At 37.8% G+C, this 57,671-nt stretch carries 52 protein-coding genes and 1 tRNA gene (1 of these 53 running past the window's edge); 28 read left to right on the top strand and 25 right to left on the bottom strand.

The features are described from left to right. Positions 1-382 precede the first annotated feature (382 nt). Positions 383-940 (top strand): gamma carbonic anhydrase family protein, encoded by a 558-nt coding sequence (locus tag FCS21_RS08910; protein WP_138622539.1) that lies wholly within the window; start codon positions 383-385, stop codon positions 938-940. Between the two features lie 8 nt (positions 941-948). On the opposite strand, the gene FCS21_RS08915 is transcribed toward FCS21_RS08910, so the two are convergent. The 4 genes from FCS21_RS08915 to tsaC form a co-directional block, all read right to left on the bottom strand. After that, positions 949-1,182: a hypothetical protein gene (locus FCS21_RS08915; protein ID WP_118056279.1), complete on the bottom strand. Its 234-nt coding sequence runs from the start codon at positions 1,180-1,182 to the stop codon at positions 949-951. Beyond that, positions 1,182-2,018 (bottom strand): shikimate dehydrogenase, encoded by an 837-nt coding sequence (gene aroE / locus FCS21_RS08920; protein WP_138622541.1) that lies wholly within the window; start codon positions 2,016-2,018, stop codon positions 1,182-1,184. Before aroE ends, FCS21_RS08915 begins: the two co-directional genes overlap by 1 nt. Positions 2,019-2,148: 130 nt before the next feature. Next, positions 2,149-2,847 carry an OmpW/AlkL family protein gene (locus FCS21_RS08925; protein WP_138622543.1) on the bottom strand — a complete coding sequence of 233 codons (699 nt, stop codon included), beginning with the start codon at positions 2,845-2,847 and terminating at the stop codon, positions 2,149-2,151. A gap of 195 nt (positions 2,848-3,042) precedes the next feature. Beyond that, positions 3,043-3,594 carry an L-threonylcarbamoyladenylate synthase type 1 TsaC gene (tsaC, locus tag FCS21_RS08930; protein WP_138622545.1) on the bottom strand — a complete coding sequence of 184 codons (552 nt, stop codon included), beginning with the start codon at positions 3,592-3,594 and terminating at the stop codon, positions 3,043-3,045. A gap of 195 nt (positions 3,595-3,789) precedes the next feature. Here tsaC and purE point away from each other — a divergent pair, with 195 nt between their 5' ends. After that, positions 3,790-4,272: a 5-(carboxyamino)imidazole ribonucleotide mutase gene (gene purE / locus FCS21_RS08935; RefSeq protein WP_138622547.1), complete on the top strand. Its 483-nt coding sequence runs from the start codon at positions 3,790-3,792 to the stop codon at positions 4,270-4,272. A gap of 9 nt (positions 4,273-4,281) precedes the next feature. Beyond that, positions 4,282-5,439 carry a 5-(carboxyamino)imidazole ribonucleotide synthase gene (locus tag FCS21_RS08940; protein WP_138622549.1) on the top strand — a complete coding sequence of 386 codons (1,158 nt, stop codon included), beginning with the start codon at positions 4,282-4,284 and terminating at the stop codon, positions 5,437-5,439. 78 nt (positions 5,440-5,517) lie between these two features. Here the strand turns inward: FCS21_RS08940 and FCS21_RS08945 are convergent, their stop codons facing one another. The 4 genes from FCS21_RS08945 to FCS21_RS08960 all read right to left on the bottom strand — a co-directional run bounded on the left by FCS21_RS08945 (position 5,518) and on the right by FCS21_RS08960 (position 9,066). Next, positions 5,518-6,081 (bottom strand): DNA topoisomerase family protein, encoded by a 564-nt coding sequence (locus tag FCS21_RS08945; protein WP_138622551.1) that lies wholly within the window; start codon positions 6,079-6,081, stop codon positions 5,518-5,520. 134 nt (positions 6,082-6,215) lie between these two features. Continuing rightward, positions 6,216-6,689 (bottom strand): DUF494 family protein, encoded by a 474-nt coding sequence (locus FCS21_RS08950; RefSeq protein WP_138622553.1) that lies wholly within the window; start codon positions 6,687-6,689, stop codon positions 6,216-6,218. 19 nt (positions 6,690-6,708) lie between these two features. Next, complete coding sequence (gene dprA, locus FCS21_RS08955) at positions 6,709-7,872, bottom strand: DNA-processing protein DprA (protein ID WP_138622555.1); 1,164 nt, start codon at positions 7,870-7,872, stop codon at positions 6,709-6,711. A gap of 90 nt (positions 7,873-7,962) precedes the next feature. Further along, positions 7,963-9,066 (bottom strand): LysM peptidoglycan-binding domain-containing protein, encoded by a 1,104-nt coding sequence (locus tag FCS21_RS08960; protein WP_138622556.1) that lies wholly within the window; start codon positions 9,064-9,066, stop codon positions 7,963-7,965. A gap of 167 nt (positions 9,067-9,233) precedes the next feature. Here FCS21_RS08960 and def point away from each other — a divergent pair, with 167 nt between their 5' ends. From def to trkA, 4 genes are read left to right on the top strand one after another with little or no spacing between them, the layout of a single operon-like run. Beyond that, on the top strand, positions 9,234-9,749 hold the full coding sequence (def, locus tag FCS21_RS08965; protein WP_138622558.1) for a peptide deformylase: 516 nt from the start codon (positions 9,234-9,236) through the stop codon (positions 9,747-9,749). A 36-nt stretch (positions 9,750-9,785) separates the two neighbouring features. Further along, entirely contained in the window at positions 9,786-10,775 is a 990-nt protein-coding gene (gene fmt, locus FCS21_RS08970; protein ID WP_138622560.1) for a methionyl-tRNA formyltransferase, read from the top strand. A 7-nt stretch (positions 10,776-10,782) separates the two neighbouring features. Continuing rightward, a complete protein-coding gene (gene rsmB / locus FCS21_RS08975) occupies positions 10,783-12,105 on the top strand; it encodes a 16S rRNA (cytosine(967)-C(5))-methyltransferase RsmB (protein WP_138622562.1) in 1,323 nt (440 codons plus the stop codon). A gap of 29 nt (positions 12,106-12,134) precedes the next feature. After that, entirely contained in the window at positions 12,135-13,511 is a 1,377-nt protein-coding gene (gene trkA / locus FCS21_RS08980; protein ID WP_138622564.1) for a Trk system potassium transporter TrkA, read from the top strand. Between the two features lie 204 nt (positions 13,512-13,715). Here the strand turns inward: trkA and FCS21_RS08985 are convergent, their stop codons facing one another. The 4 genes from FCS21_RS08985 to FCS21_RS09000 form a co-directional block, all read right to left on the bottom strand. Next, positions 13,716-15,167, bottom strand: coding sequence for a TrkH family potassium uptake protein (locus FCS21_RS08985; RefSeq protein ID WP_138622566.1), 1,452 nt, complete (start codon positions 15,165-15,167; stop codon positions 13,716-13,718). A gap of 24 nt (positions 15,168-15,191) precedes the next feature. Continuing rightward, on the bottom strand, positions 15,192-15,806 hold the full coding sequence (locus FCS21_RS08990) for a YigZ family protein (RefSeq protein ID WP_138622568.1): 615 nt from the start codon (positions 15,804-15,806) through the stop codon (positions 15,192-15,194). 25 nt (positions 15,807-15,831) lie between these two features. Beyond that, positions 15,832-17,187 (bottom strand): Xaa-Pro dipeptidase, encoded by a 1,356-nt coding sequence (gene pepQ, locus FCS21_RS08995; RefSeq protein WP_138622570.1) that lies wholly within the window; start codon positions 17,185-17,187, stop codon positions 15,832-15,834. A 178-nt stretch (positions 17,188-17,365) separates the two neighbouring features. Continuing rightward, on the bottom strand, positions 17,366-19,297 hold the full coding sequence (locus tag FCS21_RS09000) for a transglycosylase SLT domain-containing protein (RefSeq protein WP_138622572.1): 1,932 nt from the start codon (positions 19,295-19,297) through the stop codon (positions 17,366-17,368). A gap of 207 nt (positions 19,298-19,504) precedes the next feature. On the opposite strand from FCS21_RS09000, the gene tusA reads away from it, so the two are divergent. Continuing rightward, positions 19,505-19,750 (top strand): sulfurtransferase TusA, encoded by a 246-nt coding sequence (gene tusA / locus FCS21_RS09005; RefSeq protein WP_138622574.1) that lies wholly within the window; start codon positions 19,505-19,507, stop codon positions 19,748-19,750. 334 nt (positions 19,751-20,084) lie between these two features. Here the strand turns inward: tusA and FCS21_RS09010 are convergent, their stop codons facing one another. From FCS21_RS09010 to dnaA, 8 genes are all read right to left on the bottom strand, one after another. Further along, positions 20,085-20,336, bottom strand: coding sequence for an HP1242/YdcH family protein (locus FCS21_RS09010; RefSeq protein WP_138622576.1), 252 nt, complete (start codon positions 20,334-20,336; stop codon positions 20,085-20,087). 65 nt (positions 20,337-20,401) lie between these two features. Then, positions 20,402-20,716: a TraR/DksA family transcriptional regulator gene (locus FCS21_RS09015; RefSeq protein ID WP_138622578.1), complete on the bottom strand. Its 315-nt coding sequence runs from the start codon at positions 20,714-20,716 to the stop codon at positions 20,402-20,404. Between the two features lie 212 nt (positions 20,717-20,928). After that, positions 20,929-22,995, bottom strand: coding sequence for a glycine--tRNA ligase subunit beta (gene glyS, locus FCS21_RS09020; RefSeq protein ID WP_138622580.1), 2,067 nt, complete (start codon positions 22,993-22,995; stop codon positions 20,929-20,931). Then, positions 22,995-23,936, bottom strand: coding sequence for a glycine--tRNA ligase subunit alpha (glyQ, locus tag FCS21_RS09025; RefSeq protein ID WP_138622582.1), 942 nt, complete (start codon positions 23,934-23,936; stop codon positions 22,995-22,997). Before glyQ ends, glyS begins: the two co-directional genes overlap by 1 nt. A gap of 186 nt (positions 23,937-24,122) precedes the next feature. Next, positions 24,123-26,567: a DNA topoisomerase (ATP-hydrolyzing) subunit B gene (gene gyrB / locus FCS21_RS09030; RefSeq protein ID WP_138622584.1), complete on the bottom strand. Its 2,445-nt coding sequence runs from the start codon at positions 26,565-26,567 to the stop codon at positions 24,123-24,125. Positions 26,568-26,577: 10 nt separating this feature from the next. Then, entirely contained in the window at positions 26,578-27,711 is a 1,134-nt protein-coding gene (gene recF, locus FCS21_RS09035) for a DNA replication/repair protein RecF (RefSeq protein ID WP_138622586.1), read from the bottom strand. A 30-nt stretch (positions 27,712-27,741) separates the two neighbouring features. Next, positions 27,742-28,845 carry a DNA polymerase III subunit beta gene (dnaN, locus tag FCS21_RS09040; RefSeq protein ID WP_138622589.1) on the bottom strand — a complete coding sequence of 368 codons (1,104 nt, stop codon included), beginning with the start codon at positions 28,843-28,845 and terminating at the stop codon, positions 27,742-27,744. Between the two features lie 40 nt (positions 28,846-28,885). After that, entirely contained in the window at positions 28,886-30,271 is a 1,386-nt protein-coding gene (gene dnaA, locus FCS21_RS09045; RefSeq protein WP_138622591.1) for a chromosomal replication initiator protein DnaA, read from the bottom strand. 442 nt (positions 30,272-30,713) lie between these two features. Here dnaA and rpmH point away from each other — a divergent pair, with 442 nt between their 5' ends. From rpmH to FCS21_RS09095, 10 genes are all read left to right on the top strand, one after another. Continuing rightward, complete coding sequence (gene rpmH / locus FCS21_RS09050) at positions 30,714-30,848, top strand: 50S ribosomal protein L34 (RefSeq protein WP_138622592.1); 135 nt, start codon at positions 30,714-30,716, stop codon at positions 30,846-30,848. A 43-nt stretch (positions 30,849-30,891) separates the two neighbouring features. Next, positions 30,892-31,278, top strand: coding sequence for a ribonuclease P protein component (gene rnpA / locus FCS21_RS09055; protein ID WP_138622594.1), 387 nt, complete (start codon positions 30,892-30,894; stop codon positions 31,276-31,278). Then, the gene (yidD, locus tag FCS21_RS09060; RefSeq protein WP_138622596.1) at positions 31,245-31,493 is read left to right on the top strand and encodes a membrane protein insertion efficiency factor YidD; all 249 of its coding nucleotides are present in this window, start codon (positions 31,245-31,247) and stop codon (positions 31,491-31,493) included. Before rnpA ends, yidD begins: the two co-directional genes overlap by 34 nt. Positions 31,494-31,616: 123 nt before the next feature. Further along, on the top strand, positions 31,617-33,248 hold the full coding sequence (gene yidC, locus FCS21_RS09065) for a membrane protein insertase YidC (RefSeq protein ID WP_138622598.1): 1,632 nt from the start codon (positions 31,617-31,619) through the stop codon (positions 33,246-33,248). Between the two features lie 213 nt (positions 33,249-33,461). Further along, a complete protein-coding gene (mnmE, locus tag FCS21_RS09070; protein WP_138622600.1) occupies positions 33,462-34,877 on the top strand; it encodes a tRNA uridine-5-carboxymethylaminomethyl(34) synthesis GTPase MnmE in 1,416 nt (471 codons plus the stop codon). Between the two features lie 351 nt (positions 34,878-35,228). Beyond that, positions 35,229-35,726 carry a flavodoxin domain-containing protein gene (locus FCS21_RS09075; protein WP_138622602.1) on the top strand — a complete coding sequence of 166 codons (498 nt, stop codon included), beginning with the start codon at positions 35,229-35,231 and terminating at the stop codon, positions 35,724-35,726. A gap of 467 nt (positions 35,727-36,193) precedes the next feature. Continuing rightward, on the top strand, positions 36,194-38,083 hold the full coding sequence (gene mnmG, locus FCS21_RS09080; protein WP_138622604.1) for a tRNA uridine-5-carboxymethylaminomethyl(34) synthesis enzyme MnmG: 1,890 nt from the start codon (positions 36,194-36,196) through the stop codon (positions 38,081-38,083). Positions 38,084-38,164: 81 nt separating this feature from the next. Beyond that, positions 38,165-38,791 carry a 16S rRNA (guanine(527)-N(7))-methyltransferase RsmG gene (gene rsmG / locus FCS21_RS09085; RefSeq protein ID WP_138622606.1) on the top strand — a complete coding sequence of 209 codons (627 nt, stop codon included), beginning with the start codon at positions 38,165-38,167 and terminating at the stop codon, positions 38,789-38,791. 19 nt (positions 38,792-38,810) lie between these two features. Continuing rightward, the gene (locus FCS21_RS09090) at positions 38,811-39,617 is read left to right on the top strand and encodes a ParA family protein (protein ID WP_138622608.1); all 807 of its coding nucleotides are present in this window, start codon (positions 38,811-38,813) and stop codon (positions 39,615-39,617) included. Positions 39,618-39,648: 31 nt separating this feature from the next. Beyond that, positions 39,649-40,551 (top strand): ParB/RepB/Spo0J family partition protein, encoded by a 903-nt coding sequence (locus FCS21_RS09095; RefSeq protein WP_138622610.1) that lies wholly within the window; start codon positions 39,649-39,651, stop codon positions 40,549-40,551. A gap of 76 nt (positions 40,552-40,627) precedes the next feature. Here the strand turns inward: FCS21_RS09095 and FCS21_RS09100 are convergent, their stop codons facing one another. The 3 genes from FCS21_RS09100 to hutX all read right to left on the bottom strand — a co-directional run bounded on the left by FCS21_RS09100 (position 40,628) and on the right by hutX (position 43,934). Beyond that, complete coding sequence (locus FCS21_RS09100) at positions 40,628-42,739, bottom strand: TonB-dependent hemoglobin/transferrin/lactoferrin family receptor (RefSeq protein ID WP_138622612.1); 2,112 nt, start codon at positions 42,737-42,739, stop codon at positions 40,628-40,630. Between the two features lie 100 nt (positions 42,740-42,839). After that, positions 42,840-43,364 (bottom strand): heme utilization protein HutZ, encoded by a 525-nt coding sequence (gene hutZ / locus FCS21_RS09105; protein ID WP_138622614.1) that lies wholly within the window; start codon positions 43,362-43,364, stop codon positions 42,840-42,842. Between the two features lie 51 nt (positions 43,365-43,415). Further along, positions 43,416-43,934, bottom strand: a complete 519-nt coding sequence (gene hutX / locus FCS21_RS09110; protein WP_138622616.1) for a heme utilization cystosolic carrier protein HutX — start codon at positions 43,932-43,934, stop codon at positions 43,416-43,418. Between the two features lie 166 nt (positions 43,935-44,100). Here hutX and FCS21_RS09115 point away from each other — a divergent pair, with 166 nt between their 5' ends. The 6 genes from FCS21_RS09115 to FCS21_RS09140 are packed head-to-tail and all read left to right on the top strand — an operon-like array spanning position 44,101 to position 48,856. Next, on the top strand, positions 44,101-44,829 hold the full coding sequence (locus FCS21_RS09115) for an energy transducer TonB (RefSeq protein ID WP_138622618.1): 729 nt from the start codon (positions 44,101-44,103) through the stop codon (positions 44,827-44,829). Between the two features lie 15 nt (positions 44,830-44,844). After that, positions 44,845-45,582: a MotA/TolQ/ExbB proton channel family protein gene (locus FCS21_RS09120; protein ID WP_138622620.1), complete on the top strand. Its 738-nt coding sequence runs from the start codon at positions 44,845-44,847 to the stop codon at positions 45,580-45,582. Next, positions 45,579-46,001: an ExbD/TolR family protein gene (locus tag FCS21_RS09125; RefSeq protein WP_138622622.1), complete on the top strand. Its 423-nt coding sequence runs from the start codon at positions 45,579-45,581 to the stop codon at positions 45,999-46,001. The genes FCS21_RS09120 and FCS21_RS09125 overlap by 4 nt, the downstream gene beginning before the upstream one ends. Next, positions 45,998-46,906, top strand: a complete 909-nt coding sequence (locus FCS21_RS09130; RefSeq protein ID WP_138622624.1) for a heme/hemin ABC transporter substrate-binding protein — start codon at positions 45,998-46,000, stop codon at positions 46,904-46,906. The genes FCS21_RS09125 and FCS21_RS09130 overlap by 4 nt, the downstream gene beginning before the upstream one ends. Positions 46,907-46,934: 28 nt before the next feature. After that, the gene (locus FCS21_RS09135) at positions 46,935-48,077 is read left to right on the top strand and encodes a FecCD family ABC transporter permease (protein ID WP_138622626.1); all 1,143 of its coding nucleotides are present in this window, start codon (positions 46,935-46,937) and stop codon (positions 48,075-48,077) included. Next, complete coding sequence (locus FCS21_RS09140) at positions 48,074-48,856, top strand: heme ABC transporter ATP-binding protein (RefSeq protein ID WP_138622628.1); 783 nt, start codon at positions 48,074-48,076, stop codon at positions 48,854-48,856. Before FCS21_RS09135 ends, FCS21_RS09140 begins: the two co-directional genes overlap by 4 nt. Positions 48,857-48,893: 37 nt before the next feature. Here the strand turns inward: FCS21_RS09140 and FCS21_RS09145 are convergent. After that, positions 48,894-48,970: transfer RNA gene (locus FCS21_RS09145), tRNA-Arg, on the bottom strand. A gap of 225 nt (positions 48,971-49,195) precedes the next feature. On the opposite strand from FCS21_RS09145, the gene FCS21_RS09150 reads away from it, so the two are divergent. The 4 genes from FCS21_RS09150 to prsR all read left to right on the top strand — a co-directional run bounded on the left by FCS21_RS09150 (position 49,196) and on the right by prsR (position 56,809). Further along, positions 49,196-50,227: an efflux RND transporter periplasmic adaptor subunit gene (locus FCS21_RS09150; RefSeq protein WP_138622630.1), complete on the top strand. Its 1,032-nt coding sequence runs from the start codon at positions 49,196-49,198 to the stop codon at positions 50,225-50,227. 13 nt (positions 50,228-50,240) lie between these two features. Further along, entirely contained in the window at positions 50,241-53,306 is a 3,066-nt protein-coding gene (locus tag FCS21_RS09155) for an efflux RND transporter permease subunit (protein WP_138622632.1), read from the top strand. A gap of 75 nt (positions 53,307-53,381) precedes the next feature. Beyond that, entirely contained in the window at positions 53,382-55,415 is a 2,034-nt protein-coding gene (gene prsK / locus FCS21_RS09160; RefSeq protein ID WP_138622634.1) for an XrtA/PEP-CTERM system histidine kinase PrsK, read from the top strand. Positions 55,416-55,459: 44 nt separating this feature from the next. Then, complete coding sequence (prsR, locus tag FCS21_RS09165) at positions 55,460-56,809, top strand: PEP-CTERM-box response regulator transcription factor (protein WP_138622636.1); 1,350 nt, start codon at positions 55,460-55,462, stop codon at positions 56,807-56,809. A 76-nt stretch (positions 56,810-56,885) separates the two neighbouring features. Here the strand turns inward: prsR and FCS21_RS09170 are convergent, their stop codons facing one another. After that, positions 56,886-57,671, bottom strand: partial view of an XrtA/PEP-CTERM system-associated ATPase gene (locus tag FCS21_RS09170; RefSeq protein WP_138622638.1) — the 3' portion only. Its footprint extends 255 nt past the window's final position; only the last 786 of its 1,041 coding nucleotides appear in the window; its start codon lies off the right edge, out of view — the gene reads right to left on this strand; the stop codon is at positions 56,886-56,888.

Below are 57,671 nucleotides of genomic sequence, written 5' to 3' on the forward strand. Positions count from 1 at the left end.
GTTTATTTTAAAGTATTTTAAAAACATTTTAAAAGTTCACGTTAAGTTAACAGATTTACCTTAAAAGGTAAGAGATAACCTATCAAAACAGTTCGTTGATGGTTCATTTTGCGTGAACCCCTTGGAACTGGAGCGCATTATAGAGATTTCAGTTTGTTGGTCAACCTTTTTCTTTCGAAAAAGACTAATACTTTTACCTTGCTTTAATTTCACACAGACCTTGTATACGCTTTACCCTGAGTGTTCACAATACATGCTATTTAGCTATCGACTGCATCTTTGCTAATTAGGTTTGATTATTCACTTTACTGCTTTTATTAATTGCCTATGTTATTTTTAGTGTTAACTCTTTTATAAATGCTACATAACAACAGGTACTATTATGTCTTTTACCAATATTCGCCCCTATAAGGGCATTACTCCTAAGCTAGGTACACATACTTTTGTTGATGATTCAGCAATTCTCGTTGGTGACATTACGTTGTCTGATGATGTAAGTATTTGGCCTTTAGTTGCTGCACGTGGTGATGTAAACACTATAACGATTGGTGCGCGCACTAATGTTCAAGATGGTAGCGTTTTACATGTAACCCGAAAAAGCATTAACAACCCTGAAGGTAACCCATTAATTATTGGTGAGGATGTAACAATTGGGCATTTATGTATGTTACATGGATGTACGCTTGGCAACAGAATCCTGGTTGGTATGGGTGCGATAATTATGGATGGGGCTGTAGTTCAAGATGATGTATTTATTGGAGCTGGTACTTTAGTACCACCCAATAAAGTATTAGAAAGCGGCTTTTTATATGTCGGTAATCCGATGAAAAAAGCACGACCATTAAAAGAAAGTGAAAGTGCTTTTTTAAAACAATCTGCTATTAATTATACTGAGCTTAAAGATGACTATCTTGCAGAGTTAAACATTAACCCAAAATAGCTAAGTCATTAACGCATTTCTATATGAATCGTATTACCCTCTGGCTCATTTTTTTCGAGCCAGAGTTCGACGATCTCTTCTAAGTCAAACTTAGTACAGCTATCTATTTCATCGCCTGGCTTTAACCCAGTAGAGTGAAAATAAATAGTAATAAGCTCACCCGCTAATAACGCCGTCAAACAATAGGCATCATTTGTTTTATCAAAGCTTAAATCATCGTTAAATAGAATAGCTTGATTCATTATGCTTCAACTTCTAGGGCATGACGCAATGCGCTAATGACAGGTTCAACCGCAGGGGTAACACCTCGCCAAATAGAGAAGCTTACTGCCGCCTGTCCTACTAGCATACCTAAACCGTCAATCACTTGATTGGCTCCTTGTTGTTTAGCCCACACTAGAAAAGGTGTTAAGGTTTTACCATAAACCATGTCATAGCAAACCACTGACGGGGTAATTAATTGAGCAGGGATAGGTGGTAATTGACCCGATAAACTAGCGGAGGTGGCATTAATAATTAAGTCAAAGGTGTTATCGGCGCTAATTGAAAAACCACAGGCAGTGACTCTAGGGTCTGCAAATTGCAAACAAAGCTGTTCCGCTTTGCTAAACGTGCGATTAGCTACAGTGATACTTTGTGGCTGTTGCGCTAATAAAGGTAAAATAACCCCTTTGGCTGCACCACCAGCACCGAGCAATAAAATACGACTATTTTTCAATTTCACATTATTGCGTAGTAAATCTTGTACTAAGCCTTCTCCATCAGTATTGTCGCCTTTAATCTTGCCATCAACAAAACTCAAGGTATTTACCGCCCCAGCTAAACGCGCACGCTCAGTGAGTTCATCGGATAGTGCTAGTGCCTGTTCTTTAAATGGCACGGTGACGTTAGCGCCTTTGCCGTTTTGCTTAATAAAATCGGTGACTGCATTAGCAAAACCGTCAATATCAACTAACTGCTTTTGATAGTTAATGTTTTGTTGGCTTTCATGAGCAAAAATATGGTGAATATCTGGTGAGCGTGAATGGGCAATAGGATTACCGAAAACGCGATATTGATCTAAAGTCTGTTGAGTCATAGTCATTCAAGTAAATTAACGTATTGCTATAGCCTAACTGAATCAATAATTAATGAACACAAAAAAGCAGTAACCCTTGAAAAAAGTTACCGCTTTTATTATTTTTTGAAAATTAGCCGAAACGTTATCGTTAGAAAGTATAACCAAGCATCACTGAATAGACCATAGGGTCAACATCAACAGTTGCACTACCAATACTATCTCCACCAACATCAAAAGTTACATCTGTTGATATATCAATATAACGAGCTGAAACGTTTACTGACCAGTTATCACCTAAATCATAATCTGCACCAACTTGCACAGAGTAACCAAACGAACCATCTAATTCTAAATTACTTAACCCTAAAGTTTGTGGTGCAGGCTCAAATTTTTCATCAAAAAAGATTGTGTAGTTAATACCTGCACCAACATAAGGTTTAAAGGCTGTACCTGTATCAAAGTAATACAATGCGCTTAATGTTGGCGGTAAATGTTTTATATTAGCTAACTTAGCACCATCTAGACCACCAGGAACTCCCAAAGCACCACCTAAAGCCGCTGTTGGATCGTGTAAAGTTGCATCATGAGTAAATGGCGTTGCCGCTAATAGCTCAATAGCCCAGTTGCTATCAAAGAAATAAACAAAATTTAGGCCTAGCTGAGTATTATCATCAACGCTCATTGAAGCGCCTGTTGCGTTAGAACCACCTAATAAAATAGCAGATTGACCACTATCTGGTGAAACCATAGTAGCACCACCACGAATAAGAATATCGCCAGCTTGATTGGCAAACGCTGCAGTTGAAAGGGTTGATAATAAAGCGACTGTTAATAATGTTTTTTTCATGATTTGTTATCCTTAAAGTAGTTAAAGATATAATAATCATATTGATTTAAAAATACTTGATCTAGCGCAAGATTTACAAGCACTTTATATCACGCTAAGCGATACTTTGATCTCGATCATATTGTTATCACTAGTCTATATCTTTATTAGCAACTTAGTAATACGAGGTTACAGATTTTGAAAGTAACATATTCGCTACCCTCTGATAACTCGTCCTGTTAAGGCATCAATAATGGTTGATGGAGAACTGTGCCCTAAAGTGACTCCTTTAACAATAAAGTCGACCTGGTGACTGAGTATTGGGTCTAATAACTGCCATGTTTTAGCAGGCTCTTGCCCAGATAAATTAGCACTGGTAGATACTATAGGTTTATTGGTTTTATTACACAAAGCAACGACATCGGGTTGAGTGGTAATTCTTACGGCTATGGAGTCAAAAGCCCCAGATAATAATGGCGAGATATTCTCATTTTTAGGTATTAACTGAGTAACGCCATCAGACCATCTCGATAACACGGTATTACGCTTATCTTGTGGTATTTTACTTTCATCAATATACGGTAATAGTTGAGTATAATTACCGGCAAGTAAAATAAGCCCCTTTTCAGCTGTTCTGTTTTTTAGCTTTAGCAAACGCTTTAGTGATACTTCGTTGTCGGGATCGCAACCAAGACCGAATACAGCCTCTGTAGGGTAAGCAATAATGCCTCCTTGTTGAAAAACATCTTCTACATTCTTTTCTTGCACAAACAAGCCCTTTATTAATAATGATATCGACGATAATATTACTAAATTCTTTTAATGAATAGCTAATAATAGATTAATTTCTGGATAGTGGAGTTCTATATTCCGTATTGAGTGAAACAAGGTTATAATTGCTAGCTTATTTTTTAATTTCTTCATATATAGAAGAATATTCAATTCTTTTTAAGGGCTAAGTTCATGACAGTCGGTATCATCATGGGGTCAAAATCTGATTGGCCAACAATGCAACATGCGGCAGAAATGCTTGATCTATTAGGTGTTAAGTATGAAACGAAAGTGGTTTCTGCTCATCGTACTCCTCATTTGTTAGCTGAATATGCTGAAGGCGCGAAAGATAGAGGTATTAAAGTCATTATTGGTGGTGCTGGTGGCGCTGCTCACTTGCCTGGTATGACTGCTGCTTATACTTGTTTACCTGTACTTGGCGTGCCTGTACAGTCGAAAGCACTAAATGGTCAAGATTCTTTATTATCTATTGTACAAATGCCTAAAGGAATTGCAGTAGGAACCTTAGCTATAGGTACTGCCGGTGCTGCTAATGCCGGTTTACTAGCCGCACAAATTATTGGGACTTTCGATGCTCAAATCCAAAAAAATATAGAAGCGTTTCGTAAAAATCAAACCGAAACAATACTTGCTAACCCAAACCCGGCAGAATAAAGATACCTCATGAATAAAGTTCTCATACTTGGCGCAGGTCAATTAGCTCGAATGATGGAATTAGCGGGCACACCTTTAAATTTAGATGTTAAAGCATTTGATGTCAGAACTGATAAGGTCGTTAGCCCTATTTACCCTGATCGTATCTATGGCGACTTAAAAGACGGCATTACTAATGCCGACGTAATTACCGCAGAGTTTGAACATGTAGCACATGATGTATTAGCAGAGTGCGAACTATCTAATAAACTGTTTCCAACAAGTAACGCCATTAAAATTGGTGGAGATAGACGACTAGAAAAAGCATTGCTTAAGTCTTGTAATGTCAGTAACGCTAATCATTACTTTATTAATAATAAAGGTGACTTTGATAAAGCGCTTAAATGCTTATCCTTACCTATTATATTTAAAACTGCACTTGATGGCTATGATGGTAAAGGCCAGTGGCGATTAAAGTCTACTGATGATGCCGATGTTATTTGGCAAGATATGGCTGACTTTCTTACTGCTTCACAAACAAGTGTTGAGCAAGGTATTGTTGCTGAACAAATGGTGCCATTTGATCGTGAAGTTTCGTTAGTTGGAGTTCGCCGAATTAATGGCGATACTGCGGTTTATCCATTAACTGAAAACCACCATACCAACGGTATTTTAAGTGTATCGGTTGCAGCAACTGTTAATTCACAATTACAGCAGCAAGCAGGAGCAGTATTTAAAGCCTTAGCTGATAAGCTCAACTATGTTGGTGTGCTGGCTATTGAGTTTTTCCAAGTTGGTGAGCAACTGTTGGTTAATGAAATTGCTCCTAGAGTGCATAACTCAGGTCACTGGACGCAACAAGGTGCTGACACCTGTCAGTTTGAAAATCATTTACGCGCTATTTGTGATTTACCTTTAGGTAGTACTGCACTGATTCGCCCCACAGCAATGATTAACATTATTGGTGAAGATAGCGTGCCTAATGAGGTCCTTGCGATACCAAGTGCTACTATCCATTGGTATAACAAAGGTAAACGTGTAGGTCGTAAAATGGGTCATATCAATGTTAGCGGTGATACTGAATTACAATTAGCTGAACATTTACAAACATTAGCTAAGATACTTGATAAAAAAGCTTATCCTGATCTTATTGACTTCGCCAAAAACTATTTAGAAAAGTTAAGTTAAGCATTCATTATGCTGGTAATTGAAAAAGACGCTTTTTAGCGTCTTTTTTATGTTTGTCATATTATGCAGATAATTCGATTATAATAATTTTTGCATATAAGAACACTTTTTATCTGCACACTGATACTTAATGCCAGCCGCCATATTTCGCTTTAATAACAAAGGAAAATGGCATTTTTCACAGCAACCTTCAACGGGTTCATGATTAACAACAAATTTACACTTGGGGTAGGCATCACAAGAATAGAATTTCTTACCAAAACGACTGGTTTTTTCTTGCAGTGAGCCTTTATTACAACTTGGACAGACCACATTCTCTATTATCTCTTGCGGCTCTTGTTCAATATGATGGCATGCTGGGAAGTTACTACAACCAATAAACATACCATAGCGCCCCTGTTTAACCGCTAACACATGCCCGCATAATGGACACTCACTACCAGGTAATAGCTTATCTTCAACCCGTTCATGCTCAACCACGGCGCGAGTATATTGACAGTTAGGGTAACTTACACAACCTAAAAAAGTACCTGACTTACCATGCTTAATTGATAACTCTGAACCACATTCAGGGCACACATGGTATTCTTTATCTAAAGCATGTTCGTGATGAGTAAAAAGCGGTTTATCGGAATCAGACATTATTGGAAATTGCGTATAAGATGAGTATGCTACCATTATGCCACAAAATGTTACTGAGCATATTGCTCAGTAACGGTTAACAAAATAGACAGCATAATAACATAGAGTTAATAATGGCTGCTTAATAGATGTTATTAATGCAGCGGACCTTCTTGTTCTTCAAATATTAAATCTTCTAATTGTGAATAAGCAGATTCTTTACCCGGCACATTAAATAATACCATAAGAATAACCCACTTAAGATCATCCATAGAAAAGTACTTAGTATCAAGTTCCATAACTCTATCGATTACCATTTCACGTGTGGTAAAATCAAGTACATTTACCTGCTCTAAAAACATAATAAAGCCTCGACTTTCAGTATCAAGTAATTGCATTTCTTCTGCGGTATAAATACGTACAGATTTACTACCAACACGGGTAAGATAAGGGTAAGCGTCAGTGTCTTGTAAAGCAGCAAGCTTTTCTAACCAAGTTAATGCTTTATATATTTCATCCTGATGAAAACCAGCACGAGTTAATTCGTCAGTTAACAACTCATTATCTACCATTGCTTCGGCTTCATTTTGGATATATGTTTCAAAAAGATACATTAAGATATCAAACATAATTAACCCCTTATACTTTTTATTGCGTTCTAATGTAGCCTCCAGGTACTGCGGATACCAGACCACTTAGTTCAAGCATTGTTAACCGAATTAATACCTCCTCAACCGGAAGTTCGCTTCGTGAAACTACTTTATCTATGGGAGTAACTTCAAATCCCACATTATCCAACAACGCATCGTTACACAAGTTTTTTTGCTTTATTTCATCAGAACTCGCGCAAGTGCCTTGTTTAGTTGATATTAAAGACTGTTCACTATTATTTAAGTGTAGACTAGCTTGGTGAGTAAAATTGAACTCATCTACTATATCGGCACATTGCTCCACAAGTTTAGCGCCTTGTTTAATTAACCAATGGCACCCCTTAGCTTGCCTGTTTGCAATAGAACTGGGAATAGCAAACACCTCTCTATTTTGTTCTAATGCGCAGCGTGCGGTAATTAAAGAACCACTTTTTAATTCCGCCTCTACGACTAAAACGCCTAAGCTCAAACCACTAATTAGGCGATTTCTTTTAGGAAAGTGCCCAGCTCTTGCTTGTGTGCCAGGTAAAAACTCACTGATAATAGCGCCATTTGAGGCAATAATTTGCTGCGCTAAAGATAAATGCCGAGCTGGATATACTTGGTCTAACCCAGTAGCAACTACTGCAATAGTACTTGCAGGTTGACTCAGGGCACCACGATGAGCTGCTGCATCAATACCAAGAGCTAAGCCACTGGTAATAACAAAATTGTGTTGTAACAGCTGTTGGCATAATGAAAAGGCCGTATCTCGCCCCCCTGCGCTTGCAGAACGACTACCAACTACCGCTAGCTGTCGAGCATTAAGTAATAAAGAATTACCCTGAACAAACAGGACTAAAGGGGGATCATAAATTTGCTTAAGTAATTGAGGGTAGCGAGCATCATCAAAGCACACAATCGTACTTTTACATAACTCACTTGCTTGGATAATTTGTGTTATTTTCGACCAGTCTGGCTGATAAAAAGCGCTAAGTTGTTTTACGCTGAGATTATTTGCTGAACTGAGTATCGAATGTGTATTGTCTACCGAAAATAACGCCATTAGGCCAAAGGTTTCAACAAGCGCTATTTTTTTGTGAATAGCTAACCTGGGGACAAGCTTTAACGCTAACCAGAGTTTTATATTATGTTGATTCGCTTTTTTACTGTCATCAATCATTACTTGCCTTCTCCTTAAGCACAAGTCATACACTCAGTATCTAGAAAGTAGATTGCATCGCCGCCAGTACAGCTTTGCTATTCGTCTTTATTATGGCGCAGTAATTAAGTCATTTATTCTAGCTGGCTTATCGGTATGAAGAATAAGCGCCAGACTAGCTTTATGATAAACTTTAAAAATCATTAACTTACCTAGAGACTCTACGGGCATTTTATAATCAGCGCTAGTCATTTTATTCCAGCGTGAAGTTTCAGCACTATAAGCAGGACCACTACCCGTCTCAACCACTGCAGGACTGTTACGCTTTATCGCCATAACATCACCGACCGTAACACCATGTTCAATACCTCGATTAATCATCACAACCTCAAGTTTAGCAAATTCACGACCATTACTTATCGCTTTGACAATAGCGCCACGAAGTGATTCATGAGCTGCTTTCATCGAAAATACCGCAGGAAATAATTGCCCATCATTAACAGGGATTACGTAGTCTCCCGTTTGTATTTCTCTTTTTGCCTCACTAACATTTATAGTCGAAGGAATATCATTATTTATATCACCACGTGCTAATACTTGACCTGTCCCGACTAAATTGACATAAAAACCTAATGAGTCCCCTGTTTCAGGATCAAAAAGCTCTTCACCTTTATCGTAAATCGCATAACTATGTGCAACATCTAAATCTGCACTAACATAAACGTTAAAATCTTTTATCGACATTCTGTAGCCTTCATCACTACCAATGATATAGGGTAATACTTCAAGCTCATCTTCAGACAGTAAGTTAGTATAATTAATGAAGGGGGCAATCACTGCCAATGGTAACAAAGTAATAGCAGAGTCTTTCTTTTGTTCTTGGCGGATTTGAGGCGACCACTTATAACTTGGTTTTACAGGCTCTAATACCAGCATTGGCTCACCATTATCATCAAAAACAAGTTTTAAAATATCACCGGGATAGATTAAATGAGGGTTATTAATTTCTGGGTTTAAACGCCAAAGCTTAGGCCATAGCCAAGGTTGTTGCAGAAATAGTGTTGAAATATCCCATAAGGTATCACCTTTAACAACGACATATGTTTTAGGAGCATCATCATTCAATTTAATCTGCTCAGCCAAGGTTAATAATGAACAAGATAATAAAGATAATAAAGATAATAAAGATAATATAAATATAATTTTTTTAAGCATAGAGCTCATTCCTTTAAATACTTATACCCAAGTACTGTGAGTTTGAGTAATACCGAGCGACTTAAAAAATGCAGGTTTCAGTTAGAGTTACTTGAGTATATAATTAAAACATAACATTCTCGCTGAATTATCGCTAATTCTTTAAAAAAATTCTGTAAACAAAAAACATGACTATTTTAACTGTATTACGTTTTCCTGATCCGCGTTTAAGAACAAAAGCGCAACCTATTACTCATATTACCGATGACCTAGCTACAACTATAGATAATATGTTGGCAACTATGTACGCAGAAAAAGGTGTAGGCCTTGCTGCGACTCAAGTCGATATTCATCAACGTATCGTGGTAATGGATACCTCTGCAGATAATGATCAACCTTGGGTACTCATTAATCCTGAAATTATTGCTCGCAGTGATGAAACCTCTATTAATGAAGAAGGTTGCTTATCAGTTCCTGGCACTTATGCCAAAGTAGACCGCCATGATACTTGTACGGTAAAAGCTCTTGACCGTCACGGCAAAGCATTCACCTTAAACGCGACTGAATTACAAAGTATTTGTATACAACATGAGATAGACCACTTAAATGGGATCTTATTTGTTGATTACCTATCGCCACTTAAGCGTCAACGCATTCAAAAAAAGCTTGAAAAAGAAGCTAAACTTGAAAAAAACAACAAGTAAGTATTTACTTACTCACTTGCAACAATAGGAATAACATTGACTACCCCACTAAAAGTAATTTTTGCCGGCACGCCAGACTTTGCCGCCCAACATCTAGCAGCATTAATTAATAGTAAACATGATGTGATTGCTGTTTATTGTCCGCCTGACAAACCGTCTGGCCGCGGCAAAAAACTCACCGCTTGTACAACCAAATTACTCGCACTAGAACATAACATTATCGTTGAGCAGCCAGTTAATTTTAAAAGTGAAGCCGCTCAGCAACAATTAGCACAATATGATGCTGATATTATGGTGGTAGTTGCCTATGGTTTATTATTACCCGAAGTTATTTTAAATGCCCCACGTTTAGGTTGTATTAATGTCCATGGCTCAATTTTACCGAAATGGCGTGGTGCTGCACCTATTCAGCGTTCACTTGAAGCAGGAGATAATAAAACCGGTGTCACTATTATGCAAATGGACAAAGGCTTAGATACTGGCGACATGATATTAACAGCGCAGTGTGATATAGAAAACACAGACACTAGCGCCAGTCTTTATGAAAAACTGGCTAACCTAGGCCCTACCGCCTTACTGGAAACGCTAGACCTGATGGCACAGCTTAACTATAAAGCCAGTGACCACAATATTGCTCAAGATAATGAATTAGCGACTTACGCGAAAAAACTTGATAAAGCCGAAGCTGAGCTTAACTGGCAGCTAAGTGCGGAACAACTTCACCGCAAAATTAGAGCTTATATACCCTGGCCTGTTGCGCAATTTACCTTTACTGAGTCAGAAACAGAGCCGAAACAACACACATTAAGAGTATGGCAAGCATCAGTACAAGAGTATCAAGGTAATGCCGCGCCTGGGACCATTATAAAAGCAGACAAAAACGGTATAGAAGTGGCAACAGCAAATGGTGCACTACGCCTAGAGGTGATTCAATTACCAGGTAAAAAAGCATTACCCGTAAAAGATCTCCTTAACGGTCGCAGCGATTGGTTCGTTGTCGGCAGTAATATAAACAAGCTTGGTTAAGACGATAATGATAATGAATAGTAGAGCGCTAGCAGCAAAATGTTGTTATGCGGTGATAGATCAAGGCCGAAGCTTAAGTGATGAACTACCCAAGCAACAAGATAAGTTAATCGGTAAAGATAAAGGCTTACTCCAAGAAATGTGCTACGGCGTACTTCGCTACCTACCTGAACTAGAAAACGATGTACGACATTTAATGCAAAAGCCATTAAAAGGGAAGCAACGTGTCTTTCACTTTTTGCTTTTAGTCGGTGTTTATCAAATACGATATATGCGCATACCTGATCATGCCGCGGTAAGTGAAACCGTGGCGGCAACCAGTGTGTTAAAAAACCGCCATATGAAAGCCCTTGTTAATGCTGTACTTAGGGGATTTCTACGTACGCTCGAAGCTGAAAGCAAACAAACGCATAAAATAGATAACAGTCTACCTGATCCAATTAAATACAATCACCCTGGCTGGTTTATTAAAAAAGTACAACAAGGCTATCCTGAGCAGTGGCAAGCAATACTCGAAGCAAATCAACAAAGACCCCCCATGTGGTTACGTGCTAACCAACAACACCATACTAGTGAACAATACCAAGCGCTCCTTAATGAAGCTAATATCGATATTGCTATTATTGAGCCTAATTCTCATGCCATCTCCCTAGTCAAACCAATAGATGTTGCTAAATTGCCTGGTTTTGATGAGGGCTGGGTTTCCGTGCAAGATGCTGCTGCACAACAAGCTGCGCGCTTACTCGACTGCCAACCCAATGATGTCGTACTTGATTGCTGCGCAGCACCTGGTGGTAAAACTTGTCATATACTTGAGCAGACCCCTACTATTGCCTCAATGACCGCAATCGATATTGAAGAAAGTCGACTAACGCGAGTACATGAAAACCTAGAACGCTTGCACTTAAGCGCTAACGTTATCGCTGCCGACGCAGCTAGTAAAGCGTGGTGGTCGGGTGAACAGTTCGATCGCATCTTACTTGATGCACCTTGTTCTGGTACTGGCGTTATTCGTCGCCACCCCGATATAAAGTGGTTACGTAAAGCTGATGATATTGACAAGTTAGTCATATTACAACAGCAAATCCTTGATAATATTTGGTCATTACTCAAGCCTGGTGGCACATTAGTTTATGCAACTTGCAGTATTTTACCTGAAGAAAATTGTCAGCAAATTTCACGTTTTATTGCACAAAATCAAGACGTACAATTAATTGCCATTAGTCCTGATAACGCAGATACTGATGAACAAGCAGTCGGTTGGCAATTATTACCCGACGATAAAAACATGGACGGCTTTTATTACGCCAAACTGTTAAAGCTCCAATAATATTAAATAACACAAGCAGAAAGTAACACATGAAAATAATCATAGTGGGTGCAGGACAAGTTGGCGGTACGTTGGCTGAAAACCTTGTTGGTGAAAATAACGATATTTCAGTCGTTGATATCGATGGGGAAAAGTTACGTGAATTACAAGATAAAATGGATTTACAAGTGGTTACTGGCCAAGGTAGCTACCCCGATGTTTTAAAAATTGCTGGCGCTGAAGATGCTGATATGGTTATTGCTGTCACCAGTGACGATGCAACCAATATGATTACCTGTCAAATATGCTCTTCCTTATTTAATACACCCAAAAAGATTGCCCGAATTCGCTCTAATCAAATATTAAAATACGCTGAACAACTTTTTCATAAAAACCACATTCCTATTGATCATATTATTGCCCCTGAAGAATTAGTTACCCGAGATATTGTACGCTTAATTGATTACCCTGGCGCATTACAAGTATTGGAGTTTGCACAAGGCAAAGTCAGCTTAGTCGCGGTAAAAGCCTATTATGGTGGCCTACTGGTAGGTCATGCTCTTTCCACACTCAAAGATCACATTCCTAATGTTGATACCCGTGTTGCTGCAATTTACCGAAATGGTAAACCTATCCGTCCGCTTGGCACCACAGTTATTGAAGCAGACGATGAAGTTTTTTTTATCGCGGCGAGTATTCATATTCGTGCAGTGATGAATGAATTACAAAAACTAGAGTCAGCTTATAAACGCATAATGATTGCTGGCGGCGGTAATATTGGTGCGGGGTTAGCGCGTATTTTAGAAAAAAATCATCAAGTAAAACTTATTGAGCGCTCGGCAATACGCGCTGAAGAGTTAACATCAGAGTTAAATGACACCTTAGTGTTTGCCGGTGACTCTTCTGATCAGGTCTTACTCACCGAAGAAAATATTGATCAGTTTGATATTTTTATCGCGGTTACTAACGATGATGAAGCTAATATTATGTCTTCACTGCTCGCTAAAAAGCTTGGCGTTCGCAAAACCATGGTACTCATTCAACGAGATGCCTACATTGACCTAATCCATGGCAGTACAATTGATATTGCTATTTCACCGCAACAGGCCACTATCTCCGCGTTATTAACTCATGTAAGACGTGGTGCTATTAATAATGTTTATAGTTTACGTGGTGGCGCAGCAGAAGCTATTGAAATTGTTGCTAAAGGTGATAAAAAATCCTCTAAAGTAGTGGGTCGTATTATCAAAAAGATCAAACTACCACCTGGTGCAACGATTGCAGCAATTGTTCGTGATAACGAAGTATTAATTGCCCACTCAAATACTGTTATTCATGAAGAAGACCACGTTATTTTATTTTTAGTCAATAAACGCTACATCTCTGATATTGAAAAGTTATTCCAAGTGAGTCCAATTTACTTCTAAGCTCTATCACTGCTGGCAGCTTATATGCCGTTAAGCTTTATTGGAGCGTTTGATAGTAAACATAATATCGCTTAGTGAGAAAATATCGATAGTTATGGACTTAACGTTTCTATAATCAATGCCTTTCCTAAAGGCATTGATAACTCTAACTGCTAGCTAAATACCTTCAAGTAGAAAGGGTATATAGTCTTTGAGTGATATTACTTATGAACGCCAAAAAGCTGGTGTAAATAAAACCAGTAAAGTAAATATCTCTAAACGACCAAACAACATCGCCATAATCAGCACCCACTTACTCATATCATTAATGGATGAGAAATTAGCAGCAACCTCACCTAATCCGGGACCAAGGTTATTGATACAAGCGGCAACCGCAGTAAAAGCGGTAATGTCATCCATACCTGTAGCCAATAGTAATAACATACAAATAACGAATACGGCCGCGTAAGCAGAGAAGAACCCCCATACGGCTTCAACAACGCGATCAGGTAATACTTTACGACCCAATTTGATACTAAAAATAGCACGAGGATGTACTAGCTTGTTTAATTCACGCAAGCCTTGTAAGTAAAGTAATATCACCCTAACCACTTTCATACCACCACCAGTACTGCCCGCACAACCACCGATAAAACTAGAAAAAATAAGTAACATAGGTAATAACGTTGGCCAATCGGCAAATGAGGTGGTGGCAAAACCTGCCGTACTGCCAATAGATACTGATTGGAATAAGGCCTGATCAAACGCTTGATCGGCATCTTGATAGGTACCACTTGTTAACAATACGGTAAAGCAAATTAACGTCAGCAACGCTTGAATGCTAATAAACACTTTAAACTCTGGATCAAAGAAGTAACTTTTAAGCGATTTATTTTGTACTGCCGCATAATGCAAGGCAAAGTTAACCCCCGCAATAAGTAAAAAGGTGACACAAACTAAGTTAATAGTCGGGCTATTAAAGTACCCCATACTGGCATCATGTGTAGAAAAGCCACCAATGGCTATGGTGGAAAAAGAGTGACAAATAGCATCAAATACTGACATTCCAGCCAGCCAATAAGCTAGCGCACAGGCAATAGTTAACCCTAAATAGATATACCACAAATGTTTTGCGGTATCGGCAATACGCGGAGTCATTTTTGAATCTTTAACCGGACCAGGAGTTTCAGCGCGATATAACTGCATACCACCAATGCCTAACATAGGTAATACGGCGACGGCTAAAACAATAATCCCCATACCACCTAACCATTGTAACTGCTGGCGATACCACAAGACTGCATGGGGTAAACCATCAATACGATTTAAAATGGTCGCCCCGGTGGTCGTTAAGCCAGAAAATGCTTCAAAAAAAGCATCAGTAGTCGATAGGTTTGGCTGCTCTAACAATATAAAAGGAATAGCAGAGAAGCTAGCGAGTACTAGCCAGAAAAGCACGACAATTAAAAAGCCTTCTCGGGCTTTGAGATCATTTTTTTCATGACGGTAAGGATACCAAGCTAAAAAGCCCGTACCTATACACCATAAAAAAGATAGAATAAAAGGTAACCCACCACCATCACGATAAATTAATGAAATTAATGCTGGTGGTAACATGGTTACACTAAGCAACGCCACCAACAAACCTAAAATTCGGATAATATTTTTATATTGCACGTTTTATTTTTCTTATTCGGTTTATTATTCGACTGTCGTTAACTTTAATTGCCCTGACGACAAGGTGTGTAATTTATCTTGCATTAAGCCCAGTTTTTCAAACGGGATAGCAAGCTGAAAAAGCACTGCTTGCTGATAATTTTGCGTAATGACTTGACCTTCAACTTGCTTAAGAAGATGCAAAACATCGTCTACTTGGCTATATTGACATGCTAAGGTTTTGTGCACCATCGCTATTTTAATTTTTGACTGTAAAAGTGCTAATGCTTGGCGAACACTACCACCGTAAGCACGTTGTAAACCACCTGTGCCTAATTTAGTACCGCCAAAATAGCGAACAACAATTGCACAGACCTGCCCTATACCACCACCTTGTAAGGCTAATAGCATAGGTTTTCCAGCCGTACCTGTTGGTTCACCATCATCAGAAAAACCGTAACCTTGACTGTCATCAGCCGCTTTAGTTAAAAATGCATGACAATGATGACTCGCTTGCGGGTGCAGTTGCTGTAGCTCTTTTAGCTGTGCTTTTGCTTGCGCTATATTTTCACAAGGTCGTAAATAACAGATAAAACGGCTACGGTTAATAATGCTTTCATCTTCAACATTATTAACCGCTATAGGATAGGATTTATTCACAGTAGGTTGCAACTCACTAGGTTCATTAAGTTAAGCCTAAATCCCGAGTCATATTCTCATTATGTGATTGATGGACAATAATATTATCTTCAATACGAATACCACCAAAACTGCGCATTTCATCAACATTTTGCCAATTAACTTGGTCCGAATTAGCAGAGCATTTTAAATCAGCAAGTAATGAATCAATAAAGTACAGTCCAGGCTCAATAGTAAACACTTGATTAGCTTCAATAACACGCGAAGTACGCAAGAAAGGGTGCGCGGCTGGTGTGTTCACATGAGTGCCACGTTCATCAGCCATAAAACCACCAACATCATGTACCTGTAAACCTAAATGATGCCCTAAACCATGAGGAAAGAAAGTAGAAATAATACCTGACTCTACCGCAGTATCCGCGTCAACATTAATAAAGTTAAAATCACGTAATACTTGGCCTATCGCTTTATACGCTTGAATATGCAAATCGACATAACTCAGCCCTGGCTTCAAACCATCGACGGCGTTAAGCATTAACAGATCCATACGCGCAATTAATTCAGCAAACTTGTCATTTTTATATGAATAAGTCCGAGTAATATCTGCTGAATAACCATTAAAGTTAGCACCCGCATCAATCAAAAATGATTGGTGTACCGGCGGAGTTTCTTTGTCTAACGACATGTAATGTAAAATTGAACAATTTTTGTTTAAGGCGACAATATTATTATAGGGTGTATCGTTACTACCGTACCCAATAGACTTAAGATAAGCCTGCTGAATATCGTATTCGCTATCTCCCTGTAAAAAGGCATGACGAGCCGCTTGATGTGCGTTAACCGCTAATATATTTGATTGGCGAAGGCACTCATGTTCATACTTTGATTTATAGCCACGATGGTAATGAATATAATTAAGTAAAGGTTCCGGATTAATCGTCTCAAAACCTAGAGCGGTAGCAACTTCAATATGACTACCAATATAGGCAAAGCCTTTTTTATCATAGGGGAGTAATTTCTCCACTTCACTGGCTTTGGTTAACACTTTAATATTAAAAAACTCACCCCAGTAGCTTTCATCTAAGACGGTAACTTTATGCCAAAAATCAACCGGTTGATAATAAATCAATGTTGGTTTGTCTTCGCCATTTACCACTAACCATGAGTTAGGGATATCAATCAGTGGTAACCAATATTTAAAATGAGGATTAACTTTAAAGGGATAACTATTATCATCAAGAAAAATTTTAATCTCTTGTCCTGAATGTATGACAATGCCTTCTAAATTTTCACGTGCAAGCACTGCTTTAGTAGTCTGCTGTAATTGAGCAATATGTGCTGGGTATTGTGCGGCCAGTTTTTCGTTAACTTGCGCATTAACTTCTACATTAAGTGTTGTCATATATTTTGTCTCCAAAAGACGGCCTTCAAAAAATTTGTCTCATGATAGCATACCCGATAAGAGCGACACTATTGAGATCATTAAGAACGCTAGCCAAATCCCTTGAAGCAGTGTAAATGTACAGAAAATTTTGCATTAACAAAAATAGTGGCATTGAAAAACCTAGATACTGATAAGGTTAATGACCAATACTCATATTAATAACTTGCTCGAACACACTACTTACCTGCCCTGGCTTATGCTGATAAATTTCTTGATACGCTAAAACACTTTTAACATAATTGCGCGTTTCTTTAAACGGGATGGTTTCTATCCAAATATCAGCAGGCATAGCTTTACTATTCTTTAACCAACTTTTTACTCTATAGGGCCCGGCATTATAAGACGCCGTAGCGAGTACCTGATTACCTTTGTTTTTATCTAAAAGTTTACGTAAATATCGGGTGCCCAATTTAATGTTATTTTCTGCATTGTATAAGTACTTTCTACTAACACTACCGCGTTTTAACTGTTTTGCTGTATTAGGCATTAGCTGCATTAACCCTTTAGCACCAACAGGTGAGCGGGCATCGGTCATAAACGAGCTTTCTCGACGAGCAATAGCAAAAGCCCATGCGGGGTTAATAGCTTGTTTTTTGGCATGTTGATTTATTTTTGTATCAAAGGCTTTAGGAAAACGTAGATCAACATCATTAAGGTAACCTACTTGCGACAAAGTAAATATTGCTCGGTCAAACCAACCGTTTTCATTGGCTAATTTTGCTGCAACAAGCTTCTCACGGTCATTAAGTTGTTTTAGCCAATAGCGCCATTCTCGACGTGCTTCTATGTAACGTCCTAAATAATATAATTCAAACGCTCGCTTTGCTGAGGGATATAACAATATGTCATTTTTTTCTCTGTTAGTTATCGCTAAAGGTTTATCTTGCAAACTGACTGGCGTATCAAGGTAGCTAGCTGCTAAAAAGCCATAGTAATGACGCTTATTGGCTAAATCACTCATCACATTATACCCATCGGTTAACTGATTAGTTTCAATTAATGCTCTTGCATACCAATACTGCCACTGTAACTCTGTTTTATAGTTTGCTGGCATTAGCGCTAATTCAGTCAGCACGGCTTGCCAATTTTGCTGCTTAAGTACTTCAATGAGTTGCCATTGTAAAATATTACGTCCAACATTAATGGGTTCAAGCTTTGCCATCCAATACCTTGCCTTAGGATGATTCTTACTGGTTAAGGCAACAGCAAATTTCTCTGTTATTTGTTGCTGCTGTGCTATTGAAAAGTTAAATACTTGCTGAATCTTTTCATAACTTGCCAAGGCTTGATTAGGGGCACGCCAAATTAAACGTTTAATACCGTAAGTGTATATTTGCTGTTCTTTTACTGATTTGTTAATAAATTTAGCGTGCTTAGTTACTGTCGCCGGATCACGGCGTACTTGATGCCATAATCGACCTAAATATTGCTGATCTTTTGGCAATAAATTAGTTAAATAAGGAATTAAAGTATGTTGTCCACCATCAGCAGCAAGAACTATACGTTGCCATATTATTTCATCGGTTATATAACCGGCTTGTTGCCATTGCTGAATTAATGGATCACAGACTTTATCTAATGACTTACCCACTAACCAAAGTTTACTCACTTGCGGTAAGACAACACTTGCTGGCTCGCCCACTTGTAACGAAAAGGTCAACTGCTGACAAGTTAAAATGGTATTACTGGTACTTTGATAATATTCGAGAAAAAGTGCACTATGCTTTTTTTTAGCTAAAAACGTTAACCATGCTTTTCTTAATGGCCAATCTAAAGGGGTGTGTTGATATTTTTTCAGAAAAGCGCCAATTTCACCTGCCGAAGACAACTGCATATTTTTCATTAGCCGTTGCTGATCTAAATATGGCTGCAAGGGATAGTAATGTAATTGCTTATATAAATTTTTATACTGTGCTGAGTTACTTTGCGTTAAAAGCTTCTCAGCTTTTAAAAAGACTTGTTGTTGCGTTACATCTGTCTCTATTTGTAAACTATGACTTGTACTAGATACACTTATTGAAGTAAGCGTAAACACTAACCATAATAAACCGTTAACTATATTATTCACTGGCACCTCAAGCATCAATAAATATATTTATAGAATAATGACTTAGTGCTTTGACGCGATTATAAAGTAACTTATATAGAACAGACGCTATTACTTTCAAGATTAATCTCACTTTATTACTTATATTGAAATGCCTGAATAAGGTATAATTAGCAGCTTATTTACTTTATTACTATTTATACAATACTTATTACTATTTGTACCACTATGCCTACTACTATTTTTCAACAAACTGACCACACATTAAATGCCATAGGTCTTCGCTGTCCGGAGCCGGTGATGATGGTACGTATGAACATCCGAAAAATTGCCAGTGGTGAAACCTTACTGATAACCTGTGATGATCCGTCTACGGCAAGAGACATACCCAGTTTTTGTCGATTTATGGAACATGAGCTGATCGCTCAACAAACCAACACCCTGCCTTTTATGTATGTGATTAAAAAGAGTTAACTTTTTCATTACGTCATATAACCAATGATACGCTCCTTAGGAGCTATTGATCTTGAGAGATTGTTTTGGCAGCTTTTGTTAAATAGTATTTACATTGAATGAACAGACTACACACTATTCACCGCGACTAAAATACTTTTAGTCTAAACAAAATTTAACCTCGAAAGATAACCCCTTAGTAATAACAAATTCATTTGCTTTTTACAAAGTAATAAATAACTTATTGCCCGTAGAGATTTTTGATACTTGCTTTAATTAAAAAATCCCTAAGCCTTGAAGGTGTTAGGGATTTTAGTTTGTGGTAGCTCATGAGGTTCAGTGAGACTAACTGATGTTAAGCGGGCATCTGTACTTTTTTTAGCATAACAAAAAGGTTATCTTTTAAACTTAACCTTTGTTTCTTTTTGCCCTCTAAATAGTCATCACTGGTATTTTCGACACCTTGCTCTATACGGTGAATTTCTTGATCAATATCGTGATATTCAGTAAAGAGCTTAGCAAAGTGGTTATCATGCATTTTTAAATGATGAATTTCGTCAGTTAAGTTAGGGAATTCATGGTGTAAGTCATGCTTTTCTACTGTCATAATCTGCTCCAAAATGAGTAGTCATATCTGTTAATGTTGAATAAGTTTACTAGAATTATTAGCTGTTACTGTGCGCATTTAATACATGTAGTGGTGTAAGGTAATGCCAACAATCTATCAGGATTAATCGCATCATCACATGTAATACAATGACCGTATAAATCATCTGCGATACGCTTTAATGCTGACTTAACAAGACTTAGCTCTACCTTAGCTTCATGGTGTATTTCGTCTAATACACTATCATTTTCTGTTTCAGTGGCTTGTTCTGAAAAGTCTTGTGATCTACCTTTATGAAAATCAGCTTCTATTGCTGCAATACGTTTTGTTAGTTGTACTTTTTTATTTTCTAATAATACGGTGATTTCTTTAGTATGCATATCAACCCCTACCTGTAGATGTTATAAATCATCTATTTTTACTCTGTTTATAAGTTATTTTACCTTACGCCTATCTAGTTTATTATCATTGATCTAGCTCAAGTTATGTACTGACTAAGGTGTGATTTATAAGACTAAATTTTAGTCATAAAAAAAAGGCCATGTTGCCATGACCTTTTTAATATTTTGTACTTATCTGTTTATAAAAATAACTACTGCAGTACTGATATATCAGCAATCGCAAAGAAACTGTTTCTTATTTCGTTAAGTAACGTTAAGCGGTTAATTTTGACTGCCTCATCATCACTCATCACCATCACATTATCAAAGAATATATCAATCGGTGCTTTCAGTTGTGCTAATTCAGACAGTGCCGCTTGGTAGTTTTTATCTTCCATTAAGGGGGTAACTTTTAAGCTGATATCTTGATAGATAATAGCTAAGTCACGTTCAGCTTGCTCTGTGGCTAAATCAGTATTAAATACTTGATAAAGCTCTCCATCAAATTTAGCTAAGATGTTACCTACACGTTTATTCGCTGCTGCTAATGTTGCAGCTTCAGGTAATTCACCAAAAAAGCTTACCGCCTTAATACGCTTATCAAAATCCAATGGCGCACTTGGCTTTTTAGCCAATACAGCTTGGATAACATCGACACTAATCCCCTGCTCTTGGTAAAAAGCACGGAAGCGTCCCATAATAAAGTCGAGTACGTCGCTGGCGGTATTTTTATTAACTAACTTATCACCAAATAATTCGATGCTTTTGTTAATTAACATAGCAAGGTCTAAATCAAGCTGCTTCTCAATGATAATACGAAGACAACCAATGGCTGCACGTCGAAGTGCAAACGGGTCTTTATCGCCTTTAGGTGGTTGATTAATACCAAAGATACCTACTAAGCTATCGATTTTATCACTAATAGCCACAGCACAACCAATATTTGCTTCAGGTAAAGAATCACCAGCAAAGCGAGGGCGGTATTGGTCTTCTAATGCTTGGGCTATATTTTCATTCTCACCATCGTGTAACGCATAGTACTTACCCATTGTCCCCTGCACTTGTGGAAATTCAAGTACCATTTCAGACAGTAAATCGGTTTTACTAAGTAAACCTGCGCGGTAAGCGTCTGTAGCGTTCTCACTTAATTGTTCAGCGATGAACTGAGATAATCCAGCAATACGTTCAGATTTAGCTTTTACTGTACCTAGCTGTTTTTGAAATAAGACAGATTCTAAACTCTCTAGTCTTGATGCTAAAGTTTGTTTTTTATCTGTTTTAAAGAAAAACTCGGCATCAGCTAAACGTGGACGAATAACTTTTTCATTACCAAAGATGACTGCACTAGGATCTTTAGATTCTATATTGGCAACAAAAATAAACTTATTAACCAACTGACCTGCTTTATCGGTAACTGGGAAATACTTTTGATGATCTTTCATCGAATAAATTAATGGCTCAGCTGGCACATTTAAAAAATCTTCATCAAAAGTCCCAACAAGCGTCACTGGCCATTCAACTAAAGCAGTAACTTCATTAAGTAACTCTTCATCAATTAATGCGATTGCATCAATATCGTTAGCCACTTGTTTTATTTGCGCAACAATTTTATTTTGTCGGTCATTAAAATCAACATCAACATAAGCCTTAGCTAATTCAGCTTGGTAATCGTTAGCGTGATTAATGGTTACTAAACCTTCATGGTGAAAGCGATGACCTTGTACTTGATTACTTGAACTAACGCCAAGCGCTTCACCGGCAATAATTTCACTACCAAATAACATAGTTAACGTATGCACTGGGCGGATAAATTGAATACGCTCAGCCCCCCAACGCATTGGTTTAGCAATAGGTAATTTATTTAATGCCGTAGTCACCATAGCAGCGACCAATTCGGTAACTTTTTTACCACTCACTGTGGCACGGTGAAGTAACCACTCGCCTTTATCAGTCACTAAACGCTCAGCTTGGTTAACATCAATACCATTAGATCTAGCCCAGCCTTGTGCGGCTTTACTGGCATTGCCTGCTTCATCAAAAGCGACATTAACTGCTGGTCCGCGTTTTTCTACCGTTTTATCTTCTTGCTTATCAACTAAATCAAAAACTTGTATAGCTAAACGACGCGGTGTAGCAAACCACTTAATCTCGCTATAATGTAGATTATGGCTATCAAGCTGACTTTTAATATTGTCATGAAAGGCGATAGCTAAGGTTTTTAATGATTTTGGTGGCAACTCTTCAGTACCTAGCTCTATAAGGAGTGTTTCTGTTGTCATTACTTTTCTCCTTTAGCTAACGTGTCGTTAGTACTAAGATCATTATTTTTACATAGTGGGAAACCAAGCTCTTCACGCTTATGATAATAAGCTTGAGCACAACCTTTAGATAACGTACGTACACGTAAAATATAACGTTGACGCTCTGTTACTGAAATAGCATGGCGAGCATCAAGTAAGTTAAAGGCGTGTGATGCTTTCATGACTTGTTCATAAGCAGGTAAAGGTAAGTTAGCTTCAATCAGTTTTTGGCTATCTTTTTCACATTGATCAAATTGCTTAAATAAAAAGTCAACATCAGCATGTTCAAAGTTATAAGTGGATTGCTCTACTTCATTTTGATGGAAAATATCACGATAATAAACCGTACCTAACGGGCCATCGGTCCAAACAAGATCATAAATACTATCAACATTTTGAATATACATCGCTAAGCGCTCTAGCCCATAAGTAATTTCACCGGTAACAGGTGTACACTCAAGACCACCAACTTGTTGGAAATAAGTAAATTGCGATATTTCCATACCATTTAACCAAATTTCCCAGCCTAAGCCCCAAGCACCTAATGTAGGTGATTCCCAGTTATCTTCGACAAAACGGATATCATGTACCAGTGGATCTACTCCTAATTCTTTAAGTGAATTAAGATAAAGCTCTTGAATGTTTTTTGGTGAAGGTTTTAGCATGACCTGGAATTGGTAATAATGCTGTAAGCGATTTGGGTTTTCACCATAACGGCCATCCGTAGGACGACGACAAGGTTGTACATAAGCGCTGCTCATTGGCTCAGGACCAATTGAACGTAAAAAAGTCATCGGGTGGAAAGTACCGGCCCCAACTTCTAGATCAAGAGGCTGTACTATTACACAACCTTGACGTGACCAGTAATCTTGCAATTGCAAAATAAGGCCTTGAAAAGTATTACTATTGTAAGTTGTCATGGTGTTCAAATTCACTTTTTTGTCTTGGTTAGAAGGGTTTTAAAATTATTTACTCTTATTCGCCCTATTATTGAGGCTTATTAGCTCTATATCACTACATAAATAACTATAACGTGATTAGAGTATTTGTACTACAAAAATGCCCGGATATGAAGACCGGGCATTAGATTTAACCGTTACTGATAACTATATATCAAGGTTTGAAACTTTTAAGGCATTATCTTCAATGAACTTTCTACGTGGTTCAACATGATCGCCCATCAAGGTAGTAAACAATTGATCCGCTGCAATAGCATCTTCAATGGTTACTTGTAGCATACGTCGCGTTTCAGGATCCATAGTCGTTTCCCAAAGCTGTTCTGGGTTCATTTCACCTAACCCTTTATAACGCTGTATATACTGTCCACGTTTCGATTCAGCCATTAACCACTCTAAGGCATCTTCAAAGGTATTAACTGGGTTAACTTTTTCACCACGTTGAACATAAGCACCTTCTTCCATTAAATCATTAATAGCGGTGTTTAATGCCATAATTTCGGCAAACTCTTTTGACTCTATAAACTCATAACTACAATGGTACTCTTTATCAATACCGTGTTTTCTTACGATAAAGTTAGGGAAGTAAATATTACGCTCTGAGTTATATTTCACTTCAATCTTATAAATTGAACCATTACCATCTTGATTTTCAAGTTGAGTAATTAGATTTTTAGCCCAAGCATTCACTTTGCTTTCATCAGTAAAGTCTTGTGAGCTTATAGGGCTGCTGTATACCATTTTTTCAACAATATCAGCAGGTATCTGTCTAGATAAGCGCTTAATGATATCCATGGTATTACGGTATTGATTGACTAACTGCTCTAACGCAGCACCTGTAATTGCTGGAGCATCTTCATTAACATAAATAGAAGCGCTATCTAATGCAAGTGTTGTTAAATACTCAGTTAAGCCTTCGTCATCTTTAATGTACCTTTCTTGCTTACCTTTTTTCACTTTATAAAGTGGTGGTTGCGCAATAAAAATATGTCCTCGTTCCATTATTTCTGGCATTTGACGGTAGAAAAATGTCAGTAGTAAGGTACGGATATGTGAACCATCGACGTCGGCATCGGTCATAATAATGATACTGTGGTAACGTAGCTTTTCAGGATTATATTCATCTCGTCCAATACCACAACCTAACGCGGTAATTAAAGTACCCACTTCTTGTGACGATATCATTTTATCAAAACGTGCTTTTTCTACGTTAAGAATTTTACCTTTAAGTGGTAATATAGCTTGGTTTTTACGATTACGTCCCTGCTTGGCTGAACCACCAGCAGAGTCCCCTTCCACAATATAAATTTCAGATAAGGCAGGATCTTTTTCCTGACAATCAGCTAATTTACCCGGTAAACCAGCAATATCTAAAACGCCTTTACGGCGAGTCATTTCACGTGCCTTACGAGCGGCTTCACGTGCTCTTGCTGCATCGACTATTTTCATAATAATAGTACGGGCAATTGCTGGGTTTTCTAATAGGTATTCACCTAATTTTTCACCCATAGCCTGTTCAACAGCGGTTTTTACTTCTGATGAAACAAGCTTATCTTTTGTTTGTGATGAGAATTTAGGATCAGGTACTTTCACAGAAATAACGGCGGTTAAACCTTCACGAGCATCATCTCCAGTAGCACTTGTTTCAGTAGAACCACCTTTCTTAGTTTTGTTTAACCCTTCTTTAACCATGTAAGAGTTAAGCGTTCGAGTTAATGCTGTTCTAAAGCCACTTAAGTGGGTACCACCATCGCGCTGTGGGATATTATTGGTAAAACAATAAATATTCTCTTGAAAGCCATCATTCCACTGCATAGCAACTTCAACGATAATACCGTCTTCACGCGCTAGATCGAAATAGAAAATTTCTTGATTAACGGGTGTTTTATTAGTATTTAAATAATCAACAAAAGCTTGAATACCACCATCATAATGGAAGTGATCTTCTTTACCTTCTTCACGTTCATCAATTAATCTAATTGAAATCCCTGAATTCAAAAATGATAGTTCTCGAATTCTTTTAACTAATATTTCATAGTGAAATAAAATATCAGTGAACGTTTCTTTACTTGGCCAGAATCGAACTTCGGTCCCCGTTTTATCACTAACACCTACTTCAGCTAAAGGTGCTTGTGAAACACCCGAATGATAAAATTGTTCAAATAATTTACCATTACGGCGGATGTTCAATTTAAGCTTTTCACTTAACGCATTAACGACAGAAACACCAACACCGTGTAAACCACCAGAAACTTTATAACCAGAGTCTTCTCCACCGAACTTACCACCGGCATGTAAAACGGTCATGATAACTTCAGCAGCAGAAATACCTTCTTCTTCGTGAATTTCAGTAGGAATACCACGTCCATTATCTTGTACGGATACTGAACCATCTAAGTGGATAGTCACGATAATATCAGAACAGTGTCCTGCTAATGCTTCATCGATTGAGTTATCTAGAACCTCAAAAACCATATGATGTAAACCAGTGCCATCATCCGTGTCACCTATATACATACCAGGTCTTTTTCGTACTGCATCAAGTCCTTTTAATACTTTAATACTGGACGAGCCATATTCATTTTCTACTGTCATAGTTTTTAGCCTAATCAATCATTACTGAATTATTCACAGGTAATATACCACCATGTTTCACGTGAAACATATGATATTTTGCTTTATCACTAGTCTCATTATTAGTGACGGTAATGTCATTAATAAAAGGTTGTAATACACCTTCTTCTATTGCCGTGATAACAACTTGGCAATCCAAATGACTTATTGCTGTTGCTAGTGACTGTCTAGAATAAATATCTAATTCAGCCCCTATGTCATCAATAAGTAAAATTGGTTTTACTCGATTAACGCTTGCAATTAACTTAGCTTGTGCAAATGTTAACGCCAGTAAAAACAACTTTTGCTGTCCTCTTGACAGTTGGCTTTCTAATGCTTGTTTGGCTATAAGAAATTTCACATCAAATCTATGTGCGCCATAAATACTATAACCAAAAGCCTGCTCTCTTTCAGAGGCATCAAGCAATGCATCCCTCAATTTTTTTTTCTGTGGCCACCCCTGTAAATATTGTACGGTAACCTTATCTGCAATATCAGGTAATAATATCGATAACCAAAAGGGTAATTCTGTAATCAAGTCTATTATATAACGTGATCTTACTTCAGCAATTTCTTCTGAAAGTTGACAGAAAAGTGTGGTCCAATAGTCCAGCGTTGCTTTATCTAAGTGATGTCTTATACAAGCATTACGCTGTTTTAACACTCTGTTAAATTCACGCCCTTGATTGGTTGCATCATGTTTCACGTGAAACATACCTAACTCGACAAAGCGACGACGCTCTTTGGGTCCACCAAAAAACAATTTAAAGCTTTCTGGAGTGACAATCTGTACTGCTATATTTTTAGCCAATTCTGATAAACGAGTATGACGTTCACCATTAATTTTAATGAGTGTGACGCCTGTTTTTAAATGTTTACTCAAACCTAGCTGTAAATCATTTATATCTTTAATACTGACAACAAAATTATCCGTGTCGTAACTAGCAATATTATCCACTTTACTGGTGCGAAAGGATTTACCATGACCAAGAAAAAATATAGCTTCCAGTAAACTACTTTTACCACTGCCATTATTACCAACAAAAAAATTAAGGTTGGGATGTAAATCAATAGCAGTGGATGATAAATTCCTAAAATTATAGGTAGTAAGCCTAGCAACACTCATCAGTTAAACACATACCTATTAATATATTAGTTATAAGCGCATTGGCATAACAACATATAGCGCTTCGCCATTGTTACAGCCTTCAATAACCACACTACTGTTTGCATCCGCTAAGGTAAATTTTACATTTTCGTCTTTAATAGCGCTTAATACATCAAGTACATAACTAACATTAAAACCAATTTCTAAATCGCCATAAGGAAAGTGAATTTCAATTTCTTCTTCTGCTTGCTCTTGTTCTGGGTTATTAGCTGTAATCTTCAAATTAGTTGCTGAAAAATTTAAACGTACACCTTTGAATTTTTCATTCGATAAAATAGAAGCGCGTGATAATACCTGACGAAGTGCGTCTTTATTGGTTTCAAAAACCTTGTCGCCGTTGCGAGGTAATACACGACGATAATCAGGGAAACGACCATCAACTAATTTACTGGTAAAAGAAAATTCATTATCGATAATGCGAATATGATTAGCCCCTAACAATATTTGCACTTGTTCATCAACAGGAGCAAGCAGTCTAATAATTTCTAATATGCCTTTACGTGGCACAATGACTTGTCTTGCCGGTAAGGCTAAAGATTCATTTGATATTTTACAAATAGCTAAGCGATGCCCATCGGTGGCTACTGAACGAATTTCGTTACCTTCACTTTCAATAGACATACCATTTAAATAATAACGTACATCTTGATTCGCCATTGAAAAATGTGTGCTTTCAATCAAACGTAAAAATTCAGATTTTAGTAATTGAAATTCAACATCACCTTGCCACTCTTCAATGTTTGGAAAATCAACAGCAGGTAAAGTAGATAGTGAATATTTACTTCGACCCGATGATAATTTAATAGACTCATCAATAACCTCGAAAGTAATCAGTGAGTTTTCGGGTAAGCTTTTACATATATCTAATAGTTTTCGTGCCGGAATAGTAATGCTTCCGTCTTCACCTTGGTTCTGAATTTCAGCATAAGCAACCATTTCAAGTTCTAAATCAGTTGCTATTAAAGTAAGTGACTGCCCACTGACCTTAAAAAGAATATTACTTAATATCGGCAAAGTACTTTTACGCTCTACTGCGCCAGAAACCAATAGCAATGGTTTAAGTAATAATTCCCTGTTAAGTGAAAACTTCATTTTGGTACCTGCTTAAATACTTTTTGTTATTATTTTTAAATTAAGATGAGAGGGTTCTGATTAAATTTGAATAATCTTCTTTAATATCATGTGTTTCTTCGCGCAAAGATTTCACTTTACGACAGGCATGTAAAACCGTTGTGTGATCTCGGCCACCAAAAGCATCGCCAATTTCAGGTAAACTATGATTCGTCAGCTCTTTTGATAGTGCCATCGCTATTTGACGAGGACGAGCAACAGAGCGATTTCGTCGTTTTGATAACAAGTCTGCTATTTTAATTTTATAGTATTCTGCGACTGTGCGTTGAATATTATCGATAGTAACCAGCTTATCTTGTAAGGCGAGTAAATCACGTAATGCTTCGCGAACAAAATCAATAGTAATCGCACGACCTGTAAAATTAGCATTAGCAATTACACGATTTAAGGCCCCTTCTAACTCTCGAACATTAGAACGAAGGCGTTTAGCAATAAAAAAAGCGACTTCATCCGCTAAGTTAATCTGACTTTCTTCTGCTTTACGTTTTAATATTGCGACACGTGTTTCAAGCTCAGGTGGCTCTATTGCTAAGGTTAATCCCCAACCAAAACGAGATTTTAATCGGTCATCTACGCCATTAATTTCTTTAGGGTAGCGATCACTAGTTAATATAACCTGTTGATTACCTTCAAGTAATGCATTAAATGTATGGAAGAATTCTTCTTGAGTTCGTTCTTTACCTGCAAAAAATTGAATATCATCAATCAGTAAAGCATCAACACTACGATAGTATTGTTTAAACTTTTCCATGGCGTTATTTTGTAACGCTCTAACCATATCTTGTACAAATCGCTCTGAATGCATGTAAGCAATTTTAGCATTAGGTTTGTTCAGTAAAATACCGTTGCCAACCGCATGTAATAAATGCGTTTTACCTAAACCAGTGCCGCCATAAATAAATAATGGATTATAAGCTGTACCAGGGTTATCGGCTACTTGCGATGCTGCAGCGCGAGCTAGCTGGTTAGATTTACCTTCAACAAAATTATCAAAAGTATAGTTTTGTCTAACGTTGGTTTTTTTAGGAATATTACTCTCAGGCTCTGTCGCTTTTGGAGCAGAATTTGTCTTGGTAAAAAGAGACTCGTTCCCAGTAGTATTTTTTGCTATCGAGTTATTAGCAACATTATTGTCAATGATCGGTTTACTACCCACATCAAAGCGAAGTAATAATGAATTACTCGGTTCGTTAATTGTTAACAGTTCATTTATTCGATTGACATATTTATCTCTAACCCAGTCTAAAACAAAGCGATTAGGTGCATATAGTGTCATAACATTATCATTAATGACGCATTGCAGCGGTCGGATCCACATACTAAATTGCTGAGCAGGCAACTCTTCTTGTAGAACAGATAGGCATCTTTGCCAAGGTGAATGATCCAACCAAAACTCCGGTAGTAACTAGGTTATTATTTTTCTGAACGCTATTATCTATTGAGTTATCCACAAGTGCAATATTGACTTTTGATTATTAATATTGTTTTTTAATTAAAACCTAGTAATCACCTGTAAAATAAAGATAAAAGTTAATATATACGGTAAAAAAAAGTCTATTTTTTTTCCGTTATTTTTATCTGCAACCACCATTTAGTCAAATTAGTTATTAAGATAATAAAACGTTAAAGTGGTAAAACTGTGAATATCATTAGGGATATCAATAAAGATCACTTTGATCATCTAATAAAAAGCAAGGATCTTTATAAAAATAGCTAGCATAATTGATTGACAATTACCCTAGTAAGCTTTAACATTCGGCCTCATTTTTTAGACCTGTGTGCTCAAAAGGCTGTTTTGCCAGGGCAACAACAACCGACGGATTAGCGTAATGAAAAGAACATTTCAACCTAGCGTATTAAAGCGTAAGCGTAACCACGGATTCCGTGCTCGTATGGCAACTAAAAGCGGACGTGCAGTTATAGCTCGCCGCCGTGCCAAAGGCCGTGCACGTCTTAGCGCATAGTATCAAATTTTGTTTACAATTTTTGATATAGAGTAGTCTGACTATGACTACTTATAAATTTAACCGGGAGTCACGTCTGTTGACTCCCGGTCATTTTCAAGCGGTTTTTTCCAAACCTATCCGCTTTGGCTCTCGCCACTTTACTTTATTAGTAACACAAAAACCTCATACCCTAGTCTCTGATAAACATAATTCTGTTGCCAAAAACCGTTTAGGCTTAGCTGTTGCTAAAAAACGGGTAAAACTTGCTGTTCAACGCAATCGAATTAAAAGACAAGTCAGAGAAAGCTTTCGCTTAAATCAAAATAATTTACCTGCTATTGATATAGTCGTAATGGTGAAGTCAGGTATTGATCAGCTTGATAACAAGATGATAAATCAAGAATTGGAAAAAATATGGCGAAAAATAATTCAGCGCCACAAAAACTAGTCATAACATTAATAAGAAGCTATCAGCGTTTTATTAGTCCGTTACTAGGTTCTAATTGTAGATTTACGCCAACTTGTTCTACCTATGCCATCGAAGCAACAAGTCGCTTTGGTGTAGTAAAAGGCTGTTGGTTAGCCTGCAAACGTATATTAAGGTGTCATCCCTTCAACGATGGTGGCGAAGACCCGGTACCACCAATAAAAAAGAATAAATAAGCCAACACCACTAAAAGATAGTTGGTTATCAAGCGAACCTATATTAATATGCCACGCACTTATCAAATTTAAATAATGCTGGGGAAATACTCCCTCAGCCAACAAAGAAGAGAAGTAAATTTTATGGAATCCCAACGCAGTCTACTTTTTATTGCGCTTATGGTTGTTACCTACTTATTGTTTAGTCAATGGCAGCAACAAAATGCCGTCGTTCCTGAGCAAACAAGTATTAGCCAAAGCCAGTCAGTTGAAAATGCCAGTGCAGACTTCGTGCCTGAATCGTCAGATGCTCAACTAGGCTTAGTAAAATCAACTAATACTTCTGCTAAGTTAATAACCGTTACTACTGATACATTAATTTTAAAAATTAATAGTCAAGGTGGTGATATTGTTGACGTTAAATTACGTCATTACGATACCGAGCAAGGTAATGGTATTCCTTACACAGTATTGCAAAACGGCAATCATAAATATATTGCGCAAAGTGGCTTAACAGGTGCTAACGGTATTGACCGTATAATCAAAGGCCGCCCAATATATACCACTACGCAAAGTAATTATGAATTAACCAATGACAACTTAGTGATTGATTTAATTTTTAATGATGCCAGTGGTATGACGGTAACTAAACGTTTTAGCTTTGCTAAAAATAGTTACCGCGTTAATGTTGATTACTTAATTGACAACAAAACTGCTAACAGTGTTTCTGTACAAATGTACGGTCAGCTTAAACAGTCAACTGTAGTAGATACTGGTGGCGGCATGTTACCAACCTATCGTGGTGCGGCATTCTCTACTAGTGAAGATCGTTACGAAAAATATGATTTTGACGATATTAAAGAAGCTAACTTAACCAAAGCGACTCCAGGTGGTTGGGTTGCTATGCTTGAACATTACTTTGTTTCTGCGTGGGTACCAAAAGCTGAAGACACTAACCAAATTTATACAACGTATAGTAATAATTTTGATGCCGTTATTGGTTTTAAAGCACCTGCTGTTATTATTGATGCTGGTCAACAAGGCTCTACTTCTGCCATATTCTACGTCGGTCCTAAAGACCAAGAAGTATTAGAGAAAATAGCACCTAACTTAGATTTAACCATAGATTACGGTTTTTTATGGATGATTAGCCAACCATTATTTTGGTTACTATTGACCATTCAAAGCTTTGTAATTAACTGGGGTGTAGCTATTATTATCATCACTTTAATTGTTAAAGGTGTGATGTACCCGCTAACTAAAGTTCAATATACTTCTATGGCTAAAATGCGTGACTTAGCACCTAAAATGGCGCAACTAAAAGAACGCTTTGGTGATGATAGACAAAAAATGTCACAAGCAACCATGGAAATGTACCGCAAAGAAAAAGTAAATCCTGCTGGTGGTTGTTTACCACTGATACTGCAAATGCCAATTTTCTTAGCGCTTTACTGGGTATTCTTAGAAAGTGTAGAACTACGCCACGCGCCATTTGTATTTTGGATACAAGATTTATCAGCAATGGACCCTTACTTTGTCTTACCAGTATTAATGGGCATAAGTATGTTTGTTATGCAAAAAATGCAGCCAATGACAATTCAAGACCCTATGCAGCAAAAGATAATGCAATACATGCCAGTGGTTTTCTCAATCTTTATGGCATGGTTCCCATCAGGTTTAGTACTTTACTGGTTTATCAGTAACGTAGTGTCAATTGTACAAATGAAAGTTATTTTTGCTGGCATTGCTAAACAAAAAGAAGCAAAAGCGGCTTAATTAATCCAAGTACAATGTAAAACAATTAACTAAAGGCGATTACTGACTTATCAGTAATCGCCTTTTTACTTTCAGCACTGAAAAAGTGGCGTAATGAATAACAGCTTAGTGACTTGCTTTAACCTGTATAAATGCTCACAAAGTTATTGAGATTGGTATAAAATAATCCTATGCACACTTTTCTATCTTCACTTAAGAGTTAATGACCTAGCTATGACATCAATTTCTCAAACAACAACAATCGCCGCACAAGCCACCGCACCAGGGCGTGGTGGCGTTGGTATTATCCGAGTATCAGGCCCAGAAGCTAAAAATGTTGCTCTCGCTATTTTAGGAAAAATACCAGAAGTAAGAAAAGCCGAATACTTACCTTTTTTAGATAGCAGCTCAACAGATAAAAAACAGATACTCGATCAAGGTATAGCCATCTATTTTAAAGCACCTAACTCATTTACTGGTGAAGATGTTATTGAATTTCAGGGCCACGGTGGCCCGGTCATTTTAGATATGCTACTCAAAGCAATACTTGCACTACCTAAGGTTATTATGGCTAAACCAGGCGAGTTTAGTGAGCAAGCCTTTTTAAATGATAAACTCGACTTAACGCAAGCAGAAGCTATTGCTGATTTAATTAACTCAAGCTCAGAGCAAGCTGCGCGCTCTGCCCTACACTCTTTACAAGGCGACTTTTCAAAACTTGTTAATGAGATGGTAGAAAGCATTATTCACCTGAGAATGTATGTTGAAGCTGCTATTGATTTTCCAGAAGAAGAAATTGATTTTCTCGCTGATAAAAAAGTCGTTAATGATTTAAAAAATATTATTAGTAAAGTTGAAGATGTGCGTAAGCAAGCACAGCAAGGTAGTATTATTCGTGAAGGTATGCGCGTAGTAATAGCCGGTAGACCTAATGCCGGTAAATCGAGCTTACTCAATGCCTTAAGCGGTAAAGAAAGTGCCATAGTAACCGATATAGCTGGTACTACGCGTGATGTACTGGCAGAGCAAATTCATATTGATGGCATGCCATTACACATTATTGATACTGCTGGCCTACGAGATAGTGATGATGTGGTGGAGAAAATAGGTATCGAGCGCGCCTGGCAAGAAATTAATAATGCTGATCGGGTACTATTAATGGTTGATGCCAGTGCAGAGCATAGCGTATTAGATGATGAACAAAATATTAAAGATTATTACCCTGAATTTTTTGCCAAGCTACCTGAAAATATTGGTTTAACTCTGATTAGAAATAAAGCCGATGTGACTCATGCCAAAACAGGTTTCAGTGAGTTTACTGATACCGATGGTAGTCAACACGCTATTATTACCTTATCAGCTAAAACAGGCGCAGGGGTTAATACGCTAAAAGAGCACTTAAAATCTATTATGGGTTACCAAGGTAGTACCGAGGGTGGCTTTATGGCCAGAAGACGTCATTTAGTCGCGTTAGAAAAGACACACCAACACTTACTCATTGGCTTAGAACAACTTGAGTCTTTCGTCGCTGGTGAAATATTAGCGGAAGAACTACGTATTTGTCAGCAAGAGCTAGACCAAATTACTGGTGAGTTCACCAGTGATGACTTATTAGGTAAGATCTTTAGCTCTTTTTGTATTGGTAAATAGATAAATATCCTCATAGTTAACGCTTATTAACCACAATCAATCCCCCTAAATAGGGGGATTATTTAAATATATTATTAATACCCCATCATTAACTGCTTTACCAATCCCCTCTTTCTAACAATAAACAGCGCTCATTCAGCGCTTAATTAGCTAAAGATTAAATCCATAACTGAGTAAGTAACTCTGTTAATACCCGAATAAAACCATCAAAAAAAGCTTATCTTTAACTGCTATTACTTTCTCTACGATTAGTAATACAATGTCAATTAGAAGGATTAATCGTAGTAAAATCTCCTTTTAAAAAGCTAAATATGACTAAATACCAATCAATAAATACAAAAGAGATCCTTTATGAATGCAGTTCAAATCATTGTTGGCAGTATGCTTGGTGGCACAGAATATGTTGCAGAAGCGTGTCAAGAGACCCTAATAAATCTTGATTATAAGGTTGATATTCACTTAAAACCTGACCTTAATACCATTATGACTAATACGTCCCTTGCTAATATTGTAGAAAAAAACAACAGAAATTCTCCCCAAAAAACCGTTTGGATCATTTTTACCTCAACACATGGTGCTGGTGACTACCCTGATAATATTCAGCCATTTGTTAATGATCTCACTAACTGTGCACAAGATCTATCCACCGTTAGTTTTTTAATGATCGGGATCGGTGATTCTAATTATGATACTTTCTGTTATGCCGCAAAGAAACTATCAAAACTATTAATATCAAAGGGTTGTACTGAATTAACAGCAATTAAGACCTTTGATATGTCTGAAGATATTGATCCAGAAGATCTTGCACCACAATGGTTAAGTGTAAATATCGATCTACTTTCGATCTAACACGATCACTTACCCATAAGTTACACACAGTTATAAAGGTATAAATCCTTCGTTGTGGATAAAACAGTTAGTAACAGGTTAATTTACTATTATTATTCAGTTGACTAAAATATTTTTTAAACGTGTTGTGGATAAGTAGGTCTTTTGATCAAAGCTTATAAGCGTGTTGATCAATGTTTGATCACAAGGTTTACATTACTGTTAGTAGTTGATATATATAATTAAAAGTGACTTACCCACAGAAATGATCGATCTTAATAAGTAATAACTATAAGATCTTTCTAAAGATCTCTTTTTATATATTAAGGATCCACTAGATCATTTTTACAAATTTGATCGTATCCCTGAAGAGAAAAAAGCGCTAAAATACGTTCCCTAATTTTGAGTGTGCAAACGTTGCCGTTCAGTTTTAAATATTTTAAATAAAAACTTTCATCAGTTTTTTAACCAAGCAGGATTGTGATTTTATGTGGTATCAAGAGTCTTATGACGTAATTGTTGTTGGTGGTGGTCATGCGGGAACCGAAGCCTCACTTGCTGCAGCACGTATGGGCTGCAAAACTTTATTGTTAACCCATAACATTGACACCCTAGGTCAAATGTCTTGCAACCCTGCCATTGGCGGTATTGGCAAAGGTCACCTCGTTAAGGAAATTGATGCCCTTGGTGGCTTAATGGCAACAGCCATTGATCACAGTGCAATTCAATTTAGAACTTTAAATTCGAGCAAGGGTCCAGCGGTGAGAGCTACACGTGCCCAAGCTGATCGAGTTTTATATCGAAATTATGTTCGCAATACATTGGAAAACCAAGAAAATTTAACTATCTTCCAACAACCTTGTGATGACTTGATTCTTGAGAACGATCGTGTTGTTGGCGTATCTACGCAAATGGGTCTTAAATTTAAAGCTAAATCGGTAGTGCTTACCGTAGGTACCTTTCTGTCAGGGCTTATCCACATTGGTTTAAATAATTACCAAGGTGGTCGAGCAGGTGATCCTGCCAGTATTAATTTAGCCGCTAAAATGCGAGATATGCCATTTAGAATGGATCGTTTAAAAACCGGCACACCACCAAGACTTGATGCAAGATCATTAGACTTTTCAGTAATGGAAGAACAAAAAGGTGATACACCAAGCCCTGTATTTTCTTTTATGGGATCACAAGCTGATCATCCAGAGCAAGTGTCTTGTTATATCACTCACACTAACGAAAAAACACATCAACATATTCGAGATGGCTTAGACAGATCTCCTATGTATTCAGGTGTAATTGAAGGTGTTGGCCCAAGATACTGCCCGTCTATTGAAGATAAAATTACCCGCTTTGCAGATAAAAGCTCTCATCAAATATTTGTTGAGCCTGAAGGTTTAACAACCCATGAGATTTATCCCAATGGTATTTCAACGAGTTTACCTTTTGACGTACAAATGAATTTAGTACGATCAATTAAAGGCTTTGAAAATGCCTTTATTACTCGTCCTGGTTATGCTATTGAATATGATTATTTTGATCCCCGTGATTTAAAACAAACTTTAGAAAGTAAATTTGTTAGTAATCTATACTTTGCGGGTCAAATTAATGGTACTACCGGTTATGAAGAAGCCGGAGCTCAAGGGCTTATTGCTGGCGCTAACGCAGCCAATAGAGTAAAAGAACGAGACGAATTCATTCTTGGTCGCGATCAAGCATACATGGGCGTGTTAATTGACGATTTAGCTACTTTAGGTACTAAAGAACCTTACCGCATGTTTACTTCTCGCGCTGAGTATCGTTTATTGCTTCGTGAAGATAACGCGGATATTCGTTTAACTGAGCAAGGTCGTCACATTGGTTTAGTTGATGATGCTCGTTGGCAGCGATTTAATGAGAAGATGGAAAATATTGAGCTTGAACGTCAACGTTTACGATCAACTTGGGTGCAAAAGGATCATACTAAAATAGAGCAAGTTAATGTGTTACTGAAAACGCCAATGAGCAAAGAAGCTAATTTAGAAGACTTAATTCGTCGTCCAGAGGTCAATTATACCGATCTAATGAAGATTGAAGGTTTAGGACCAGCAATACACGATAAACAAGCCGCCGAGCAAATTGAGATCCAAACCAAATACGCTGGTTATATTGACCGACAGCTTGATGAAATAGCAAAGAAAAAACGTAATGAAGATACACTCATTCCAGTTGAGTTTGACTATCAGCAAATTTCAGGTCTATCTAATGAAGTGGTCGCTAAGTTAAAAGATGCTCGTCCTGAAACTATTGGTAAAGCTTCGCGAATTTCTGGTATTACTCCTGCTGCAATTTCGTTATTATTGGTCTACTTAAAAAAACATGGTCTTTTACGTAAATTAGCGTAAAAGCATAGCTAGGGGCGAGTTGCGCATTACTTATTAATGTTCTATTAATGAAATTAGTAATGCGTAGCTGGTCTAAAAAAAATGACTTTATCACAGCAATTATCAACACTGATTAGCAAAACGTCGCTGGTCGTATCTCAAGAACAAATCGATCTACTTATTCAATACGTTGAATTACTCAATAAATGGAATAAAGCTTACAACCTGACCTCTGTTCGTGATCCTAGCGAAATGCTTATCAAGCATATTATGGACAGTTTAATGGTAGGCGAAGTTTTGATAGGTGAAAACTTTATTGATGTTGGCACTGGCCCTGGATTACCAGGCATACCACTAGCTATTTTATACCCAGAAAGAAACTTTGTTTTACTCGACAGCTTAGGTAAGCGAATTACTTTTCTTAGGCAAGTTGTTTTTCAATTGAAACTGACTAACGTTACTCCAGTAAAAGCAAGAGTTGAAGAGTATCAAGGAGAACATCCTTTTGATGGCGTCTTAAGTCGAGCCTTTTCTTCCCTTAATGATATGATAAGCTGGTGTCAGCATTTAATTACCACCGAGCAAGGACTCTTTTTTGCACTTAAAGGGCGATACCCTCAGGATGAAATCTTACAATTACCTGAAAATATTACCTTAGTAGATAGTCATGAAATTATCGTGCCGGAGTTAGTTGGTGAACGCCACGTCTTAGTGCTAAAAAAGCAATAACATAATAATAGAGGCGCTTGTGGGAAAAATAATAGCAATTGCAAACCAAAAAGGTGGTGTGGGTAAAACCACTACTGCGGTTAATTTAGCTGCCTCATTGGCGGCAACAAAACGTAAAGTTTTATTAATCGACTTAGATCCTCAAGGTAATGCCACCATGGCTAGTGGTGTTGACAAATACCAAGTTCATGCAACTTGTTATGAGTTACTAATTGAAGAGCAAAGTGTTGAAGACGTGGTTGTTAAAGAAACGTCAGGTCTTTATCACTTAATTTCAGCTAACGCTGATGTGACCGCGGCAGAGATTAAGTTAATCGAAGTTTTTGCTCGTGAACAACGCTTAAAAAGAGCGTTAGCACCAGTAAAAGACTTTTATGACTTTATCATAATTGACTGCCCACCATCATTGAATATGCTTACCGTTAACGCTATGACCGCAGCTGATTCAGTACTTGTACCAATGCAGTGTGAATATTACGCCTTAGAGGGCTTAACCGCGTTGATGGACACTATCACCAAGCTAACCTCTGTCGTTAATGATAAATTGCATATTGAAGGCATACTGCGCACTATGTATGATCCCCGCAATCGCTTAGCGAATGATGTATCAGAGCAACTTAAACGACATTTTGGCGATAAGGTTTATCGCAGTGTTATTCCTCGTAATGTGCGTTTAGCTGAAGCACCAAGTTTTGGTACGCCAGTAATGTATTACGATAAATCATCGACAGGGGCTAAAGCTTATTTAGCGCTTGCGGGTGAAGTATTACGTAAAAATGATTCGGCTAAAAAAGCCAAGCAAGCTACGGACAGTGTTGTCAGCTAGCGTAAAGGAAAGCTATGAGTACAGTAAAATTATGAATACAGCAAAACGTAAAGGCGCTAGTCGTTTAGGTCGTGGGCTTGATGCGCTTTTATCTCCAGCAACGCCACCGGTAGACGATGAAGCAGAAACTAGCCAGGCCAGTAATCTGGAACAGTCCACCGATAATGAATTACTAAAGCTGCCTATTAATCAGTTAAGACCTGGTAAATATCAACCACGCCGTGGTATGTCAGATGCAGGTCTTGAAGAGCTATCATTGTCTATTCAGTCACAAGGCATTATTCAACCCATTGTTGTACGTCTAATTGCTGATGGTAATTATGAAATAATTGCCGGTGAACGTCGTTGGCGCGCGGCTAAATTAGCACAAATTGATCTTGTACCGTGTTTAGTTAAAAATGTTCCTGATGAGTCAGCGGTTGCCATAGCACTTATTGAAAATATTCAACGAGAAGATCTTAATGCCATGGAAGAAGCGGTGGCATTAGAACGTTTATTAACTGAATTTGAGTTAACCCATCAAGAAGTCGCTATTGCTGTGGGTAAATCACGTACCGCGGTCAGTAACTTACTACGTTTAAATAAGCTTAATACAGCAGTAAAAACCTTATTAGAAAATGGCGATATTGAAATGGGTCATGCTCGTGCTTTATTAGCATTAGAGGGTGATATACAAACGTCAGCAGCGCAAACCGTAGCCAGTAAAGAGCTAACCGTAAGAGCCACTGAAAGTTTAATTAAAAAAATTCAAAACCCAATGGCTGAAAAAGAAAAAGTTGAAAAAACGATAGAAACAATCGATATGGAACAAGCGTTAGCCGATAAAATTGGCGCTAAAGTTGCTATTAGCCATAATAGTAAAGGTAAAGGTAAGCTAGTTATCTCTTATGAAAACTTAGCTAAACTTGAAGATATTTTAGCTAAAATAAATTAAATCACTCACTAAAATTACTGATAAAAAAGACATAAAAAAACCAGCTTAAATAAGCTGGTTTTTATCTTTATTTACTTTAAAAGTCGTATTTTACCGTTACGCCAACATTTCTTTTTGCTTGTGTGTAATAGCTATCTTCAGCTTCAATAGCACTAACATCACTCCAGTTATAATACTCTTCATCGGTTAAGTTAAATAATCCTACCCGTAAGGTAAGGTTTTTTACTGGCGTATAATAAGCATTTACATCAACAATAAGCGCGCTATCAGGTGCAAAAGCATCCATAGGTTGACCCATAAAGTCTTGGCCAGGGGTAATATCACTGGCTTTTTTAGCGGCGATATATTTTATTTTCACACCAGCGCCCCAATGACCGGATAAAGCATCGTAGTTTATGCCTAAGACGGCATTCCAAGGATTTACAGAGTTTAAAGCATTACCGTCTCCATCTTCACCTTCAGTATAGTTAGCGGCAATACGGGTAGATATACCTTGGGCAATACCAAACGCTTGGAACCAATCTAGGGTGTTAGCAATTTCAACGCCTTTTATTGTTGCTTCATCAATATTCATATATTGAGATTGATATAAGCCGCTATCACTTATCCCGACCTGTTGATATTCAATAAAGTTATCGTAATCACTGATAAAAAATGATAATTCAGTGAAGGATCCGTTAACATTATGGCGCCAACCCAGTTCATAGGAAGTACTATCCTCTGCTTTTAAATCTGGGTTAGGAATGCTTTCATAGCCGTGCATTGGATTGCCAAATGAGTAAAACAACTGTTGAAAGTCTGGGGCTCTAAAGCCTTGGCTAATTTGGGAAAACACTTTATTTTGTTCATTTAAACTATACAAAGCACCTAAACGCCCCGTTATTGCTGAATCTGAATAGTCTTTATATAAGCTTTGGTCGTAACTACCATCACTGGGGAAGTTACTATCTGGATCGGTAGCAAATGAATCAAAACGTATGCCCGGTGTAATAACTAAGTTACCTGTTGATATTTCATCTTGTATAAATAAGCCATAACGAAGCTCACTGGCTGCTGGCATATAAAATATCTGTTGATCATTACCTACCGAGTTATATTCATTATTAATATTTTCAATATCTTTTGTTGAGAATGTGGCGCCATAAACAAGGAAATGCTCGATATCAGCTAACATCAATACTTTGTCTAACTGTATATGGCCTTGCCAACCTTTATCGCGATAATTATAGTTTTTAGTTTGTTCATTACCCGAGGAGAGAAAAGTACGCTCGGTAATGCTGTTTTGCTCTTTATCAAGGTAGTCAATCTGCCAAGTGATAGTATCGGCAAACTCAGCATCGTAAAGCCAAATATGTTTAATACCTAAACGGACTCTATCGCTGGTGTCATCGCCAAGGTAATTACTATAGAGAGCATTATCAAAGTGAGTGTTAATAGCGCTATTGACATACTCACCAGTAAACTCGATACGATGTTGTTCAGTTAACTGATATTGTAGCTTAGCTAAAATATTGTTTGCGTCACTGTTTTGATCTTCAACAACACCAAAATTATCAACCTCTTCTGCGTCTTGTCGGGTGTAAGCCAATAATGTTTCTAATTTACCTAAACGCTGCGCTAAGGCAATAGATTCTTTAAACTGGCTGTCTGCTGAAGAGTAAGAGAGTTTTAAGTGACCGCCAAAGTCATTATCTTTAGAGAGAAAATCAATAGGATCTTTCGTTTGGAAGGAAACAACACCGCCAATGGCATCACTGCCTTGTAAAGACGATGAAGCGCCTTTAACCACCTCAACAGACTTAAGCATATCTACATCAACATCAACGCGTCCTGAGTTAATAAATGAATAATTATTTTCAAATTGATTGGCCTGCGATACGCCATCAACGACTATTTTTATTCTATTGCCTTGTAGGCCTCGAATATTAACACTTTGCACGCCTTGTCTTGAATCGCTCTGTATATCAACGCCCGGTGTATAAGAAAATAATTCATCAATATTACGCGTTATATTTTTTTCGATAGTTTCATCGGAAATTACCACAACCGCTGCGGCAGTATTTTCAATCGCTTGGTTACTACGCGTTGCTGAAACCACCACTTTATCAACGGTATATACTTCTGCTGTCACATTATACGCGGCTAATGTTGCCGTAATAATGAGAGCTAAACGACTTTTCTTTAACATATTTTACATTCCATGAGCTGTGTTATATTAAATTATTACCCTTAAAAATTAAGAGTTTTCGACTGTTTTTGTAATGATACTTACCGGCATGGTAAACCAGTTAACTTGCTTTTTTGGTGATGATATGACCTGACGTTAAGTGCACAAAATCAACTTCATCATTACCGGTAATATCAAAAGCTTGACCAAAGCCTTTAACATAGCGCCCTTTTTCAGGAATTAATTGGTACAGACAAAAGTCACCTAACTGACTTAAATTATCGATGATTTCACCAAAGCGATCACGCAAGGCAGCAATAGCGGCCAGCCCTTCGCTTGATGTTTTATTAACTAATTTTGCCTGGGTATCAAAACTTAAACGACGACGTGCATAAATTGATTTAGCCAGCGACTCATCTTCAATCATCATAATAGAAACCGCTTTGGCGGCTTTTAAGTTTTGACCGTGTTGAGCAATATCACTGACTAAAATATAATAACCTTGGTCATTATGGGCGAAAGGAGTATAGCTAGTGTGCGGAATATCATTACTTAGGGTAGCAAGTTGTAAAGTTTTACATTGCTGTCTAAATTCAATAATTTCAGGACCTAAGCGACCTTGTAAACGTTGTTTTTTTTCCATCATAATTTGCTCCTAGATTTAAAGCGAAAAGGGATTGTTTAACTAATTTTTTAGCTAACTAGCTAATGTATTTTTCATATTGGTAAAAGCCTCTACCTGAGTGCTAAGCAGCTGGCGTTTTTTATCGCGGCCAAGATAAATTTTAAAAATACAATCTCCTTCAGCGGTAAAAAAAACAATGTAATGACTTTCCATCCCTCTAAATAGCTTGCTAACAAAAGCAATCTGTTTGATTAAATCAATATGTAAATGGCCATGAAGCCCTTCTTTACCCATAATGTTGTAATAACCATGACCGAGCTTGCCTTTAGGGAATGGGCTTTTGAACTCAAAAATAGAGCCAAACGAATGCACTATGGTAGTGACATTGCCCCAATCTGACAGTTGTTGCAGGATAAATTCACAGTGTTCAGGCGCGACACAAGTCACCATCTCTTCAGGAAGTGCTAAAGTAACCTCTCCCTCACTTAAGTTCAGTTCTTGAGCTATATCGCCAACTAATTTTTGATCATTATCAAGTAACACTTGCTGTACTAAGGCTTGCACTTGTTCAATTTTTTTTGTTAAAAACATGTTTTATTCTCTTCATTGCAGTTTATTGTGTCGTCATTACAACCAGCTTTGATTCATCATTTGGATATTACAGCAGATAAATCTAAATGCAAATGATAATTGATCTCATAATCATTTAAGGTATACTTGGTTGATAGATAATTTATAACCAGGTTTTATTTTTGCTATGACTCTTAACAGATATTTACTTTGTGCTGCGGTATCAGTAGCAATTCATAGTGTCTATGTTTTTGCTGATGAGCCTGCAATTAGCGTCGCTATGCATAACCAGCAACAAAAAACGTCGTTAAATATTCAGTTATTAGCTATTAATAAATCGGCAAAAAAAACCGTAAAGGCCCAGCAAACGCCTGCTGAGCCTGTAGTCGCTGAGCCTATAACCACTAAGTCAACCGTAGCCGAATTAGCAGTTAAGCCGCTTGCTAAGGAAAAAGTTAAGCCAAAACAGGTTGAAGTGCAGCCGCCGGCTTTACCAGCAAAGCCGCGAGAAAATATGGTTAAAAAAGCGGTGACTGATCATCAAAAATTAGTTACTACCATGAAAGAGCCAACAATAAATAATGACCAAGATAAAGAAAAATTAACTAAAGCGCAGCAGCCAAGTAATGCCTTACCCGTACAAATACAACAACCAAGTTTTAAAACCAAACCGCAACCGATTAACTACCCTCGTTTAGCTAAGCGCCGAAATATGCAAGGCGAAATCTTGGTTGAAATTTGGTTAGATGAGCAAGGCGAGCAAATAGAACAACGCATTATCAGCTCTTCTGGTTATCAATTATTAGATGACGCAGCACTAGCGTCCATCAAGCGCTGGCAATTTCAAGGCCACTCTAATGGTCATCAACAAATCGCTTCACGGGTACAAATTCCCGTTACTTTTACTTTAGATTAAGCAGGATTAATACCCATGCCACTTTTTAACTCTATTTATGCGCAGTTAGGCATGATGACTTGGCCACTTACCGTTGTTTCACTGATCACACTGATGATAATACTTGAGCGAAGTTTATTTGTGCTGCTCAATTCACGTAATAGTACTCAGTATTTTATTCGTAAAATCTCCCAAATAAGTCAGGTTAACAGTGATGATTTAACCCTGCTTTCAACACAGCTAAGTGGTAATAAAGATACCTTTTCACAGGGCGCTAATATGCTTTTATCTCATCGACATTTTAAAAAATCGTTGCGTGAAGAGTCTGTTAGTTTGTGGTTGCAAAAAAAACGTCAAAACTACACCTCTGGTTTGCGAGTACTGACTATTATTGGCGTTATTAGTCCTTTAATAGGCTTGTTAGGTACGGTGTTAGGTTTAATCGATATGTTTAAAAACTTAGGCACAATGAACGGCGTTATTGCGCCGGCGCAACTTGCTGATGGCTTGGGATTGGCTATGTCGACCACAGCGGCAGGCTTATTAGTGGCATTACCAGCAATAACGAGTGCACAACTCTTTCACTTGTGGGCAGACAGAGCTTTAGCGCAAATTGAGTACGGTTTAAATCACTGTAATTTATTTTTAGAAGGCGTGACGTACCACGCTAACGTTAGTAAACACAGCGTACAAGGGGCGAGTAACAATAATGCTGAGACACCCTTAACCACAAATACAGCTACATCAACATCTACGGCAGCGACATTGGCATGATAAGCGTAAGTTCAAGCCAAGACACCGTTACCTCGTCTCCCGATTTAGCACCGTTACTCGATATTATTTTTATTGTCATGGTGTTTTTATTACTTACGGCAAACATCACTATTGAAACCATGCAAGTTGATATACCTACCACCGCAGATAGCGAAGTATTGCAAACACCAGCGGCAGACGCATTAGCAATTAATATTCTTGCCAGTGCACCTTACTGGGCCATTAAAAAGCAATCTTATGCTGATTGGCCGAGTTTTAGTGAAGCACTACTAAAGCAGCATAATAATAACCAGCAACAACCTCTTGTGATTGGGGTCGACAAAAACGCGCCAGTAGAGCGAATGCTTAAGCTGCTGGCTTTTTTACAAAAAAATAATATCAATGCTACCAGCATTATTATGGAAGAAGAGTCATTATGAAGAAAACTATCTTTGGATTTGGATTAGGCTTAGGTAAATTAGTTAAGCCAACCGCTTATTCATTAAAAATATACTGTTTTAGCACCCTAGTATTATTAGTATTAACTGTGCAGTCGGCTAACGCGCAAGCAAAAGAGCGCATGATCAGTGCCGGCTCAAGTGTTACTGAGCTGTTTCTGGCGTTAGAGGCAACCGATCAATTAGTGGCGGTTGACCTCTCTAGCCGAGCTATTATAACTTCACCTAATATTGAACAGGTAGGTTATCATCGACAATTGTCTGCTGAAGGACTAATGGCCTTAAATCCAACACGTCTTATTGGCTCTAATGAAATGGGACCTGAAACAACGTTGCAATTATTAGCAGCAAGCCAGGTTGATGTGATTACAGTGCCTTCGGGCAACTCGGTTAAAGATCTTTATCAACGTATTGATACCATTGCTAAATTAACTAATACGCAAGCTAATGTCGCGCCGTTAAAGCAAAAAATAGCAGCATCAATCTCGCAATTAAAAAATAACCCACTAAGTACCAGCCCTAAAGTGCTTTTTTTAATGGTTAGTCAAGACCGACCAGCAACCGTCGCAGGTAATGACACGCCGATTAATACCATTATCACCTTAGCTGGCGGAAGTAACCCTGCTGCCCAGTCAGTGAATTCTTATAAGCCATTATCTTATGAAGCCATAATAGCTATGGCACCTGATTATATTTTAGTGAGTGAGCGTGCTTGGCAAAAATTTAACGGTAAAGATGGCTTGTTAACACAATTGCCTTTACTCAAGGCAACGACTGCTGGTCAACACGGTAATATTTTATCTATTCCAAGCAGCGCTATTATTGGTGGCTTTGGTATAGAAAGTATTGAACTTGCTAAACAACTTAACCAGTTATTTACTCAATAGCTACTGCAACATGATCAAGCTATAAACTATGAAACTAACTAGCCAATACTCATCGAAAAAAACGGCATTAAATAGCCTTAGCTTAATAAATATTAAGCTATTACTGAGTTATATTAAGCGTATTGTCTGTGCGCCTAAAACAACAACCACTAAGTTAGTTATACTACTTTTTGTGGTTTTATACGGTGCTGCTATTGCATCAGTCACTATCGGGCCAATGAATATTAGTTTAAGCCAAAGCATTAATGCTTTACTGCCCAGCGTATTACAAACACAAGAAATACCCAGTCATATTGCCTTAGTAGTACAGCAAATTCGTTTACCAAGAACTTTATTAGCAATAAGTGTTGGCGCTATTTTGGCGATAACGGGTGTGGTAATGCAGGGGTTATTTCGTAATCCGTTAGCAGACCCTGGCATTATTGGCGTATCTGCTGGCGCCTCGCTCGGAGCAGCTATTGCTATTGTACTCTTTAGTTCGCTAGCACAAAGCTACCCACTATTATTGCTCTTTGGCACTGTGCCGCTGTTTTCATTTTTAGGTGGTGCTATTACCACCGTTATTGTTTATAAGCTGGGTACTAATGCGTATGGTACTTCGGTCACCATGATGCTACTTGCTGGCGTTGCTGTTGGCGCGCTCTCGGGTGCTGGCTTGGGATTAATGAATTATTATGCTGATGATCAAGCGCTGCGCGACTTATCATTGTGGACTATGGGCTCACTTGCCGGCGCTAATGCTGAAGGGCTTATTTTATCTTTTAGCGCACTCATCATACTTTTTAGCTTATTTTATAAAGAAGCGAATAGCCTTAATGCCCTACTATTGGGCGAATCTGAAGCGAAACACTTAGGTATTCGCGTACAACGATTAAAACGTCGTTTAATCTTATTAGCTGCGGCAGGCGTTGGTATTACCGTTGCTTTAGCAGGTATGATTGGTTTTATTGGTCTTATCGTGCCGCATTTAGGACGCATGCTAATAGGCCCTAACCATAAGGTACTATTGCCTATTTCAATGTTGATTGGCGCATTACTACTACTGGTTGCCGATATGATTGCCCGTACACTCGTTGCTCCCCTTGATATGCCTGTTGGTATTGTGACAGCTTTATTGGGCGCGCCTTTTTTTATTTGGTTACTCATTCAACAAAAAGGGCGTTTATCATGAGAAAAAAATTTATTGAATTAGATAACCTACAACTTAAATTTAGTAAAAAAACTATTTTAAACAACGTTTCAACTCATTTTAATGCGGGCGAGTTAACGGTAATCTTAGGGCCTAACGGCACGGGTAAAAGTAGTTTATTGAAAATTATTACTGGCGAATTAACAAGCGAAAACCGTAACACTACCATTAGCTACTTTGAGCAAGACGCAGCCAGTTGGCAACCCGAGCATATCGCCAAGCATTTAGGGGTACTGCCACAATCAAGTAATCTTACTTTTAATTTCAAGGTGGAAGATGTGGTATTGCTTGGCGGCATCGCCTTATCAGCAAGTGACTCTGAAATAAAAGCAATAGCGGCAGAAAATATGCAACTCACCGAAGTAAGCTCGCTAGTTGGCCGACTCTACCCAACGCTTTCTGGTGGGGAAAAACAGCGAGTTCATTTAGCACGGGTACTGACGCAACTAGCCCAAAGCGGCGATAAAAAAGTATTATTGCTGGACGAACCCACAGCAGCTTTAGACTTATCGCATCAACATAGCACCTTAGCTTTAGCCAAAAAAATGGCAAAGGCTGGTGCAGCAGTGATTATTGTTATGCATGATCTTAATTTAGCGGCGCAATATGCTGATAGATTATTAATGTTAAATCAAGGAGCTATTGTTGCGGATGGCACACCGTGGCAAGTGTTGACTGAAGAGAATATAGCGGCGGTTTATCAGTGGCAGGTAACCATTATTGCTCACCCACAACATCAATATCCATTAGTACTTAGTTAATTGAGCAGAGCACTTTCTATAAAGACGAAGAAAAAAGTGGTCCACCCGACAGGATTTGAACCTGTGACCTCACGCTTCGGAGGCGTGAACTCTATCCAGCTGAGCTACGGGTGGCTTGTGTCTCAACTAACTATATGTTGAACAGGCAAATTTTATAGTTAATGGCGTATTTTGTCTAGTGAAGATGTTTTTTATTATTATGACCGTATTTTAAAGCTGAATATAGTTTGAACGACCGTGATATAAAATATGGCTGTTACCGCTAATATTTATGTACATTATAAGTAAAACTCCCTAGAGTTGTTGGTACTCTGTTAATTTTTCGGTTAAATCATCAAAATGAAGTCACCTCTTGTCGGATTGTTTTCCATTGTTATCATCATTGTGTCCTGCGTTCTCCCTAGTTATGCGCAACAGCTTGAAACTAAAACGATTCAAGCTGAGCTAATGGTTAAAAAAATTAACCGTACCGGTAAACTAACGTTTAAACGCACCTTAAATTTATCCTTTAAAAGTAGCGGCTACCTAGATAAATTAAATGTTGATGAAGGTGATAGTTTTACTGCGGGTCAATTACTCGCACAACTTGATACCGAAGAGCTTATCGCTGAGAAAAATTCGAGCTATGCACGCTTGTTACAAGCCAGGCGAGAGGTTGGTCGTGTTAATACCTTATTGAGTAAGAATCTTAGTTCACAACAAGCATTAGACGATGCTAAAACCTTAGTTGACACAACGAATGCGAGTTACAAGGTTGCCGCCTATAATCTCGAAAAATCCGAGCTAATAGCGCCTTTTAATGGTGTGGTACTTACTCGCTTTAGCGAACTTGGCGAGCTACAAAGTCCCAGTCAAAGTGCGTTAAATATAGCTGCGATAGAAAATAATTTAGTGGTGCGTGTCGCCTTAACCGCTACAGAATTAAGCTTAATTAAATTAGAGCAAAGAATTGATATTAATTTATCCCCGTTAGGTTTAGTTACCGGTACCGTTAGTAAAATCCCCGCGATTGCAGACCAACAAAGTCATTTATTTAATATTGAAATATCATTAACCAACTTAAAAGAAGACCAAGTGGTTGTTGGGCAGTTAGCTCATGTTGAAACTGATGTAATTACCAATACCTTTGCTTATAAACTACCTATTAAGGCGCTTAATAGTGTTGATAATCAAGGCAGAGCCCTAATTATGGTGTTAGATAGCAGCTCAACTGAAACAGCAAGTTATCATCAGCAAGCCTTCTTTATTGAACAGCTTTCCAATGAATATATTTACTTATCTACCCAAGCCAATGCTAAGCCATTAACTGTTGTTACCAGAGGCTGGCAACATCTTACCTTAGAAAGTAAGCAACTTGATCAAGTGAAGTAAAGGGATATACCAAATGAAACTCCCTAAACTAGCGATAGCAAATGCGCAATTTACCCTAACTATTTTTTTACTCTTAGTATTAGTTGGCGTGGTGTCTTATTTAAATATGCCTCGCTCAGAAGATCCCCAATTTGACCTGCCCGTTACCTTAATTGAAGTGGTTTATCCTGGTGCTTCACCCAGTGATATTGAAACCTTAGTGGTTGATCCACTTGAAGAAGAAATTGCTGATATAGAAAACATTAAAAAAATTGAAGCAAAAATACATAACGGTGCGGTGCGTATTACCATCGACTTTCTTTACGGTACTGATGCTGAAGCAGCGTTTAATAAAGTAAAACAGGCGGTATCAACGGTAAGACCTAACTTACCTGAAGGCATTGCTGAGTTACTTGTGTTAAAGGCAACACCCAGTAGTGTCGCCATAATGCAGCTAGCGTTGTGGTCAGAGCCTACCGACTATAAAACCATGGAGTTGCATGCCAAGTTACTGGAAAAAAGATTAGAAACCATAGCGAGCGTGCGTAAGGCAAGTATATGGGGATATCCGCGGCAAATTGTCGCCATAGATATTAACTTAGCCTCGTTAAAATATTACGGCTTAGCCTTAACAGATGTCACGCAAGTACTACAAGGTAGAGCCTTAAATATAACGCCAGGTTTTGTTGATGCCAGTACCCGGCGATTTAATGTTAAAGCCAGTGGTAACTTCACCCAAATAGACCAAATAGAAAATACCGTGATTAGCGATAGTAATATCGCTAGCGCTAATGGCATTTTAAAAATTAAAGATATTGCACAAGTAAACTTTGCCGATGCCGAGCCAAGTTATTTAGCTTACTTTGATGATACACCGGCAATATTTATTACTGTTGAGCAACGTGAAAAAACCAATATATTTGTATTAACTGACGAAATAAATCAAGAAATAGAAAAGTTTACCCAGAGCTTACCTAACGGCGTTAAACTCGCCAAATTATTTCAGCAAGCTGATAGCGTACATGTCCGTGTTAATGGATTTTTTGATAACCTAACACAAGGTTTGGTTATTGTCGGCTTAATGGCATTACTATTTTTAGGGCTCAGAGAAGCCTTAGTAGTGATTATTGCTATTCCAATTTCTTTTTTAATGGCGATTGGTTGGCTTGATTTTAGTGGTTATGGCTTACAGCAAATGTCGATAGTGGGCTTAATTATCGCATTAGGCTTGTTAGTTGATAACGCCATTGTCGTTACCGAGAGTATTCATAGGGAAAATAAGCTGGGGAACGATATTAACCAAGCGGCGGCAATAGGCACCACCAAAGTCGCGTGGGCTATTGCTAGTGGCACTATTACCACGATGTTAGCTTTTCTTCCTATGCTAATGATCCAAAGTAATACCGGCGACTTTATTCGCTCAATGCCCGTTACTGTGGTGTTGGTATTATTGGCTTCATTATTAGTCGCGTTAACCTTAACACCACTGTTAGCCAGTAAATTACTACGCGTTATTGAAAAAGGCAGCGAGCCTAAACCAGCTAAAATTAAAACGTTACAACATTACGCTAATAAATTTGCTGAAACGCGTTATAGTGATACGTTAACGATATTAATGCGTTATAAATTGATAGTCATCGCCGTTAGTTTAATACTACTAGTGACGATGTTTTCTTTGTTTGGCCAAGTGGGCGTTAGTTTATTTCCCAAAGCAGAGAAGCCGATGTTATTAATTAATGTCACCACTCCAGCTAACTCATCATTAACCTATACCGACGAAGTGCTGCAACAAGTGCGTCAGCATGTTAAGCAGTATGATTTAGTTGATAACGTCGCGCTCAACATTGGTAATGCTAATCCTCGTATTTATTATAATGAAGTACCTAAGCGAGGCATGATCCGCTTTGGCCAAGCCTTACTGGTACTAAAAGATTATCAATATGATGAAGTAACCGCGTTAGTCAAAAAATTACGTGCTGATTTTAGTGATTGGCAGCAGGCGGAAATTACCGTTAAAGAATTTACTCAAGGGCCGGTGACCGATCAGGTTATTGCTATTCGATTACTCAGTGAGTCGTTAACTGATCTTGAGCATGTTGCTCATGACCTTACCACTAAAATGCGCACCTTACCTGGCGTAGTTAATATAGACAACCCTATTGGTATGGCTAACACTGAGTTAGCATTGACTATTGACTATCAACAAGCGGCATTAAGTGGCGTGAGTATTGAGCGCTTAGATAAAACAATCAGCACGTTATTGTCAGGTACTAGTATTGGTCAATTCAATGATATTAATGGTGAAGATTATCCTATTATGATCCGCCAAAAATCACCTAATGTTGATAGTTTTTCAGCCATTGAAATTATCAATAATCAAGGTGTTGCTATTCCGCTTGAGCAACTGGCAGCGATAGAATTAAAAAAAGGTGATAGTGATTTTTTTCATTACCAAAAATTACGTATGGCTAAAGTATCCGCTGATGTTGAAACCGGTTATTCAGTCGGAGAAATCACACAAAAATTAGTTGAGTACCTTGAGCAGTATGACTTACCCGCAGGCATGAATTTCACCTTAGGCGGTGAAGAAGAATCTCGGCAAAAAACCTTTGCCGGCTTAACACAAGTGATGTTGATTACCGCGATGGGCATATTTGCCGTGTTAGTGTTACAGTTTAAGTCTATTTTACAACCGGTTATTATTTTTAGCTCTATTCCTTTTGCTATGGCAGGATCTATTGTTGGCTTATATTTAACAGGCTTATCTTTTTCGATGATGGCCTTTGTTGGCTTAATTAGTTTATTTGGCATTGTGGTAAACAACGCTATTATCTTGATTGATAGTACCAATGTTAATTTACGCTTAGGTTTAGACAAACGTGACGCCATTTTAAAAGCCAGTGCGGTGCGTTTTACCCCTATATTATTAACTACCTTAACGACTATAGGCGGATTAATTCCCTTAACCTTATATGGTGGTAGTTTATGGCAACCGCTGGGCGTAGTACTTATTTCAGGGCTATGTGTATCTGCACTTTCTAGCTTTTTATTGGTACCTATTTTAACAGAACTCTTTACTGGTAAAGCTCGAGTTAAGTAATTCAATAGTGATGAGTTTAGTGATTTAGTTTAGGAATATTAGCCTAGTAATATTAGCATTTTAGGATTTAAGTAAATGGAAGTCATTGGTACCACAGGTTATTTTTTAGCAGCCAGTGCTTATGCTGTTTTTATTTTATTACTGCTAGCTGCACGCAATAAAACCTTGGCCGGTGGTTTAATGCTGTTTGCCGCCTTATTGGTTTTTTCTTCATCACTATTATCGGCATTACAGCCTAAACAAGAGTTTTCATTGCTGATTGTTATGGCAATCGAAACCATTAAACTCGCTGTTTGGCCGTTATTAATCCTCTGTACGCAAGCTAATATTCCTTCTGTCAAAGCACTACTTGGCTCGTCAAAAGCTAAGCAATACCTGCAAGTCTGGTTTGGCTTATCAGTAATTTGCTGGACAGCTACCTTATTTATCCCCCATAGCGTGAAATTTTTATTCTCATTATTACTATTACTTAACTTATGGTTACTGGTATTGCTCGAGCAGTTATATCGCAATGCGGATGTGAAAGTAAAGTGGGCTATTTGGTCGCTTATCATTGCTTTGGGGATGAGCACAGTTTTTGATTTTGTCTTGTTTGCTCAAGCGGCAATGGTTAATCAATTAGACTTTACTTACTGGTATGCTCGTGGCTTTATTGTTGCCATAGGTATGCCATTTATATTGGTGAGTACTCGACGTATTAAAGATTGGTCGGTAGACGTTTTTGTTTCACGTGAAATGGTTTTTTATAGTTCAATGCTACTGATAGCAGGATTTTATCTGCTGTTATTAGCATTAGCCGGTTATGTTATTAATTATGTTGGTGGTGCTTGGGGTGATGTTATTAGTATCGCTTTTGTTATTTTAGGCGGTAGTGTTTTAGCGGCTTTATTAATCACGGAAAAATTACGGAGAGAAGTTAAGGTATTTATTACCAAACATTTTTTCGCTAATAAATATGATTACCGGGTTGAATGGCTCAAATCTATTGAACAACTTGAAATTACTGAAAATGAAGATTATTACCATAGTGCAACCAATATTATTTGTTCATCGTTAGCTATTAATCAAGGTGCATTAGTTAAAAAAATCACCGAGAATCACTATCAACCTGCTTATCAAAAAAACCTTAAACTTGATCAAAATGAATTACATTTTTTAATTAAGGTTGATCAGTTCTGTCAGCAACATGGCTGGATTATTGATGTAAGAGAACTTGCTATGGTTGAAAATAGTTACCCTGGTTTAGTCTTAGATGCCCAGCTGTGTGCACAACAAAATATTGATATTATTATCCCTATTTTTATGAATAAATCCATTTATGGTTTTTTCTTGTTAGCGCTTCCAGAAGATCAAGAGTTGTTAAATTGGGAAGACAGAGATTTACTTTTTTCAATTTCAAAACAACTGAGTAATTATTTATCACTTAATGAAGCTAATGAGAGTTTGGCAGAATCGAAACAGTTTGACGCTTTTAACCGTATGTCAGCCTTTTTAGTTCATGATTTAAAAAATATTCAAGCACAGTTGGGATTAATTAACAGTAATGCCAAACGTCACCGAGACAACCCTGCTTTTATCGACGATGTATTTGAAACCATCGAGTCAGCAACCGAGCGACTGAATAAAGTGTTAACTCAACTACGCAATAAGCAAATGGTTGAGTCAACCAAGAAGAGTACCGACGTACAAGCGCTTATTAAAGCAGTAGTTAAGCAGCGTAATATTCAGTTACCACGCATTAGTGTAGAGCTCACTATCGATGATATGATTTCAATCGACGAAGAGACACTATCGTCAGTATTAAATCATTTACTACAAAATGCCCAAGAAGCGACAAAAGAAAATGGCTGGGTTAAAATACAAGCAGAAAGAATAAATTCGCATTTACATATTGCTATTATTGACAACGGTTGTGGTATGTCGAAAGACTTTATCAAAAACCGTTTATTTAAACCGTTTGATACCACTAAAGGTAATGCTGGCATGGGTATTGGTGTTTATGAAGCTAAACAGTTTGTTGAAAGCATTGGTGGTACTATGCAGGTAACTAGCTTTGAAAATGAAGGTAGTATTTTTACACTAGTTATTCCTTGTGAAAATATTGATTAACACCGCAAAAAAATAGCACAAAAGATAAAGGATATCGTTGTATTATGGAAAAATTATTAATTGTTGATGATGATATTGGTGTACAAAAACAATTGAAATGGAGCTTGGCAGACTACGACGTAGTGTTAGCTGATACCCGTGAAAGCACCATTGCCGCAGTAAGACGCCATGAACCTAAAGTGGTTACCTTGGATTTAGGCTTGCCGCCTGATGCAGCCAATGCCAGTGAAGGCTTAGCGGCACTAAAACAAATATTAGAAATTGCACCTCATACTAAAGTGATTGTTATTACCGGCAATGATGATCGTACTAATGCCCTAAAAGCCATTGAAATGGGCGCTTACGATTTTTATCAAAAACCAGTTGATGCAGATGTTATCAATGTTATCGTCTCGCGAGCTTTTAGTTTAGCGACAATAGAAACCGATAACCGTAACATGAAGTCTATTGTCGGCTGTGATACGGGCATTATTGGTAGTAGTGAAGCCATTGATAGGCTTCGTGTTATGGTGCAGCGTATTGCGCCGACAGAGATTACTGCGATGCTGCTTGGTGAAAGTGGTACCGGTAAAGAAGTCACGGCTAAAGCTATTCATAAAGTGAGTAACCGTAGTGATAAGCCTTTTGTTGCTATTAACTGTGCATCAATACCCGAAAACCTATTGGAAAGTGAACTGTTCGGCTTTGAAAAAGGTGCTTTTACTGGTGCACATAAAACGACGCTAGGTAAAATTGAATGCGCGCAAGGTGGTACCTTATTTTTAGATGAAATAGGTGATATGCCTTATCACTTACAAGCAAAATTATTACGCTTTTTACAAGAAAAGATCATTGAACGTTTAGGTGGGCGAAAAGAGATACCTGTTGATGTGCGAGTTATATGCGCAACTAACCAAAATCTTGAAGCTATGGTTGCCGAAAAAAGCTTTCGTGAAGATCTGTTTTACCGTATTACCGAGATCACGCTAAATATCCCCCCTTTGCGTGATCGCGATGAAGATGTACTTATTTTAGCTAATTTCTTTTTACAGCAGTACGCGCTTGAGTATAAACGTAATGCTAAATCATTTTCTGACGATGCTTTATATGGTTTACGTCATCATAAGTGGCCAGGTAATATTAGAGAGCTGCAAAACAAAGTTAAATCGTCAGTCATTATGAGTACCGGTAGTCAGGTAACGGCGTTTGATTTAGGTTTCTTTGATACAGAAAATGCCGAGTATGAATTATCATTGAATTTACGGGTTGTGCGTGAACACGCTGAAACTATCGCTATTCAAAAGGCCTACGCATTAACCGATGGCAATATGTCGAAGACGTCAGAGTTATTAGGTATTACTAGACCTACACTATATTCATTGATTGAAAAATATAAAATAGCGGTTAACGTGTAGTTATTGCTACAGGGATGTCAAGTTACGCGGAATTTAAAGCGATAAGCTCTGACGCTAACAATGGTTAGCGTCAGGGTTAATCATTATTGGTTGTTTGACTTTGTAGCTCGGCATACTCACGATTTTTTTGTTTTAAAAGCTTATCAATATAACGAGTCATTTTGACTTTTTGTTGAATGGAGCCTTCTAATAGCTCTTCTACTTCGCGTAAAACATTTTTCATATTTTCAACATTTTCTGTTGAATTAACCACTAAAGGTTGGTGACTATTATCGTCTGATAATGAGTTATTAGTCAAAGAGCCTGTTAGTTCGATAGACATCTCATTAGCTACTTCATTAATGGCTTTACAATCAATGTGCTCTAACTCTTCTAAAAAGCCAAATAATAATAAGCGATCTACAAAAATATTGATTTTTCTTGGTACGCCAAGGGTTTTTTCAAAAATAAGCTGAAATGCTTCATCAGTAAATAAAGCCTCTATATTACAATTTGCTTGCGTTAACCTATGATTAATATAGTTTTTAACTTCTTCGCTATTAAGAGGTTTTAAATGTGCTGAGGCAATAATACGCTGTCTAAATTGTTCCATATCTGGGGCAGATATAATGGCTTTTAACTCTTCTTGGCCCAATAAAAAGCTTTGAATCAGTGGCTTATTGTTGAGCTGAAAGTTTGAAAGCATGCGTAATTCTTCAATCGTTTCTGCAGGTAAATTTTGGGCTTCATCAACTAATAATAAGGCGCGCTTGCCCTGCTTATTTAAACTGATTAAAAACCGCTCTATGCTTTGTAATAAATCGGCTTTGCTATTACCAGTTACGGTAATTTTAAATTCAGCGGCTATTAATTCGAGTAACTC

The organism is Colwellia ponticola, assembly GCF_005885605.1.
GTDB classification, from domain to species: domain Bacteria; phylum Pseudomonadota; class Gammaproteobacteria; order Enterobacterales; family Alteromonadaceae; genus Colwellia; species Colwellia ponticola.

Bases quoted from the DNA above. Each gene is read 5' to 3' on its own strand.
- FCS21_RS08915 (WP_118056279.1), bottom strand. From the start codon at position 1,182: ATGAATCAAGCTATTCTATTTAACGATGATTTAAGCTTTGATAAAACA.
- yidD (WP_138622596.1), top strand. From the start codon at position 31,245: ATGGCGAAAAATAATTCAGCGCCACAAAAACTAGTCATAACATTAATA.
- FCS21_RS08925 (WP_138622543.1), bottom strand. From the start codon at position 2,847: ATGAAAAAAACATTATTAACAGTCGCTTTATTATCAACCCTTTCAACT.
- FCS21_RS09135 (WP_138622626.1), top strand. From the start codon at position 46,935: ATGAAACTAACTAGCCAATACTCATCGAAAAAAACGGCATTAAATAGC.
- FCS21_RS09115 (WP_138622618.1), top strand. From the start codon at position 44,101: ATGACTCTTAACAGATATTTACTTTGTGCTGCGGTATCAGTAGCAATT.
- rsmB (WP_138622562.1), top strand. From the start codon at position 10,783: ATGATAATGAATAGTAGAGCGCTAGCAGCAAAATGTTGTTATGCGGTG.
- tusA (WP_138622574.1), top strand. From the start codon at position 19,505: ATGCCTACTACTATTTTTCAACAAACTGACCACACATTAAATGCCATA.
- rpmH (WP_138622592.1), top strand. From the start codon at position 30,714: ATGAAAAGAACATTTCAACCTAGCGTATTAAAGCGTAAGCGTAACCAC.
- FCS21_RS09010 (WP_138622576.1), bottom strand. From the start codon at position 20,336: ATGACAGTAGAAAAGCATGACTTACACCATGAATTCCCTAACTTAACT.
- mnmG (WP_138622604.1), top strand. From the start codon at position 36,194: ATGTGGTATCAAGAGTCTTATGACGTAATTGTTGTTGGTGGTGGTCAT.
- pepQ (WP_138622570.1), bottom strand. From the start codon at position 17,187: ATGACAACACTTAATGTAGAAGTTAATGCGCAAGTTAACGAAAAACTG.
- FCS21_RS09150 (WP_138622630.1), top strand. From the start codon at position 49,196: ATGAAGTCACCTCTTGTCGGATTGTTTTCCATTGTTATCATCATTGTG.
- hutX (WP_138622616.1), bottom strand. From the start codon at position 43,934: ATGTTTTTAACAAAAAAAATTGAACAAGTGCAAGCCTTAGTACAGCAA.
- FCS21_RS09155 (WP_138622632.1), top strand. From the start codon at position 50,241: ATGAAACTCCCTAAACTAGCGATAGCAAATGCGCAATTTACCCTAACT.
- prsK (WP_138622634.1), top strand. From the start codon at position 53,382: ATGGAAGTCATTGGTACCACAGGTTATTTTTTAGCAGCCAGTGCTTAT.
- trkA (WP_138622564.1), top strand. From the start codon at position 12,135: ATGAAAATAATCATAGTGGGTGCAGGACAAGTTGGCGGTACGTTGGCT.
- FCS21_RS09015 (WP_138622578.1), bottom strand. From the start codon at position 20,716: ATGCATACTAAAGAAATCACCGTATTATTAGAAAATAAAAAAGTACAA.
- FCS21_RS09100 (WP_138622612.1), bottom strand. From the start codon at position 42,739: ATGTTAAAGAAAAGTCGTTTAGCTCTCATTATTACGGCAACATTAGCC.
- gyrB (WP_138622584.1), bottom strand. From the start codon at position 26,567: ATGACAGTAGAAAATGAATATGGCTCGTCCAGTATTAAAGTATTAAAA.
- FCS21_RS09130 (WP_138622624.1), top strand. From the start codon at position 45,998: ATGAAGAAAACTATCTTTGGATTTGGATTAGGCTTAGGTAAATTAGTT.
- FCS21_RS09120 (WP_138622620.1), top strand. From the start codon at position 44,845: ATGCCACTTTTTAACTCTATTTATGCGCAGTTAGGCATGATGACTTGG.
- FCS21_RS08910 (WP_138622539.1), top strand. From the start codon at position 383: ATGTCTTTTACCAATATTCGCCCCTATAAGGGCATTACTCCTAAGCTA.
- glyS (WP_138622580.1), bottom strand. From the start codon at position 22,995: ATGACAACAGAAACACTCCTTATAGAGCTAGGTACTGAAGAGTTGCCA.
- recF (WP_138622586.1), bottom strand. From the start codon at position 27,711: ATGAGTGTTGCTAGGCTTACTACCTATAATTTTAGGAATTTATCATCC.
- FCS21_RS08950 (WP_138622553.1), bottom strand. From the start codon at position 6,689: ATGTTTGATATCTTAATGTATCTTTTTGAAACATATATCCAAAATGAA.
- glyQ (WP_138622582.1), bottom strand. From the start codon at position 23,936: ATGACAACTTACAATAGTAATACTTTTCAAGGCCTTATTTTGCAATTG.
- FCS21_RS09125 (WP_138622622.1), top strand. From the start codon at position 45,579: ATGATAAGCGTAAGTTCAAGCCAAGACACCGTTACCTCGTCTCCCGAT.
- mnmE (WP_138622600.1), top strand. From the start codon at position 33,462: ATGACATCAATTTCTCAAACAACAACAATCGCCGCACAAGCCACCGCA.
- dprA (WP_138622555.1), bottom strand. From the start codon at position 7,872: ATGATTGATGACAGTAAAAAAGCGAATCAACATAATATAAAACTCTGG.
- FCS21_RS09095 (WP_138622610.1), top strand. From the start codon at position 39,649: ATGAATACAGCAAAACGTAAAGGCGCTAGTCGTTTAGGTCGTGGGCTT.
- def (WP_138622558.1), top strand. From the start codon at position 9,234: ATGACTATTTTAACTGTATTACGTTTTCCTGATCCGCGTTTAAGAACA.
- rsmG (WP_138622606.1), top strand. From the start codon at position 38,165: ATGACTTTATCACAGCAATTATCAACACTGATTAGCAAAACGTCGCTG.
- FCS21_RS08940 (WP_138622549.1), top strand. From the start codon at position 4,282: ATGAATAAAGTTCTCATACTTGGCGCAGGTCAATTAGCTCGAATGATG.
- yidC (WP_138622598.1), top strand. From the start codon at position 31,617: ATGGAATCCCAACGCAGTCTACTTTTTATTGCGCTTATGGTTGTTACC.
- prsR (WP_138622636.1), top strand. From the start codon at position 55,460: ATGGAAAAATTATTAATTGTTGATGATGATATTGGTGTACAAAAACAA.
- FCS21_RS09140 (WP_138622628.1), top strand. From the start codon at position 48,074: ATGAGAAAAAAATTTATTGAATTAGATAACCTACAACTTAAATTTAGT.
- purE (WP_138622547.1), top strand. From the start codon at position 3,790: ATGACAGTCGGTATCATCATGGGGTCAAAATCTGATTGGCCAACAATG.
- rnpA (WP_138622594.1), top strand. From the start codon at position 30,892: ATGACTACTTATAAATTTAACCGGGAGTCACGTCTGTTGACTCCCGGT.
- FCS21_RS08960 (WP_138622556.1), bottom strand. From the start codon at position 9,066: ATGCTTAAAAAAATTATATTTATATTATCTTTATTATCTTTATTATCT.
- FCS21_RS09075 (WP_138622602.1), top strand. From the start codon at position 35,229: ATGAATGCAGTTCAAATCATTGTTGGCAGTATGCTTGGTGGCACAGAA.
- aroE (WP_138622541.1), bottom strand. From the start codon at position 2,018: ATGACTCAACAGACTTTAGATCAATATCGCGTTTTCGGTAATCCTATT.
- hutZ (WP_138622614.1), bottom strand. From the start codon at position 43,364: ATGATGGAAAAAAAACAACGTTTACAAGGTCGCTTAGGTCCTGAAATT.
- FCS21_RS08945 (WP_138622551.1), bottom strand. From the start codon at position 6,081: ATGTCTGATTCCGATAAACCGCTTTTTACTCATCACGAACATGCTTTA.
- dnaN (WP_138622589.1), bottom strand. From the start codon at position 28,845: ATGAAGTTTTCACTTAACAGGGAATTATTACTTAAACCATTGCTATTG.